Source organism: Myxococcus sp. AS-1-15 (genome assembly GCF_020037055.1).
GTDB lineage: Bacteria > Myxococcota > Myxococcia > Myxococcales > Myxococcaceae > Myxococcus > Myxococcus fulvus.
The window spans coordinates 1-56,668 of the sequence record NZ_JAIQDF010000020.1; the positions used below are offsets into that span (position 1 = coordinate 1).

47 protein-coding genes and 1 pseudogene (1 of these 48 cut by a window edge) are annotated in these 56,668 nt (G+C 70.2%); 27 read left to right on the plus strand and 21 right to left on the minus strand.

The features are described from left to right. The 3 genes from K8625_RS37715 to K8625_RS37725 form a co-directional block, all read left to right on the plus strand. A partial coding sequence (locus K8625_RS37715; protein ID WP_223785422.1) for a methyltransferase occupies positions 1-1,733 on the plus strand: 1,733 nt, incomplete at its 5' end. Positions 1,734-1,770: 37 nt separating this feature from the next. Beyond that, complete coding sequence (locus K8625_RS37720) at positions 1,771-2,460, plus strand: DUF2071 domain-containing protein (protein ID WP_223752066.1); 690 nt, start codon at positions 1,771-1,773, stop codon at positions 2,458-2,460. Beyond that, positions 2,457-3,425 carry an alpha/beta fold hydrolase gene (locus K8625_RS37725; protein ID WP_223785423.1) on the plus strand — a complete coding sequence of 323 codons (969 nt, stop codon included), beginning with the start codon at positions 2,457-2,459 and terminating at the stop codon, positions 3,423-3,425. Before K8625_RS37720 ends, K8625_RS37725 begins: the two co-directional genes overlap by 4 nt. Before the next feature lie 51 nt (positions 3,426-3,476). On the opposite strand, the gene K8625_RS37730 is transcribed toward K8625_RS37725, so the two are convergent. The 4 genes from K8625_RS37730 to hrpA all read right to left on the minus strand — a co-directional run bounded on the left by K8625_RS37730 (position 3,477) and on the right by hrpA (position 11,370). Further along, positions 3,477-5,315 (minus strand): AMP-binding protein, encoded by a 1,839-nt coding sequence (locus K8625_RS37730; RefSeq protein ID WP_223785424.1) that lies wholly within the window; start codon positions 5,313-5,315, stop codon positions 3,477-3,479. Positions 5,316-5,336: 21 nt separating this feature from the next. Further along, entirely contained in the window at positions 5,337-6,143 is an 807-nt protein-coding gene (locus tag K8625_RS37735; protein WP_223785425.1) for an enoyl-CoA hydratase-related protein, read from the minus strand. Between the two features lie 195 nt (positions 6,144-6,338). Beyond that, positions 6,339-7,604, minus strand: a complete 1,266-nt coding sequence (locus K8625_RS37740) for a hypothetical protein (protein ID WP_223785426.1) — start codon at positions 7,602-7,604, stop codon at positions 6,339-6,341. 55 nt (positions 7,605-7,659) lie between these two features. Further along, on the minus strand, positions 7,660-11,370 hold the full coding sequence (gene hrpA / locus K8625_RS37745; protein WP_223785427.1) for an ATP-dependent RNA helicase HrpA: 3,711 nt from the start codon (positions 11,368-11,370) through the stop codon (positions 7,660-7,662). A gap of 78 nt (positions 11,371-11,448) precedes the next feature. On the opposite strand from hrpA, the gene K8625_RS37750 reads away from it, so the two are divergent. Beyond that, positions 11,449-11,937 carry a hypothetical protein gene (locus K8625_RS37750; RefSeq protein ID WP_223785428.1) on the plus strand — a complete coding sequence of 163 codons (489 nt, stop codon included), beginning with the start codon at positions 11,449-11,451 and terminating at the stop codon, positions 11,935-11,937. Positions 11,938-11,992: 55 nt separating this feature from the next. On the opposite strand, the gene K8625_RS37755 is transcribed toward K8625_RS37750, so the two are convergent. After that, positions 11,993-12,763 (minus strand): hypothetical protein, encoded by a 771-nt coding sequence (locus K8625_RS37755; protein WP_223752060.1) that lies wholly within the window; start codon positions 12,761-12,763, stop codon positions 11,993-11,995. Positions 12,764-12,893: 130 nt separating this feature from the next. Here K8625_RS37755 and K8625_RS37760 point away from each other — a divergent pair, with 130 nt between their 5' ends. Further along, positions 12,894-13,271, plus strand: coding sequence for a type II toxin-antitoxin system PemK/MazF family toxin (locus tag K8625_RS37760; RefSeq protein ID WP_223752059.1), 378 nt, complete (start codon positions 12,894-12,896; stop codon positions 13,269-13,271). A gap of 1 nt (position 13,272) precedes the next feature. Here K8625_RS37760 and K8625_RS37765 read toward each other — a convergent pair whose 3' ends face one another. Then, complete coding sequence (locus K8625_RS37765) at positions 13,273-14,901, minus strand: LVIVD repeat-containing protein (protein WP_223785429.1); 1,629 nt, start codon at positions 14,899-14,901, stop codon at positions 13,273-13,275. Positions 14,902-15,099: 198 nt separating this feature from the next. Continuing rightward, the gene (locus tag K8625_RS37770) at positions 15,100-16,557 is read right to left on the minus strand and encodes a cytochrome-c peroxidase (RefSeq protein ID WP_223785430.1); all 1,458 of its coding nucleotides are present in this window, start codon (positions 16,555-16,557) and stop codon (positions 15,100-15,102) included. Between the two features lie 126 nt (positions 16,558-16,683). Between K8625_RS37770 and K8625_RS37775 the strand changes: the two genes are divergently transcribed. After that, positions 16,684-18,819: a M28 family peptidase gene (locus K8625_RS37775; RefSeq protein ID WP_223785431.1), complete on the plus strand. Its 2,136-nt coding sequence runs from the start codon at positions 16,684-16,686 to the stop codon at positions 18,817-18,819. Positions 18,820-18,859: 40 nt separating this feature from the next. On the opposite strand, the gene K8625_RS37780 is transcribed toward K8625_RS37775, so the two are convergent. Together K8625_RS37780 and K8625_RS37785 are read right to left on the minus strand one after the other, a co-directional pair. After that, complete coding sequence (locus K8625_RS37780; RefSeq protein WP_223785432.1) at positions 18,860-19,471, minus strand: SMI1/KNR4 family protein; 612 nt, start codon at positions 19,469-19,471, stop codon at positions 18,860-18,862. A 102-nt stretch (positions 19,472-19,573) separates the two neighbouring features. Next, positions 19,574-22,813, minus strand: coding sequence for a serine/threonine-protein kinase (locus K8625_RS37785; protein ID WP_223785433.1), 3,240 nt, complete (start codon positions 22,811-22,813; stop codon positions 19,574-19,576). Between the two features lie 217 nt (positions 22,814-23,030). On the opposite strand from K8625_RS37785, the gene K8625_RS37790 reads away from it, so the two are divergent. Continuing rightward, the gene (locus K8625_RS37790; RefSeq protein ID WP_223752054.1) at positions 23,031-23,456 is read left to right on the plus strand and encodes a DoxX family protein; all 426 of its coding nucleotides are present in this window, start codon (positions 23,031-23,033) and stop codon (positions 23,454-23,456) included. Between the two features lie 40 nt (positions 23,457-23,496). Here K8625_RS37790 and K8625_RS37795 read toward each other — a convergent pair whose 3' ends face one another. The 4 genes from K8625_RS37795 to K8625_RS37810 form a co-directional block, all read right to left on the minus strand. Further along, positions 23,497-23,976, minus strand: coding sequence for a (2Fe-2S)-binding protein (locus K8625_RS37795; RefSeq protein WP_223752053.1), 480 nt, complete (start codon positions 23,974-23,976; stop codon positions 23,497-23,499). Between the two features lie 2 nt (positions 23,977-23,978). After that, positions 23,979-26,135 (minus strand): molybdopterin cofactor-binding domain-containing protein, encoded by a 2,157-nt coding sequence (locus K8625_RS37800; protein ID WP_370640447.1) that lies wholly within the window; start codon positions 26,133-26,135, stop codon positions 23,979-23,981. Between the two features lie 132 nt (positions 26,136-26,267). Beyond that, positions 26,268-27,536 (minus strand): SGNH/GDSL hydrolase family protein, encoded by a 1,269-nt coding sequence (locus K8625_RS37805; protein WP_223785434.1) that lies wholly within the window; start codon positions 27,534-27,536, stop codon positions 26,268-26,270. Beyond that, positions 27,533-28,594, minus strand: coding sequence for a hypothetical protein (locus K8625_RS37810; RefSeq protein WP_223785435.1), 1,062 nt, complete (start codon positions 28,592-28,594; stop codon positions 27,533-27,535). Before K8625_RS37810 ends, K8625_RS37805 begins: the two co-directional genes overlap by 4 nt. A gap of 190 nt (positions 28,595-28,784) precedes the next feature. Between K8625_RS37810 and K8625_RS37815 the strand changes: the two genes are divergently transcribed. Then, on the plus strand, positions 28,785-29,363 hold the full coding sequence (locus K8625_RS37815; protein WP_223785436.1) for a hypothetical protein: 579 nt from the start codon (positions 28,785-28,787) through the stop codon (positions 29,361-29,363). Positions 29,364-29,382: 19 nt separating this feature from the next. Here the strand turns inward: K8625_RS37815 and K8625_RS37820 are convergent, their stop codons facing one another. Next, positions 29,383-33,204: an FG-GAP-like repeat-containing protein gene (locus tag K8625_RS37820; protein WP_305070936.1), complete on the minus strand. Its 3,822-nt coding sequence runs from the start codon at positions 33,202-33,204 to the stop codon at positions 29,383-29,385. A gap of 489 nt (positions 33,205-33,693) precedes the next feature. Here K8625_RS37820 and K8625_RS37830 point away from each other — a divergent pair, with 489 nt between their 5' ends. The 4 genes from K8625_RS37830 to K8625_RS37845 all read left to right on the plus strand — a co-directional run bounded on the left by K8625_RS37830 (position 33,694) and on the right by K8625_RS37845 (position 37,678). Continuing rightward, positions 33,694-34,860 (plus strand): acyl-CoA dehydrogenase family protein, encoded by a 1,167-nt coding sequence (locus K8625_RS37830; RefSeq protein WP_223785437.1) that lies wholly within the window; start codon positions 33,694-33,696, stop codon positions 34,858-34,860. A gap of 56 nt (positions 34,861-34,916) precedes the next feature. Further along, positions 34,917-36,512: an AMP-binding protein gene (locus K8625_RS37835; protein WP_223785438.1), complete on the plus strand. Its 1,596-nt coding sequence runs from the start codon at positions 34,917-34,919 to the stop codon at positions 36,510-36,512. A 110-nt stretch (positions 36,513-36,622) separates the two neighbouring features. Continuing rightward, the gene (locus K8625_RS37840) at positions 36,623-37,324 is read left to right on the plus strand and encodes an iron-containing redox enzyme family protein (protein WP_370642025.1); all 702 of its coding nucleotides are present in this window, start codon (positions 36,623-36,625) and stop codon (positions 37,322-37,324) included. 93 nt (positions 37,325-37,417) lie between these two features. Then, the gene (locus tag K8625_RS37845; RefSeq protein ID WP_141332259.1) at positions 37,418-37,678 is read left to right on the plus strand and encodes a DUF3892 domain-containing protein; all 261 of its coding nucleotides are present in this window, start codon (positions 37,418-37,420) and stop codon (positions 37,676-37,678) included. A gap of 10 nt (positions 37,679-37,688) precedes the next feature. Here the strand turns inward: K8625_RS37845 and K8625_RS37850 are convergent, their stop codons facing one another. Then, the gene (locus K8625_RS37850; RefSeq protein ID WP_223752045.1) at positions 37,689-38,771 is read right to left on the minus strand and encodes a LuxR C-terminal-related transcriptional regulator; all 1,083 of its coding nucleotides are present in this window, start codon (positions 38,769-38,771) and stop codon (positions 37,689-37,691) included. Positions 38,772-39,029: 258 nt separating this feature from the next. Here K8625_RS37850 and K8625_RS37855 point away from each other — a divergent pair, with 258 nt between their 5' ends. The 4 genes from K8625_RS37855 to K8625_RS37870 all read left to right on the plus strand — a co-directional run bounded on the left by K8625_RS37855 (position 39,030) and on the right by K8625_RS37870 (position 42,797). Beyond that, positions 39,030-39,560 (plus strand): DUF2147 domain-containing protein, encoded by a 531-nt coding sequence (locus tag K8625_RS37855; protein ID WP_141332257.1) that lies wholly within the window; start codon positions 39,030-39,032, stop codon positions 39,558-39,560. Positions 39,561-39,645: 85 nt separating this feature from the next. After that, on the plus strand, positions 39,646-40,662 hold the full coding sequence (gene gap, locus K8625_RS37860) for a type I glyceraldehyde-3-phosphate dehydrogenase (protein WP_223752044.1): 1,017 nt from the start codon (positions 39,646-39,648) through the stop codon (positions 40,660-40,662). Positions 40,663-40,675: 13 nt separating this feature from the next. Further along, positions 40,676-41,368 carry a dihydrofolate reductase family protein gene (locus K8625_RS37865; protein ID WP_223752043.1) on the plus strand — a complete coding sequence of 231 codons (693 nt, stop codon included), beginning with the start codon at positions 40,676-40,678 and terminating at the stop codon, positions 41,366-41,368. A gap of 70 nt (positions 41,369-41,438) precedes the next feature. Further along, a complete protein-coding gene (locus K8625_RS37870; protein WP_223752042.1) occupies positions 41,439-42,797 on the plus strand; it encodes a 3-oxoacyl-ACP reductase in 1,359 nt (452 codons plus the stop codon). Between the two features lie 9 nt (positions 42,798-42,806). On the opposite strand, the gene K8625_RS37875 is transcribed toward K8625_RS37870, so the two are convergent. Beyond that, complete coding sequence (locus tag K8625_RS37875; protein WP_223752041.1) at positions 42,807-43,457, minus strand: TetR/AcrR family transcriptional regulator C-terminal domain-containing protein; 651 nt, start codon at positions 43,455-43,457, stop codon at positions 42,807-42,809. 46 nt (positions 43,458-43,503) lie between these two features. Between K8625_RS37875 and K8625_RS37880 the strand changes: the two genes are divergently transcribed. The 7 genes from K8625_RS37880 (at position 43,504) to K8625_RS37910 (ending at position 48,928) form a co-directional block, all read left to right on the plus strand. Then, positions 43,504-44,394, plus strand: coding sequence for a M28 family peptidase (locus tag K8625_RS37880; protein WP_223785440.1), 891 nt, complete (start codon positions 43,504-43,506; stop codon positions 44,392-44,394). Positions 44,395-44,469: 75 nt separating this feature from the next. Continuing rightward, positions 44,470-44,754, plus strand: coding sequence for an autorepressor SdpR family transcription factor (locus K8625_RS37885; RefSeq protein ID WP_046711902.1), 285 nt, complete (start codon positions 44,470-44,472; stop codon positions 44,752-44,754). Then, on the plus strand, positions 44,754-45,428 hold the full coding sequence (locus K8625_RS37890) for an SdpI family protein (protein ID WP_223752039.1): 675 nt from the start codon (positions 44,754-44,756) through the stop codon (positions 45,426-45,428). Before K8625_RS37885 ends, K8625_RS37890 begins: the two co-directional genes overlap by 1 nt. Before the next feature lie 11 nt (positions 45,429-45,439). Then, positions 45,440-46,468 (plus strand): S9 family peptidase, encoded by a 1,029-nt coding sequence (locus K8625_RS37895; protein WP_223785441.1) that lies wholly within the window; start codon positions 45,440-45,442, stop codon positions 46,466-46,468. A gap of 31 nt (positions 46,469-46,499) precedes the next feature. Then, complete coding sequence (locus K8625_RS37900; RefSeq protein ID WP_223752037.1) at positions 46,500-46,808, plus strand: PadR family transcriptional regulator; 309 nt, start codon at positions 46,500-46,502, stop codon at positions 46,806-46,808. Continuing rightward, entirely contained in the window at positions 46,805-47,968 is a 1,164-nt protein-coding gene (locus tag K8625_RS37905; RefSeq protein ID WP_223785442.1) for a hypothetical protein, read from the plus strand. Before K8625_RS37900 ends, K8625_RS37905 begins: the two co-directional genes overlap by 4 nt. Before the next feature lie 63 nt (positions 47,969-48,031). After that, the gene (locus tag K8625_RS37910) at positions 48,032-48,928 is read left to right on the plus strand and encodes an alpha/beta hydrolase-fold protein (RefSeq protein ID WP_223752035.1); all 897 of its coding nucleotides are present in this window, start codon (positions 48,032-48,034) and stop codon (positions 48,926-48,928) included. A 9-nt stretch (positions 48,929-48,937) separates the two neighbouring features. Here K8625_RS37910 and K8625_RS37915 read toward each other — a convergent pair whose 3' ends face one another. Together K8625_RS37915 and K8625_RS37920 are read right to left on the minus strand one after the other, a co-directional pair. Then, positions 48,938-49,759 carry an NAD(P)H-dependent oxidoreductase gene (locus K8625_RS37915; RefSeq protein ID WP_223785443.1) on the minus strand — a complete coding sequence of 274 codons (822 nt, stop codon included), beginning with the start codon at positions 49,757-49,759 and terminating at the stop codon, positions 48,938-48,940. Beyond that, positions 49,756-50,769 (minus strand): NAD(P)-dependent alcohol dehydrogenase, encoded by a 1,014-nt coding sequence (locus K8625_RS37920; protein ID WP_223785444.1) that lies wholly within the window; start codon positions 50,767-50,769, stop codon positions 49,756-49,758. Before K8625_RS37920 ends, K8625_RS37915 begins: the two co-directional genes overlap by 4 nt. A gap of 74 nt (positions 50,770-50,843) precedes the next feature. Between K8625_RS37920 and K8625_RS37925 the strand changes: the two genes are divergently transcribed. After that, positions 50,844-51,188: a helix-turn-helix domain-containing protein gene (locus K8625_RS37925; RefSeq protein WP_046711907.1), complete on the plus strand. Its 345-nt coding sequence runs from the start codon at positions 50,844-50,846 to the stop codon at positions 51,186-51,188. A gap of 99 nt (positions 51,189-51,287) precedes the next feature. Here K8625_RS37925 and K8625_RS37930 read toward each other — a convergent pair whose 3' ends face one another. Both K8625_RS37930 and K8625_RS44005 read right to left on the minus strand, forming a co-directional pair. After that, complete coding sequence (locus K8625_RS37930) at positions 51,288-51,686, minus strand: TolC family protein (RefSeq protein WP_223785516.1); 399 nt, start codon at positions 51,684-51,686, stop codon at positions 51,288-51,290. Between the two features lie 346 nt (positions 51,687-52,032). Next, a pseudogene (locus K8625_RS44005) lies at positions 52,033-52,161 on the minus strand (TetR family transcriptional regulator); the annotation flags it as partial. 96 nt (positions 52,162-52,257) lie between these two features. Here K8625_RS44005 and K8625_RS37940 point away from each other — a divergent pair. Beyond that, positions 52,258-52,851: a TetR/AcrR family transcriptional regulator gene (locus tag K8625_RS37940; RefSeq protein WP_223752032.1), complete on the plus strand. Its 594-nt coding sequence runs from the start codon at positions 52,258-52,260 to the stop codon at positions 52,849-52,851. Positions 52,852-52,878: 27 nt separating this feature from the next. After that, on the plus strand, positions 52,879-53,916 hold the full coding sequence (locus tag K8625_RS37945) for an NADP-dependent oxidoreductase (protein WP_223785445.1): 1,038 nt from the start codon (positions 52,879-52,881) through the stop codon (positions 53,914-53,916). A 192-nt stretch (positions 53,917-54,108) separates the two neighbouring features. Here the strand turns inward: K8625_RS37945 and K8625_RS37950 are convergent, their stop codons facing one another. Further along, complete coding sequence (locus K8625_RS37950; RefSeq protein ID WP_223785446.1) at positions 54,109-55,659, minus strand: pectate lyase; 1,551 nt, start codon at positions 55,657-55,659, stop codon at positions 54,109-54,111. A gap of 695 nt (positions 55,660-56,354) precedes the next feature. Between K8625_RS37950 and K8625_RS37955 the strand changes: the two genes are divergently transcribed. Then, on the plus strand, positions 56,355-56,668 hold the 5' end (the start) of the coding sequence (locus tag K8625_RS37955) for a hypothetical protein (protein ID WP_223785447.1). Its footprint extends 343 nt past the window's final position; only the first 314 of its 657 coding nucleotides appear in the window; the start codon lies at positions 56,355-56,357; its stop codon lies off the right edge, out of view.

Here is a 56,668-nt window from a genome sequence, read left to right on the forward strand (position 1 = left end):
AGGTGGGCCCCGCGCCGGTGTTGGTGGGGATGGGGAGGCAGACGCTGGAGGAGGAGGGGCTGGAGTGGGTGGCGAGTTTGAGGAAGGGGAAGGGGGAGTGGGAGACGGCGCTGGAGGCGCTGGGGGCGCTGTACGTGAAGGGGGTGGAGGTGGCGTGGAGCGAGTACGAGAAGCCGTACGCGCACCGCACCGTGTCCCTGCCCACCTACCCGTTCCAGCGGCGTCGCCACTGGCACGCCGAGCCCGTGCCCCAGCCGCGCGTGTCGTCGCCGTCCACCTCGTCGTCCGTGGTCCGCGTGGCCTCGCAGCTCCAGGCCTCGAGCGAGCTGGGCAGCGTGGGCGTGGCGGACGTGTACTCCGACTTCGGCCGCTCCTTCGAGCGCTTCAACACGCGAGGCCAGGAGCTGTACCTGCACTGGGCTCCGCTGCGTGAGGTGCCCAAGGGCTTCTCGTGGCTCAAGGTCTTCTACCCCGACCTCTTCCCCGAGGACGACCACGTCCACTTCGAGCACGTCTACGGCGAGGCGCTACGCGAGCTGCGCTCCGTCACGTACCGCGCGGTGGACTTCTCCTCCATCCGGCGGGTGCTCGACATCGGCTGCGGCTACGCGTCGGACCTCATCGACCTGGCGAAGAACCACGCCCACCTCAAGCTGGACGGCTACAACATCACGCTCGCGCAGGTGGAGGCGGGCGGCAAAAAGGTGAAGGAGCGCGGCCTCCAGGACCGCGTGCGCCTGTTCAACCGCGACAGCTCGAAGGACGAGTTCCCGGACCAGTACGAGCTCATCCAGGCGTTCCAGGTCATCCATCACATCGAGGACAAGCGCGGCGTGCTGGCCAACATCCAGCGGCACCTGGCCAACGGAGGCCTGTTGGTCGCGTCGGACATCGTCTCCACGGTGGACGAGACGCTGCGCCACGAGGAGTCCGAGGCGCACCTGCTGCCGCGCAAGGAGTGGGCGCAGCTCTTCGCCGAGGCGGGGCTGCGCATCATCGGCTGCGTGGACCTGAGCCGCGAAATCAGCAACTTCTTCGATGACCGCGAGTACGACGCGTCCATGGCGCGGCTCAAGCAGAACATCACCGCCGCCGAGAGCGCCTTCATCGTGGGCCCGCACATGCTGGGCAAGCTGCTGGGCACGGGGCTCGCGCAGTACCTGGTGCTCACGCTCCAGAAGGAGCCCTTCCTCAGCCGCGACGTCCTGCTCTCCATGAACCAGCGCTACCTGGACGCGCCCCAGGCCTACGCGGACATCGTGGCCCACGCGGACGCGGAAGGCCGCTTCCCGCTCGAGGCGCCGCGCTCGGCCAGCACCGCCGCCGCCGTGCGCTCCACGCAGTCGACGGGCGGCCTGTCGCTGTCCGCGGACCCGGCGCAGGCCCGGGGGCAGCTCAAGTCGTTCCTCGAGGAGCGCATCCGCAAGGTCCTCCAGCTCGCGAAGGAGGACACCGTGGCGTTCGACTCGACGTTCATCTCGCTGGGCTTCGACTCCTTCACGGGCCTGCAGCTCAAGAACGTGCTCGAGAAGGAGCTGGGCGTGTCGCTGCCCATGTCCCAGCTCTTCGAGGACCTCAGCCTGGACGCGCACGTGGACCGGATGCTCGCGAGCGTGAAGCGCGCCGCGCCCGCCGCCGAGCCACAGCCGGCCGCAACCGAGCCCACCCTGGACGTGGACGCCATGTCCGAGGACGAGGTCAACGCCCGGCTCCAGGCCCTGCTCAAGTCCTAGTCGTCATCCCGCTTCCACTCCTTCCAAGGAAAGAACCATGAGCCTCAAAGACCTCCCCATCACCCTCGCCGGCAAGCTGCACGACATCGAAATCGTCCACTTCACCGTGGACCTGGAGGAGATGAAGCAGCACATCCCCTCGCAGCTGAAGGTGCGCTCGGTGGGCGGCAAGTCCGTCGTGTCCCTGGTGAACGTGACGCCGCACCGCATGGGGCCCCAGTTCCTGCCCCCCGTCATGCGCCCCACGTATCAGGCGTTCCTCTTCCGCACGCTGCTGGAGGACGCCGAGTACAACGAGGAGAAGAAGGACAAGGGCCTGTACTTCACCGCGGTGCGCTCGCCCAGCTTCATGGCGCGCACGGGCCTGAAGCTCTTCACCGACATCGTCATCGAGTCCTGTGTCACCACGCGCACCGGCAACCGCGTGGACCTGCGCACCGGCGACCGCTTCGTGCGCTACGAGCTGGATGACCACGCCCCGGTGACGGCGGACCCCGAAATCGAGGACATCGCCAACACGTTGGACCGCGCCTACACCGTCAACGCGGACGGCGTGGTGCGCCGCGTGGTCATCGAGCGCTACCGCTGGCCGCTCAAGCAGGTGGCCTGCAAGGACTTCGCGACCAACTTCTTCAAGTCCGCCGAGCCGCGCGCTTGCTACAAGGTGACGGAGATCATCGACTACATCTGGAAGCCCTTCGAGGTCATCGCGAGGCCCCGGGCGTGAGCGGCCCGCTGCCCTACTCGGGGTCCGAGTACTGGAAGAACTACCTGCTGCGCTGGTATGGCGGCGAGGAGACGCTGCGGCAGTGGACGCGGCACGTGCGCGAGAGCACGTACCGCGGACAGCACCGCACGCACGCGCTGGACATCTACCCGGGAGCCAGTCCCGAGCGGCCCGTCATCATCCTGGTGCCGGGCTCGGTGTCCTACGGGCGGCTCTTCGCCTACCCGGCGCTGCTGCTGCGCGAGCTGGGCTACAACGTCATCACCTTCGACTTCGAGGGCTGTGGCCTGGACCGTCAGGGCCTGGGCGACTACACGCTCGAGGCGCACGTGAAGAACCTGGTGGACGTCATCCAGCGCGCGCGCCAGGAGTTCAAGGGACCCGTCGTCACCTTCGGCCTGAGCTTCGGCGGCATGACGTCGTATCTCGCCGCCGAGCGCACGCCGGTGGACGTCATGGCCTGGTACGCCTGCGTGGACCCGAGCGACCGCGAGTTCATCCAGACGGAGTTCAGCCCCGGCAAGGCCATGCCGCTGGTGGTGAGCCTCTTCCGGGGGCTCGCGAAGCTGATGCCGAAGGTGCGCGTGCCGGTGAAGGCGTTCCTCCAGTACTCGCGGCTGTCGGACTCGGCCGACTTCAACGACGCCTACGGCAAGGACCCGCTGGTGGGGGGAAGCTGCACGCTGAGGGCGATGGTCAGCGTGATGTCCGACTACCGGAAGAGCGTTCCGTTCGGCGCCGCGCGCTTCCCGTTCCTGGTCATGCATGACCGGCAGGACCGGATGTTCCCCATGAAGTACAGCCGCAAGACGTACGAGCAGCTCGGGGACATCCCCAAGGCGTACGTGGAGCTGGCGGGGCAGGGCCACTGGCCCACGTCGCCCGAGGGGATGAAGGCGCTCATCGCCCCGCTCGACACCTTCCTCCAGGGCCTGCCCCTGGGCGCGAGGGCCGTGGCCACCTGAGTCCCGCGGGAGGCCGAGGCCGGGGGCGTACATGCACCCGGCCTCGGTGTCTCACGCCAGGACGAGCACGCGAGCGCCGGGCTCGGAGGCGAACAGCTCCCGCACCAGTCCCGCGCGGTTCTCCCGGACGACGCGCTGGTTGATGGAGCCCTTGTCCGTCAGCTCGTGCGTGTCGAAGGACGGAGGCTCGGCCACCAGCAGCAGCCGGCGGATGGCGTGGGACGAGCCCGGGAAGGCGCGGTTGTGGCCCTCGAGCGACTCGCGCAGCCGGTTCAGCACGTCCTCGCGCGCGTGCGGCGGCGTGTCAGCCGGCGCGGGGCCGAGCAGGGCGGTGATGGCGTTGGGGTTGAGCCAGGCCATGACGCCGACGGCCTCTTCCCCGAGCCCGCAGATGACGCAGTCGGAGAGCAGCGGCGCGGCGGTGGTCAGCACCTGCTGCCTCAGGGCGCTCGCGGCCACGCGGGTGCCGGTGTTGAGCTTGAAGTCCTCGGCCAGCCGGCCCGCGAAGACGAGCCCCGCTTCGGGCCGCGCCGGGTCCAGGAAGCGCACCGCGTCGCCCAGCTCGTAGAAGCCCTCCTCGTCGAAGCCCTGTCGTCCCGTGGGCTCGGCGTCGTGTCCCGGCGTCACCGTGGGGCCCTTCACGCGCAGGGCGTGGCGGTCATCGGTGGGCACCAGCTTGAGCTGCACGCCGGGCAGGGGCAGGCCCACCAGGCCCGTCTCGTCGGTGGTCCAGTGCACCTGGGTGATGCACTGGGTCTCGGTGGCGCCGTAGATGGTGGTGAAGGGGATGCGGTGGCCCACCGTCCTCACCGCGAGCGCCTGCAGCTCGTTGGCGACGGGGGTGGGCAGGGCGGCGCCGCCGTAGGCCATCGTCTCCAGTCGGCGGAAGAAGGCCTGGCACAGCTCGGCGTCGGTGCGCAGCGCGTCCACGAGCATGCGGAAGGCCACGGGGACGGAGGAGAACTCCGTGGGGGACACGCTCTTGATGTTGGCGATGGTCTTCTCGAAGAGGCCGGGCATGGGCCGGCCCTCGTCGAGGTAGACGGTGGCTCCGCGCAGGAGGTTGTGGTTGAAGCCGATGTTGCCGCCGCCCACGTGGCTCCAGGGCATCCAGTCGAGGATGACGGGCGCGGGGCGGTCCGAGGCGGGCATCTCCAGCGCCGCCCAGCTCGCGAGCTGGTGACACATCATCCCTTGAGTCTGCGCCACACAGCGGGGCTGCGCGGTGGAGCCGGAGGTGAACATCCACTTGGCCACGGTGTCGTGGTGGATGCGCTCGATGGAGTCGTCCACGGCGGACGTGGGCTGTGTGTCCAGCCACGAGGACAGCCGCGAGTGACGGGGCGCCGTGGGAGTGCCCGTGGCGGTGACGACCTCCACGTCGGAGAGGTCCAGGGCCTGGAGGGCCTTGGCGAAGCGGTCCGCGTCATCGGTGTAGACGATTGCGGGCCGGCACACGGCGAAGGCGTGGCGCAGCTTGCCGTGGTCCGCGCTCCAGAGCGAGAAGGGCACGCTGATGGGGGCCACGGGGACGCGGGCCATCATGGCCCCGAGCATCACCACGGCGAACTCGATGGAGCTGCCGGAGAGGATCATCACCGAGCGGCCCTCGGGCAGCGCGCGAGAGAGGAGGCCCTGCGCGAAGGCGCGCGCCTGCCGGTGGACGTCCGCGTACGTGTGCTGTCGCCACGAGCCATCCGGCGCGCGCTGCGCCAGGAAGACGCGGTCGGGGATGGCGCGGGCCTGCCGGGCGAGGACGTGGACGATGCTGCGCTCGACGTCCTCGTACGAGTAGCCGCTCTCGAGCAGCAGCGAGCCATCCGGGCGGGACTGGACGCGCACGCTGGGGCCGCGCATGGCGAGGGGACGGTAGGGGGTGTTCGTCGTCATGGGTGTGGGCTCCAGGGGCTCTCAGCGACCGACGAAGCGCGCGGGGCGCTTCTCCAGGAAGGCGCGGGGACCCTCGACGGCGTCCTGCGTCTGGTAGATGGGCTCGGCGATTTCGAGCTCCCGGCGCAGGGCGTCCTCGAGCGGCAGGCCCAGGCACTCGCGCACGGAGCGGCGGATGAGGCGCACGGCGACGGGGCCGTTGGCGGCGATCTGCTCGGCGAGCTGGAAGGCGGTGGGGAGCAGCTCCGCGCGCGACACGACGCGGTTGAGGAAGCCGAGCTCGAAGGCGCGGGAGGCGGGGATGAGCGCGCCGGTGAGGAGCATCTCCATCGCGTGGGCCTGGGGGAGCTGTCGGGGCAGGCGCACCGTGGAGCCGCCCGCGGGGAACAGGCCCCACTTCACCTCCTGGAGGCCGAACGAGGCCTCGTGACAGGCCACGCGCAGGTCGGTGGCCTGGGCCAGCTCCATGCCGCCGGCCACGGCGTGGCCGTTGATGGCTGCGATGACGGGCTTCTCGCAGTCGAAGTCGCGCAGGATGGCCTTCCACCCGAAGCTGCGGTCTGCGACGAGCGCCTCCTCGAAGCGGTCCTGCGGCTTGCGCGCGCCGGAGAGCAGCGGAATGGTCTTCACCAGGTCCGCGCCGGCGCAGAAGGCCTTCTCGCCCGCGCCGGTGACGATGCCCACGCGCAGGTGCTCATCCCGACGCAGCCGCTCCCAGGCCTCGGCCAGCTCATAGGCCATCTGCGCGTCGATGGCGTTGCGCGCCTCCGGCCTGTCCAGGGTGATGAGCGCCACATGGCCTTGCACGTCGAAGCGGACTGTCGCCATTCGGGATTCCTTGCACGAGGATGAGTCCCGAAGACTAGCTTCTCTCGCAGTGAAGTCGTGCGGCATGAGCGCACGAATTCATGGCGCGCCGTGGCAAGGCGCGTGGTGACAGGCATTGGGCCATGAGGTGGCGATGACCCCGACGAGGGCCTCGCGGCGAGGACTGCCCGGAGTGTGCCGGGCAGCCCCGCGTCGCTACTTCGTGGACGCGTCGGGTGCGGGGGCTCCAGCAGGGGCCGGCGGGGCGACGACGGAGACCTTGCCCTCATCCTGCTGGAGGGTGTGCGTGCTGCCCGGCGTGTAGCGCTGGAACTCTTCCAGCGATGCCGGGACGTAGGTGATGGCGGGCGCGGCGTCGCCGTGGAAGCGCACGGTGTACTTCGCCTCGCGGGTGTCGCGCTCCTTCTCGCCAGAGTGCAGGGCCTTGGCGGGCTTGAGCTCGGCGTCGGTCGGCCAGTGCGTCTGCACGGTGGTGCCCTGGGCCTTCACGTCCCGCTCGTGCGTCCAGCGCCACGCCTTCCAGGTGTACCAGGTGGCATCGCGCGGCACGCTGCGGTAGCGCGGCTCCTTGCGGGTGCGGCGCTCGTCGACGTAGCGCGGCTCCTTGCGCGTCTTGGTCACGGAGCAGTAGCGCGTCTTGCAGCGCTTCTCACCACCGGTGCAGGTCGTCTTGCAGGTGGCGAAGCCGTTCTTGTTGCTGGTGCAGGTCTCCTTGCACTTCTCGGGCGTGGTGGTGCAGTCCTCGCCGCAGGCCTCCTTGTCGCGGTAGGTCTCGGTGGTGAAGCCCTTCTGGACGCGCTCCGTGTAGGAGACGGTCTGGTAGCCGTCGAGCACCTGGTCGTCGTGGTGATGGCGCTTGCCCTGGGCCTTCACCTGGAGGGCGTCCTCCGGCCGGTCCTCCTCGAAGCCCTCCTCGTCCACCAGGCGGTAGCGCTCCACGCTCACGGTGTGCTCCCAGGCGACGTCCTGGACCTGGAGCGCGCGAGTCCACTCGGGGCCCTTGGCGGCGGTGGTGGCGGCGGCGGCTTCCTTCGTCGTGGACGACGAGCCGCTCTGTCCGGCGATCATCGCGGGGCAGCAGCAGAAGAGCGCGAGGCCCAGGAGGATGTAGCAGCCGATGCGGCGGGGCTTGCTCTTCCCGGTGGGCAGCTCGGGAGGAGGCGGCACGGAGTCGGCGGTGCTCGTGCCATCGACGGCGGAGGCGCCGCAGTTCTTGCAGCCACCGTCGAGGGCGCGCTGGTCGCTCTCGCAGTAGGCGCAGCGCCAGTTGGGGCCGGAGGTGGCCATCCTGAGCAGCGCTTCGTCCGTCACGGTGACGGCGGAGGCGGTGTCCTCCGGCATCTCGTACTGCTCGCTGCCGTCCTTGGCGTTCTTGCAGCGCTGGCACACCATGTGGCGGCCGAGGTTGCGGTGGTTGCAACTCGAACAACGCCAGAACATCTCAATATGCCGCTCCGACATCTTGGTGTTTTCCCCCTCGGGTGAATACAGCCGAGCGGAGCGGCCTATAACAGCTCTATCGAAGCGCCGCGAGCGCCGCGCTGACCTTCGCCACTGTCACTGACACGGGCGTCGTCACCTCCGGCGCGAAGATGGCCACGCGGAGCTCCTCGAATGCCCACCGCAGCTCCTGCGCCGCCTCCTGGTCGCGCACGGTGGCGCTCTTGGTGAGGAAGGTCTCCCACAGGGGCGTGAACGGCGCGGCTTTCCCTGCGTCCTTGCCCGGGTTCGCCACCGCACGCGACAGCCGCGCCTGCGCCGCGCGCAGATAGCGCGGGTAGTGCATCAAGCGTGAGAAGGGGATCCACTCGATGAGCTTCGCGGGGAACAGCTGCGCGAGCTGCGAGCGGATGTCCCGCACGGCCGCCGCGCCGCTCGGCCCCTTGGACGCCGTCTTGAGCGCCGCGAGCGTCTGCGCGAGCTCCCCAGACGTGACGATGACCGCGTTCGCCCAGTCCCGTGCCTCCTGCTCGATGCGCGGTGAGCCCTCCCGGAGCAGCGTGTCGAACGCCGCCTTCGTGCGAGGCAGCGGCGCGCCCGGCGCGAGCTTGAACGCATCATCGACTGCGCGTGCGAGGACGAGCGCCTTGAACGCCTCGGCCTGGCCCCGCGCGGGCGGTGCTCCGTCCAGCGACGGGAAGGGCTGCGGCATGCGCGAGGCGCTGACGGCCACGTGCCCACGCGCGGCGAGCATCAGGAGCCGCCGGACCCCCGTGCGCGAAGCCGCATCGGCGGCCGCGGACGTCTCCAGCAGCACCAGGTCCACCGTGGCGCCCCGGTCGACGAGCGCGGGATAGCTGCGGACCTCGAGCCCACCGACCCGCCGGGTGACCACGGAGGGCAGCTCCCCGAACGTCCACGCCGTCAGCGCCTTCTTCTCCCAATCCGAAGTCGGCGCCGAGCTGCGCAGCACGGCCCGCGCACGGCCTCCATGCTGCTCGAGCAGCGCGTCGGCGTCGCGGCTTCGCGCCAGCTCCTTCCCCTTCTCGTCGAGCACCCGGAGCGTGAGGCGCAGGTACGGCGCCACGGCCTCCGCCCGGAATGCCTCCTCGGGCACCTCCACGCCAGTCAGTCGGGACACCGCGCGCGCGAGCGCCGGAATCATCGGCCCGCGGAAGGGCACCAACTCCTTCGCGAGACGCTCGACCAGCTCCGGCAACGGCCCCAACTGCTTGCGCTGCGCCCGGGGCATTTCATCGAGGAGGGCCGTGATCTTCTCCCGATGCCACCCAGGGATGGTCCAGTCCAGTTCACCCGGGACCATCTGGGCGAGCAGCAGCAACGGCACACTCAATGTGATGCCATCGTCCTCGGCCGAGGGGTCGAAGGTGTACGTCACCGGCACGGACGCGCCGTGCAGACTGATGGCATCCGGGTAGTTCGCCGGAGACAGCCCCGGGTCGTACGCGAGTGCATCCTCCATCGTGAGCACGAGCACGTCGGGGTCGGCCGCCTCTGCCTTGCGACGCCAGACCTCGAAGGCGGCGCCGTCCGTCACATCCTCCGGCAGGCGCTTGTCGAAGAACGTCAGCAGCGCCTCGTTGTCGAGCAGCTCGCTCTTGCGCGCCTTGTCCCGCAGGCTCGCCACGCGCTCGAGCACCCGGCGGTTCTTCTCCTGGAACGCCCCTCGCGAGCGGTACTCGCCCCGCACCAGGGCGTGCTCGATGAACATCAGGCGCGCCCGCTCGGGGTCCATGCCCGCCAGGGCCACGGGCCGCTCCTTGAAGACCGGGAGCCCGAACAGCGTCGCGCTCTCCTTCACGACGGCGCGCGCGGACTTCTCCGACCAGTGCGGTTCGGAGTAGCTGCGCTTGAGCAGGTGCGGCGCCGCCTCCGAGAGCCACTCCGGGTCCAGCTTCGCCGCCGTGCGCGCGAACAGCTGGGACGTCTCCACCAGCTCGAACGCCATCACCCAGGCCGGGGGCTTCTTCGCGAGCGCCGACGAGGGGTGCACCATGAAGCGCGTCTGCTTCGCGCCCGTGTAGTGTCGCTGCTCCGGATTCCACTGGCCGATGCGCGACAGGAGCCCGGTGAGGAGCGCCTGGTGCAGCACGTCCCCGCGCACCGGCGCGCCCTTGCCCTTCTTCGGCAGGCGCAAATCCCGGACGGTCTCCTCGAGCTGACGCTGGACGTCCCGCCACTCGCGGACCCGCAGGAAGGACAGGAAGTTGTCCCGGCACACCCGCCGCAGATGGGACGTCCCGCGGCTGTCCGCCTCGCGGATGAAGGCCCACAGCTTGAGCAGCCCCGTGAAGTCCGAGTGCTCGTCACGGAATCTCGCGTGCAGCGCGTCCGCCTTCTGCGCCAGCTCCCGAGGCCGCTCGCGCGGGTCCTGCAGGTTGAGCGCCGCGGCGACGATGAGCACCTCGTCCTGACATCCGTACTCGGCGCCGGCGAGAATCATCCGCGCGATGCGCGGGTCCACCGGGAAGCGCGCGAGCTGGTGCCCCAGGGGCGTCAGCGTGCGCTCCTTGCCCTCGATGGCCCCGAGCTCCTCCAGCACCCGCCAGCCCTCGGCGATGGCCTTCGGCTGGGGCGGGTCGAGGAAGGGGTAGTCCTCGACGTCACCCAGGCCCAGGGACTTCATCCGCAGGATGACGCCCGCCAGCCCCGTGCGCTTGATTTCGGGGTCGGTGAAGGCGGGCCGCGACGTGAAGCTCGCCTCGTCGTACAGGCGCACGCAGATGCCCTCGCGCACGCGGCCACAGCGTCCCTTGCGCTGGTCGGCGCTGGCCTGCGAGACCGGCTCGATGTGCAGCCGCGTGACGCCCGAGCGCGAGTCATAGCGCGACAGGCGCGCCACCCCCGTGTCCACGACGTACACGATTCCCGGGATGGTGATGGACGTCTCCGCGACGTTGGTGGCGAGGATGACGCGGCGCTCGGGGATGGAGGCGAAGACCCGCGACTGCTCGGAGGCGGACAGGCGCGAGTACAGGGGCTGCACCACCGTGCCGCGGAGGTTGCGCGCGTTCAGCGCGCTCTCGGCCTCGCGAATCTCCCGCTCACCCGGGAGGAACACGAGCACGTCCCCGTCCGGGTCGAGCGAGAGGACGTTCGCCACCGAGTCGGCGACGGCGTCCGCCAGCTCGTCGTCCTCGGGGGGCGGCTCGTAGAGCACGTCCACCGGGAAGGTGCGGCCCTCCACCTGGATGACCGGAGCGCCTCCGAAGAACTGCGAGAATCTCTCGGTCTCGATGGTGGCCGAGCTCACCACCACCTTGAGGTCGGGGCGCCGGGGCAGGAGGCGCTTGAGCCACCCGAGCAGGAAGTCGATGGTGAGGCTGCGCTCGTGGGCCTCGTCGAGCACGATGGTGTCGTAGCGGCGCAGGAGCGGGTCGCTGTGGATCTGCGCGAGCAGGACGCCGTCGGTCATGAACTTCACGGCCGTGCTCCGGGACGAGCGGTCCTCGAAGCGGATCTGGTAGCCGACGTCCGTGCCCAGCTCCGTGCCGAGCTCGCGCGCCACGCGCGCCGCCACGCTGGTCGCCGCGATGCGCCGGGGCTGGGTGACGGCGATCTGCCGAGGGCGGCCACGCCCCATGGCGAGCAGTATCTTCGGCAGCTGCGTCGTCTTCCCCGAGCCGGTGGCCCCCGCGACGATGACCACCTGATGGGCGGAGATGGCCTTCGTGATGTCCTCCACCCGGCTCGAGATGGGGAGCTCGGGGGGGAAGCGCAGGGTGGGCTGGCCGCCAGGGGGCGGAACGGGTGATTCGCCGGACATGGCCCCATGGACTAGCACTGAAGCGCCCGCGGTGCCCCTGACGAATCGTGTGGGAGCCTGCTCGGCCGGCGCTCCAGGATGCATCCCGCCCGCGCCATCCCGTATCGTCGTCGGATGACCCCGGGGCGAACCCTCACCGACCTGATGGCCGAGGTGTCCAGCCGCGCCCGTGACTGGGACTCGGTGCAGGAGCTTGGCGTCGCGCCGGAGACGGTCGTGGCCGCCTGGCTGGAAAGCGACGACCCGGTGGCGATGCTGCACCTGCTCGTCGCGCTGCACCCCCAACGCGAAAAAGAGAAGTGCCTCGAGCTGGCGACCGCGCTGTCGTTCTTCGAACCCATGCGGGAGCTGGCACACGTGATTCGTCGCTGGAGCAGCGGCGCCGTGCCGACGAACGGTCAGTCCCCGTTCTACTTCATGCGGCTCTTCCAGCGGCTGAACAGCTCCTTCCGGTGGATGGAGGAAACGACGCGGTCAGACCTCGAGCCCAAGCTCGTCGCGGCGATCCGCGCCGCGTTCCCGGACCCGTACACGCTCGACGGGCCCGCCGCTTCGGGTCCAGGGTGAACACCTCAGACCGCGAGAGGGCCCGTGCAACAGGCCCTCCCGCGAGAGTTTTCACCTACCAGATGCAGGAGAGCCCGGAGGACATGGTGGGGAACGCGGAGAGGGCCCCATCCGGGACCACGCCGTGCGTCGGATGGGAGGTGGCGTGCTTGCGCAGGCCGGGGGTGCTGCTGTTGATGTAGCCCACCGCGTAGAGGGTGCTGCTGGAGCGCTCGCGCAGCACGGCGCCGCAGAACGGCTCGTTCGAGACGCTCGCCAGCGTGCCGAGCGGAACCGTCTTCACGCTGCCGTAGCCACCGAAGTAGGCGATGTCGGAGGGGTCGGTGAGCAGATACTTGGAGCCGGCGACGAACAGGTAGACCTGGCTCGTCGTGCGCTCCTGGACCAGCAGGCTCTTGACGTAGGTGAAGTCGATGAAGGGGTCGGTCCAGTTGCTGTTCGGGATGTTGTGGACTTCCTTCCAGTCATCCCAGACGTCCAGCTCCGTGGGGTTGGGAATCCACCAGTGCTGCTGACCCACGACGACGTAGATGGGCGTGGTGCCAATCTGACGGAAGAGGGTGCCGTCCATGGGCACCTGTGTATACGAGTCGATGGTGGCCTGGGGCAGGGGCACCAACGAGCGGCCCGAGTAGAGGCTGTGCTGCGCCGGCGGGATGAAGAAGCGCGCCCCGCCCGCCACGTAGTAGCGGTTCGAGGTCTCGATTCCGAGCAGGACGGTGCCATCCGGAGCGGCTACGTAGCCGGCGAAGGCCTTCGCTCCGAAGAGGCTCAGGCTCAACACGAGCCAGCGGGTGATGCAGGCGAGGGAGGATGTGACACGCACGGATTTTTCTCCTGACATGAGGGGGATCTTCTGATGGGTTCCGCCGCGCCCGCTCGGGCCGGCAGGGGGACTACGAAGGCGGCCCTCCTGTCTGGTCATGCCTCCGGGCTTCGCGGGAGATACTTGCGCCATGACGACCATCCCCGACACGTCGCGAATCGACCGGGGCGACCTGTACTGGCTCGCGCCCGATGCCTCGCGAGGCCCCGCGCCGGCCTACTCGCATCCGTACGTGGTGGTGCAGGAGGACGTCTTCAACCACTCGCGAATCACCACGGTGGTGGTCTGCGCGCTCACCTCCAACCTGCACCGCGCCGCCGAGCCCGGCAACGTCCTGCTGGAGCCCGGCGAGGGCGGCCTCCCCCGCCAGAGCGTCGTCGTGGTGTCGCAGATCGAGTCGGTGGAGAAGTCCCGCCTCGGAGCGCGCATCGGCGCGCTGTCCGAGGCGAGGGTGGAGCAGGTCCTCGCCGGCCTGCGCTTCCAGCAGGCGTCGTTCTTCCGGCGCTAGCTCAGGGCTCGTTGAAGATGAGCAGGCCGCGCGCGGTGTCCACCACGTAGACGTGGCCGTCGCCCGGCACGCGGATGCCGATGGCGCCCTCGAGCAGGTTGTCGGTGCGCTCCGGGTCGTCCTCGCGGAAGGTGTTGAAGTGGGCGATCTGCTTCGGCTGGGGAGGAATGGAGACGTCCAGCACGCGCAGGCCCTCGTGGTAGTAGGCGATGTACAGACGCTTGTCCTTGAGGACCATGTTGTGGATGGACGTCTGGTTGCGCAGCTTGTACCGGCCGATGAGCGGGATGTTCGTGGGGTCGGTGACGTCCAGCACGCGCAGGTGGGTGCCCTGGTATTCGCCGCCCTCGAACGCGATGGTCCTCCCGCCGAACGTCCCCACCGCGCCCGCGTGGCTCATCGACGTGCTGTTGTCCGACGCGAAGGTGTACGCGCCCAGCTCCTTCGGGTTCATCGCGTCCTTCACGTCGAAGACGACATAGCCCGAGCTGAAGTGGTTGACGTAGAGCCGGTCCTGATAGGCGAAGCTGTCGTGCGCCGAGGGCAGGTAGGACGTCGTGTCGGACACGACGATGCGGTTGAGCAGGGTCGGCTCGAGCGGCCGGGAGATGTCGAACAGCAGCGTCTCCCCGTGGGCCGAGGGACCGGGTGACACCGCGTACAGCCGGTCTCCCTCGACGAAGAGCGTGTGGACGTTGAGGGGCGGGCCGCCGGGCACGTTGCGCACGAAGGTGGGGTTGGCGCGCTCGGTGATGTCGAAGACGAGGACGCCCGTGTCCTTGCTCGCGACGTAGAGCGCGTCACCGCGCGTCCAGGCCGCGTTCCAGTAGGAGTCTCCGGGGAGGGATATCTTCTTCGTCAGCACGGGGCGGGCGCGGTCGCGGATGTCGAAGATGGTGAGGCCCCCCGGCGTCCGGGAGCCCCAGGGGACGGACACGACGTAGGCGTGGTGCCCGTCGACATAGACATCCACCGGCTGTCCGGGCGTCACGAAGGTCTCGGAGAGCAGCCGCAGCCCGCCCGAGGACTCGGCCTCACCCCGCCCCCACGTCATCCGCGCGGCCTCGAAGGTCCCGGTGCCGCCCACCTTGCCGTTGGTGCAGCGGGCATAGCAGCCCGTCACATAGCCGGGGCGGGAGACCTGACAGCCCAGGAGCGCCACCTGCCGCTGGGCGTTCGCGAGCTCGAAGCGGCTGGTGAAGTGGAAGCGGCCCGTCAGCTCCTGTCGGGTGAGGGGCCGCTCGTCCATCGTCCCCGCCCCTCCGCCCCGGGGCACCCTCACGCTGACGAAGTCCGGGTACGCGTCCTGGTTGCGCAGGTCCACCAGGTAGATGCCCTGCGGGTCCAGGGTGGCGAGCGAGGCCGTGTCGCACTTCGACACGTCGAACAGCGCGGGCGAATCACAGTCGAACGTCGTGCCGCGGGCGACGGTGGCGGTGCAGGGCGCGTACTCGCCCGGGTCCTCCCAGTCCGTGGGGTCCACCAGCGGCGTATAGGTGCCGTCCCACGGGTCCACCGGCGGAGGCGGAGGAGGTGGCTCGGGCTGTCTGGGTTTGTCGTCCGAGCAGGCGAAGCCCAGCAGCATGAGTCCAACGAAGATGGTGCGGACGGCGGGTGACTCGAGGGCCATGAGGGTGAGGCTCCTGTCGAGAGGCGACGTCCGGGGTGGACGCCCGCGCCCGTGGGGAAGCGGGCGCGGGCGGGATTACAAGCCACGCGAGGCGAAGAACGACCATGCCCCGAGGAGCATCCTCCACGGGGCAACGACAGGTTGGTCGACGAGGCCCGCCGGACTACGCTGGCGGGTTGGTCTCCTTCACGTCTGTCTTCAGAGCCGCTCGAGGAAGCGCAGCAGGTCCTGCTTCTGGGCGGGGCTGAGCGACTCGGGCGGTGCGCCGGGGAACTCCGGGGGATGCACGGGAGGCAGCTCGAGCGCGGACGTGAAGGGGATGACGAACTGGCTGTAGAGGTCGACCACGCCCTTCAGCGTCTCGATGCTGTTGTCGTGGAAGTACGGCGCCGTCCGAGCGGCCCCTCGGAGCGTGGGGATGTCGAAGGCCTCGAAGTCCAGCGGGTTGCCGGTGACGAGCGCGCGACCGGGGTCCGTGGTGAAGGCCTGGGGAAAGAGGTTGGGGCCGACGATGGGCGCTCCGTTCTCGTCCACGGCGGGGTTCGGGTCGTACGGGTCTCCGCTCGCGGTGACGGGGATGGGGGGCAGGTCCGTCACCTGCCGCGTCCGGGTGCCGTCCGTGTAGAAGCGGAAGCGGTAGCGCGGCAGCTCGAGCGAGGCGTTGTACAGCGTGGGGAACTGGCCAATCTGTCCCAGGTACGTGAAGCCTCCGACGGCGATGTTCAGGATGTCGGGTGTCTGGCGTTGGCCCTGCACGGGGACGGGGCCCGTGCCCGGGACGTTCGTGAAGACGACGTTGCCGTCGGGCTTCGTCACCGGGAAGCTTGAGGCGAGCTCCAGCATCGCCGGCTGGGAGATGTGGCTCAGCGTGGGGCTGCCGTGGCACGGCTCGCAGCCGACCTTGAAGACCTCGCGTCCGCGCGTCTCGGCGGGCGTGAGCCAGAGGAAGTCCTCGGGCGACGGGATGCGCGAGAGCGGGACGCCCGCGTCGAGCAGGCTCGCGACGAAGCGCGGGCGGGACGAGGTGAACGCATCGCGCTGGAAGCTCGCCAGCTGGCGCAGCTGTGAGCGGGGGACGGCGCCACCCTGGCTGTGGCTGGTGATGGCGGCCTGGGCCTGGTCCTCCAGGTTGGATTCACGCCCGTCGAGCTGGAAGAAGGGGCCGGTGAGGGCCACGTCCTGGATGCTCGGCACGCCTCGCCAGACGAAGACCTTCCTGTCCGCGGGGGTGATGACCTGCCCCTGGGCGTCGATGACATCCATGTTGTCGGGAAGGGGCAGGACGACGCGGACCAGTCCCTTCTTCAGGTGCTCGTACGTGGGCACCGCCGCGTTCGGGTCGTCCGCGTCGATGGGATGGAAGAGCACGTCCCGCGGGTTGGAGGCATGCAGCGCCTGGACGTGGGCGGGCTTGAGCGCGGTGCTGTCGTCGAGCACGTGACAGGTGGCGCACGAGCGTCCGTTCGTGTTCGGGAACGCGTGGGTGAACAGTCGCTTGCCGGGAGCGGAGCTGCTCAGCGCCGCCTCGGCGGTCGCGGTGGGCTCCGCCGCGGTGGCCTCGGGGACGTCCCGCTCCGGCTCGGCGGGGGTGCAATGCGTCAGTCCGCCCAGCGCGAGCACGCCGGCGATGCGCAGGAAGATGCGCGTGGGAATCATGGAGTCTCCAGGGTGTGGACTCCCTGAAACACCGGGTTCATCCCGAACTGTCACCTGTCGGTCCGCAGGCAATGGATGTTGGACTCGAGCGAAGGGGGATGCTGAGTTGCCTGCACCGAGACCTCCATGCGCCTTCGCCTGCTCCTGTCCGTCGCCGTGCTCGTGTCGCTCCCCGCCTTCGCCCAGCTTCCGGTGTCTCCCGTGGGGCCGGTGTCGCCCACGACGGGCCTGGTGCTGAGGGACGACGTGGTGCGCGCCCTCATCTCGGAGAGCTCCGGGGACCGCATCCATGACGGTGTGCAGCGACTGTCGCTGCTGGCCCGGGACAACGCGGAGGGCTACGGGCAGGCGGCGGAGTGGGTCGCCGCGAGCGCGAAGGCCGCGGGGCTGCAGGACGTGCGCGTGGAGCCGATGAAGGAGGAGCTCCAGTGGCGCGCCACCCGGGGCGAGCTGTGGGTGTCCGGGCCGCACCGCTACAAGGTGACGTCGCACGCGGACCAGCCCATGGCGCTGGCGCTGCGCAGCGGCAGCTTCGAGGGCAAGGCGCTGGAGCTGGTCGACGTGGGGCAGGGCAACCAGGACTCGGACTACGCGGGCAAGGACTTCCAGGGCAAGGTGGTGCTCACGCGGGGACACCCTGTCGCGGTCCTGCGCCGGGCGGTCGGGAAGCTCGGCGCGGTGGGCGTGCTCTCCTCGTACTCGACGCCGCCCTGGAACCAGCCGCATCGCATGGATGGGGACTTCCCCGACCAGATTGGCTGGGCGGTGGTGCCGCCGGGGATTCGGCCGGAAGGGCAGCCGGCGCCCTTCCTGTTCATGCTCACCGACCGCCAGGCGCGCGAGCTGCGAGCGCAGCTCCTGACGGGCCCGATGAAGGTGGACGTGAGCATCGCCACCGAGACGAAGCCGGGGCACTACTCCGTCGTCAGCGGCGTCATCCCCGGCCAGCGCTCGGACGAGGAGATTGTCCTCACCGCGCACCTGGACCATTACAAGCCGGGGGCCAATGACAACGCCTCGGGCGCGGCCACGGTGCTGGAGATGGTGCGCACGTACACCACGCTCATCCGGGACGGCGTGCTGCCGCCTCCGGTGCGCACCGTGCGGGTGCTGTGGCTGCCGGAGTTCGAGGGGACGCGCGAGTGGTTCGAGCGCCACGGCGCCGAGCCGGTGCGGCGGGTGGCGCACTACAACTTCGACATGCTCGGCGCGAGCCTGACGAAGGTGCACTCGCGCTTCTCCGCGTCGTACACGCCGGACTGGCTGGGCAGCTTCGTGAACGCGGTGACGGAGTCCACGGTGGCGTTCATGAACCGCTTCAACGCGGTGACGTATCCGTCCCGCAAGGACTTCCGCATCGGCTCCGTCACCGGCTCGCGCGAGCCGATGGACATGCACCTGGAGCGCTATGGCCGGGGCTCGGACCACCAGCTCTTCAATGACCACGGCATCCCCGGCGTGGCGTTCTCCACCTGGCCGGACGACGCGTATCACACGAGCGGGGACCGGCCGGAGAACGTGGACCCCACGCAGCTGCACCGCGCGGCGTTCGCGGGGCTGGCCTCCATCACCGTGGCCGCCTGGGCGGAGGGCCCGGGGGCCCTGGAGCTGGCGCGGCTGGTGTCGGTGCACGGCGCCCGGCGCGTGGCGGAGGACGAGTTCCGGGCGCGCAAGGACCTGGCCGCGGCGCCCGCCGAGCAGGTCGCGGGCACCTACCGGCTCGCGCGCGCGGTGGTGCGCGCCGCCTACGCGCGGGAGCGCGAGGCCTTGCGCTCGTGCCAGCCGTTGGGCGCGCCGGCCGCGTCGGTGAAGACGTTGACGAAGCTGTTGGACCGCGCCGAGGAGCAGGCGCTGGAGCGCGTGGAGGCGGATGGCAAGGCGCGAGGTGTCTCGCTCAAGGAGCCCGCCGTGACGGAGGCGGAGCGCCGCGCCCGTGCCTTCGTCCCGCGACGGGTGAAGGGCAAGGAGCTGGCCTCCTTCGATGAGCTGGCGGGCAAGGTGGCTCCAGCGGACCAGCCCCGGGTGGACGCGGTGCGGGCCGCGTTCCGGGACGCCGCGTCGGCGCTGCGGGAGCAGGGGGAGGGCGAGCTGCGCTTCTACCAACTGCCGGATGCCATCGCGAGCTACGCGGACGGTCGTCGCTCCGTGGCGGACATCCGCGACGCGGCCTATGCGGAGTACGGGTACGTCTTCCCGGTGGAGGGGCTCGTGGACCTCTTCGCGCTGCTCCAGCAGGGCGGCATCATGACGAGCACGCGCTGAGGCACGAAGGCCCCCGCGACTCGGGGGCCGTGGCGCCGGACTACAGCGACAGGCGCTTGTCGGCGAAGGTCATCCCGGGAGCGCCCACGTCCTTGAGCCAGCTCGGCGGCTTGGGGGCGGTGAGGGCCGCGGTCATCGTCTCGAGCCACTGCGGGAAGGACTCGAAGTCCGGCATGGCATCCTCGGGGTTGTGCCACGCACCGGTCGCGAGCACGCGGGCGCGCGGCTGGTCCTGGTGGTGGTAGTAGATGGGGTACTCACCATTCGGGCCCGGCTTGCTCACGTCGAAGCACCACACGGCCTCGCCGCCCGCCTCCGCGAAGCCGACCAGGTGGTTGGTGGAGAGGTCCACGCCCTCCTCGATGGAGACGCCCTCCGGCAGGTGGACCAGGTCCTCGTTCGCGCTGGCGATGTCCTCCGCGTCGTAGAGCCAGAAGCCCACGTCCAGGCCGTCCGCCTGGAGGTTGCGCTCCGCGATGCACAGTCCCAGTGCGAGCGCCTCGCGATAGCTGGGGGGCGGCGTCCAGCGCAGGGTCCCGAAGTGCGGCTTCACGACCTTCACCAGCTCGTCGGCCGAGATGGGCTCGGAGAGGGTCAGCTCCAGCAGCTTCGACTGCTTCAACGCCTCGATGGACTGGGAGACCTGTTTCATGCGCGCGGACGCTAGCCCGCGACCCGCGCGAAACCAACGACGTCCGGCCTGGGCGCCGCGTGACGTCGGGCGCGGGACATCACGGCTCCAGGCGCGCGTGAATCATCGCTTCGCCGGCTGTGCGAGCCACGTGTCGATGCGTTCACGCAAGGGCTGTGGGGCGCCATCCAAGATGGCCAGCTGCTTCGCCTCGGTGGCGAGCCGCGCCGCGCGAGCGCGGTCCCTGCCCGACTCCCAGAGGGCCCGCGCGAGCATGAAGCGCGCATCCGTGCGCTGACCCGGCAGAGGGCGCGCATGCTCCCAGCCCGCGACGGCGCGCTCCAGGGGCGCGATGGCCTCCGCGGGGCGATGGAGCAACAGGTAGACGCTCCCCAGGTCCAGGAGGGACGCGGTCCACCGCTCGTCGGCGTCGTCCGGCAACGCCAGCTGGAGGTCGACGGCCCGTTGGAAGAAGGGCAGCACCTCCTCATGGCGCTGCTGTCGCATGAGCGCGCGCCCGAGCAGCCGCAGGGTGGAGATGAGGATGGGGTGCTGGGGCCCGAAGAGCTCCTCGCGGATGGCGAGCAGCTGGCGGAAGTGCTCCTCGGACAGCCGGTAGTCGCCTTGCTGGAGGCGGAGCACCCCGAGGTTGCCGTGGATGACGGCCGCGCCGTGGCTCTTGGGGCCGTCCGTCTTCTCGGCGATGGCCAGGGCGCGCGCGTAGATGGGGAGCGCGTCCCGGAAGCGCTCCCGCACCACGAGCGTCGAGCCCAGGTCGTTGAGCGCGTCGTAGACGCGGGGGTGCTCCGGGCCCAGCGTGCGCTCCAGGATGGCCAGGGCCTCGCGGACCGTCTGCTCCGCCAGGTCCAAGTCGCGCGCGTCCTGCTCCGCGTTCGCGCGCTGGGGCACGAAGGCGCCGTCCCGCAGCACGGGGACGAGCGCCAGCCGCACGCGAGCCACCTCGGGGTGCTCGTCGCCGAGGGTCCGTCGGGTGATGTCCACCGCGCGCTCCAGTGTCACCCGGGCCTGGGCCAGCCGGGCGTCGCGCCACTGGCTGACGCCGAGCTCCAGGAGGACGTCCGCCACCTCGAGGCCGTTGGCGCCGAAGGCCTGCTCCGCCAGCAGCAGGGCCTGCTCCTGTTGGGCCGCGGCCTCGGGGTAGTGCCGCTGCATGCGCAGCAGGGTCCCCGAGTAGGTGAGGAGCTGGATGCGCGCCAGGAGGTGTCCGTCCCCCAGGCGCTCCAGCGCCGCGGCGGCGCGGTCCTTCCATCGCGCGGCCAGCTCGTACTCGTCCAGGCCGATGCAGGACACACGGACCAGGAGTATCCATGCGCGGGTCGCCACGGCGTCCTGGCGCGTGGCCTCCGCGGCGTCCAGGGCCTCGAAGAGCGCGCGCTCGGCGCCTCGCCAGTGGCCGGCGCCCTCGCGCAGCTCGCCGAGGAGCAGCGAGAGCTCCGCGAGCGCGGGTCGATGCCCGGCCTCCTTCGCGACGCGCGCCGCCGGCTCCACGAGCGTGAGGCCCTCCTCGTAGCGACCGGTGGCGAGGAGCGCTCGGCCCCGGGCCAGGGCCGACCGGTGCGCCGGGGCTCCCTCGTCCGCCGTCTCGTGGGGTGCGCCTGGGGCGTGTTGTCCGGCGCAGGCCGTGACAGGCGCCAGTCCCGTCGCCGCGCGGTGGGCCTCGTCCACCGTCCTCGCGTTCGCCTGGGACAGGAGCGTGGTGAGCGCGGAGACCTCCGCGAGCCGGTTGTCGAGGCAGCGCATGCGCCACCCCAGCACCGCCTCGGTCGGCGCCTCGCGGACCTGGGAGGCCCGACAGGTGTCGGTGCGCATCCGCTCCCAGGCGGAGGTATAGGCGTCCAGCTCGCGGCGGACGCGCTCCCAGGCCACCTGGGCGTAGGGCCTGCCGGTGGCCGTGAAGGCGGCCTGGATGCTGGCCTGCTGCGCCGGGCCCCAGACGTGGGTGAGCTCCTCCTTCGCGCCGTCGCAGGCCCGGCGGGAGTGGAGGACATGGGTGAGGCCCACGGCCAGGGCCAGCAGCGCCCCGCCCCCCGCGACCCACAGTCCGCGTCGTCGACGCGCGGTGGGGTCCTGCCCCAGGGCGTCCAGCAGCGCGGTGAGGGTGGGGAAGCGCTCCGAGGGCGTGTCGGCGAGCCCGCGCGACAGCACGCGGCGCGGCCATGTGGGGACGCGCGAGCCCGAAGGGAGGGGCGCGAGCTGTCTGGCGCCGGGCGGCGCTCCGCCCGTGAAGGGCTGGACGCCGTAGAGGGCCTCGTGGAGCGCGACGCAGAAGGAGAACTGGTCGGCCGCCGGACTCGTGAGTGAGGCGTCCTGGAGCACCTCCGGCGCGGCGTACGAGCACCGGAGCGGCGCCTTGCGCTTCGACAGGCCGAAGCCGGTCACGTGGACGCGTCCCTCCGCGCTGACGCGCAGTTGGTCGGGTCCGAAGCCTCCGTGCGCGATGCCCACCGCGTGCGCCGCCGCGAGCCCTCGCCCCGCGTCGATGAAGACGTCGAGCACCTGTCGCGACGTGCGCGGCGAAGCCGACAGCCAGCCGGCGAGGGTCTGGGGCTCCACCCGCTCCATGGCGAGGAAGACATGGGGCCCGAACGTGCCCACGTCGTAGATGGCCACGACATTGGGATGGGAGACGCGGGCCCGCGCCTGGGCCTCACGCAGCAGGAGGGCGCGCTCCTCGTGCTCGGCGTCGGTGCCTGGTGCGCTGCTGGTGCGCAAGAGCTCCAGCGCGACGCGGCGCTCCAGCTCCGGGTCGTAGGCGTCGTACACGACGCTCACGGCGCTGGCGGACAACACCTCGACCAGCAGATAGCGGCCGACCGTGGCGCCCTTCGCGGGAGCCCAATCCTCGGAAGGCGTGAGGGCGGAGTCGGGATGCCTCTCACCGAGAGGTGGAGGCGATGCAATCCAGTACAGCGGGTCACCATCGTGTGACATCACCAGGGCATGCCGTCCCAGCTTCAGCGTCTCTTCGAGCCCCGTGACAGGCGCGTAGAAGACGCGCTCGCTCCGGGGGGGCGCGAGGACACCCTCGGCGCTCAGCACGTATTCAGGGAACACGTCCTTCATCTCCACTGGGGCGTGGAGGAGGAGCACCACGTACGCGTCGCGCCGGAGGCCGGCCAGGATGTCGGAAGGCTGGAGGTCATCGCTTGTCGCGACGACGGGAGCCCGGGTCTGTTGATAGGTGCCCGTGCGCGGGTCGAAGTCGAAGATGGCGAGCGCCGCGGGCCGCAACGAGGGCAGGGTGCTCGTCAAGAACCGCTCGACGGCGGTCCATCCAGGATGCCGCGAGTCGGCGGACAGGGCCCATTCCTGGTACGTCCGCTCGCCGTCCACTGGCCGCATGTGTTCCTTATGGGGCATGGGGCGAGGACCTCGCAAGCCGTGGTGAAGACAGCCCCGCGGGTTTCACCACGAGATATCGCCTGGACATGATTCCAATCGCTTGGCGAGACCTCCCACCAGAGGAAGACCTGGATTATGTCTCGCGTCAGGTCAAACCCGGAGCGCACCCGTCGCTCCCGCCCGAGCTGAAGAGCCCGGACTCCTCGAAGGATTCGCCATGAAGCTCGCCTCCTTGTTCCCTGCTCCCCTGCCGACGGCGCCCAGCATCGGGCTGCTGCTGCTTCGCCTCGTCGCTGGCATCGCGTTCATGTTCCACGGCTGGTCGAAGATCCAGAACCCGTTCGGCTGGATGGGCGCCGAGGCCCCCGTGCCGGGCATCCTCCAGGCGCTCGCCGCGCTCTCCGAGTTCGGCGGCGGGCTCGCCTGGGTGCTGGGCCTGCTCGTCCCCCTGGCGTCCCTGGGCCTCTTCTTCACCATGGCCGTCGCGACTCACGTGCACGCCGTGGTGAAGGGTGACCCGTTCGTCGGCCACGCCGGCAGCTATGAGCTGCCCCTGCTCTACCTGGTCATCGCGGTGGTGCTGATGACCGTGGGTCCCGGTCGCTTCGCCCTGGACACCTGGCTGCGCAAGAAGCTCGGCTGAGTCCGGGCAAGGCTCGGGGCGCTCGCATGCCAGGCGCCCCTCAACCGCCCCCCGCGCCGCTTCGCAGGAGCAGGGCGGCGCGCTTGATGGCGGCGCGGATGCGGACATAGGTGCCGCACCGGCAGACGTTGTCGCTCATCGCCGCGTCGATGTCCGCGTCGGACGGGTGGGCGTTCTTCTTCAGCAGCGCGACGGCGGCCATGATCTGCCCCGGCTGACAGAAGCCGCACTGGGCCACGTCCTCCGTCATCCAGGCCTGCTGCACCGGATGCAACCCCTGTGCGCCCAGCCCCTCGATGGTCATCACCTCGCGGCCCTGCAGCGTGCCCACCGGATGGATGCACGGCCGGAACGCCTCGCCGTCCAGGTGGCTGGTGCACGCGCCGCACACGCCCACGCCGCAGCCATACTTCGGCCCCGTCACGCCCAGCACGTCGCGCAGGACCCACAGGAGCGACAGGTCCTCGGGCGCCTCCACCGACACCGTCTGACCATTGAGGATGAACTGATGGGCCGGCATGCTCAGACTCCCTCGTCGAGGATGGGGAAGCGGGTGGGCATGGTGCCCCGGGCCCGCGCAATCGCGTTCGTCAGCGCGGCCGCGGCGCTGGGGTAGCCCAGCTCACCCACGCCGCCCACGCGGTCATCCGAGCGCACCAGGTGCACCTGGATGTCGGCCGGGACGTGCTTCATGCGCATCCAGCGGTAGTCCGCATAGCTGCTCTCGCGCACCGCGCCCGCGTCGATGTGGATGCCCGCGCTCAGCGTGGTGGACATCGCGTCCACCGCCGCGCCCTGGAGCTGGGCCTCGATTCCCTTGGGGTTGATGGGCAGGCCCACGTCCGCGGCGATGACGATGCGCAGCACCCGCGGCGTCCCTCCGGTGACGTCCACCTCGATGAGGTGCGCGATGGCGCTCCCCCACTCCTCCAGCACGGCGACCCCCTGCGCCACCCCGGGCGGCAGCGCGCGCCCCCACTGCCCCTCCGCCACCACCTTGTTCAGCACCGCCTTGAGCCGGTTCGAGTCGAGCCGCTCGCGACGCAGCGTCACCGGGTCCACCTGGAGCTCTCGCGCCAGCTGGTCGACGAAGACCTCGTTCGACACGCCGACCTGGCTGGTGAACACCGAGCGGAAGGACGCGGTGGGAATCGGGATGGAGATGTCGCGCAGCTCGTGGCTCACCTGTCCGAACGAATAGGGGAGCTTCTGCGACAGCGCGAAGAACACCGCGCCGGTGACCTCCGGGAGCACTTCTCCGACCAGCGCGGTGACGACGTCGCCGAAGCCGTGCGGCACCTCCAGGGTGGGGATGGCGGCGCGGTGGTGCCAGCCCAGGATGCGCCCGCCCAGACCCAGGTGGGCGAGGATGCGGTGGTGGCTCGCGGGACGGAAGCGCCCGTGGCGCATGTCATCGTCCCGGCTCCACATCAGCTTCACAGGCTTGCCGATGGCCTTCGACACGAGCGCGGCCTCCACCGCCGCCTCGTTGAAGAACCTGCGGCCGAAGCCACCGCCCGCGCGCACGGTGTGCACCGTCACCTTCCACGGCGTCAAAGCCCAGCCGAGCGCCCGCGCCACCTCGCGCTGGGCATGCTTCGGGTCCTGCGTCCCCACCCAGACCTCCGCCAGTCCGCCCTGCACGCGCGCCACGCAGCTCTGCGTCTCCATGGGGGCGTGCGCCAGGTAGGGGAAGTCGAATCTCCCCTCCAGCGTGCGCGTCGTGAACAACGGCGGCAGGGGCCGCGCGCCGATGCCGTCGCGCAAGCGCGTGCGGATGTCCGCGTCGGACAGCGCGCTGGCGGGGCCGGGCGTCCAGGTGATGCGCAGCGCCGCGCGGGCCGCGAGCGCCTGTCCGAAGGTCCGGGCCACCACCGCCACGCCGGTGCCCAGCGAGACCACGTCCACCACGCCGCCCATGGCCCGCGCCGCCGCGTCGTCGACGGTGCGGACGGTGCCGCGCAGCGTGGGAGGTCTCGCCACCACCGTGGGGAGCGCCTCGGGGAGGTCGAGGTCCAGGGCGTGCCGGGTCGCCCCCGTGACGATGTCCCGCGCGTCGATGCGCCCGGTGGGCTGGCCCACCAGCGTGTACTGGCTCACCGGCTTGGGCTGCGTGGAGACCAGCGGCAGCACCACGCGAGCGGCATCCTGCGCCAGCTCGCCATAGCCGGCGCGTCGACCATCGGGCGCGCTCACCACGCCCCGCGCGGTGGTGAGCGTGGGCGCCAGGACCCGCCAGCGCAGCGCCGCCGCCGTGACGAGCCGGGCCCGCGCGTCCGCCGCCGCGGCGCGAAGCGGCCCGGACAGGAGGCGCATCGTGGTGGACATGCCCGTGAGCTGGGTGAACCAGCGCGAGTCCGCGTCCTCGTGGAGGATGGAGACCGCGTCGAGCGCGACGTCGAGCTCCTCCGCGACGAGCATGGCCACGGCGGTGGTGATGCCCTGGCCCATCTCCGTGCGTGGAAGGGTGGTGGTGACGCGTCCGTCCTCCTGGAGCGTCAGGTAGAGGTTCATCGTCGCCGCCGCCGTCTCCTCGGGCTGCGCGGCCTGGGCTGTGGGCACATCGAGCCCCAGCCGGGCCGCAATCATCAACGTGGGAGAAGCGACGACCCACGTCAGGAAGCGACGGCGGTCCAATCCTTCGGAAACGGGAGCGTCTGACCCGAGCGTGTCCGCCATGGCCAAAGCATGGCACACCGAGCATGTGAGCCCAATGGCCTGCCAGGTCGCTCCATCAGCCGTTGGACACGTGTGTCGTTCAATGAGGACAGAGCATTCTCCTGTCCACGGCGTGGCTTGTTGGCAGATGCCTTATTGGCGAATCACGTCCTGGATGAAGCGGCTCAGCGCATCGGCCATCTTCGCGTGTGTGGCGGCGGACGGATGCCAGTCCTCGGCGACTCCGTCCACGGACGGATTCTGCACGGCCATGACATGGCGGTGGACGCGCGTGTCGCCCTGTTGATGGCGCTCCGCGACCAGCTCGGTGAGCCAGTCGCCCACGTGGACGGAGGTCACCTGGCCGCCCTGCTCGTGCTGCTTGTAGCCATCCGTCATGCTGCCCAGCGTACACACGAGGTGTGCTCGCGGATGCAGCGTGCGCAGGCGCGTGAGGAACGTCCGATAGGCGGACTTGAAGGCCGCTTCATCCGGGAGGAACACGTCGGTGCCGTGACCGGCGAGGGTGTCGTTGCTCCCGGCGTTGATGACAATCACGTGCGGTGATTCACCGGAGGAATCCCAGGGCGCGCTGTGGCCGGGGACCGCGAGCTCGTAGAGGGCGGGGACCAGTCCCGTCGTCGACAGGTCCAGGTTGCGGTACACGCCGTGCCCCGAGTGGCAGATGAGCGAGGCCTCCGCGCCCAGCTTCCGGGCCGTGAGCCATGCGTAGGCTCGCGTGGGGTTCTCGTTCTTGGAGGTGAAGGTCGGCGCCCGCCAGGAAGGGGAGGGCGGGATGATGGCAACCTCGGAGCCGTAGCCGCAGGTGATGGAGTCTCCGACGAACTCCATCCGCAGCGCCGCGCGGGGCGGCGGCTCCCGGAGCTCTCCGTGGACCTCGAGCGCCTCGAGCGTGGTGACGCCCACGGAGGTCTCGGTGCGCTTGAGGACCTCCACCGTGTGGAGCCCCAGCGCAAGCCCGGTGGCGAGCGGATAGGTGGCCGCGCCGCTCTTCACCTCCAGCTTCTGGGGCGCGCCCCCGTCGACGATGACGTCGAAGTAGTTGGTCTTCGTGTCGCCGCCTGGCCCTGCGTCGTCGAGGCGCATGCGCAGGGCATCGCCCCAGAACCGCACGCGAATCGTCACGCCGGGATGGGAGAAGACCACGCGAGTCCCGGAGCGGTACGCGCGTCCGATGACCTGCACCCGCGAGTCGGAGGCGGGGATACCGAGCCATGAGGGCGTCTGGGCAGGGGCTTCCACGAAGGGCGCGGACTCCGATGAGACGAGGTGCGCGGCGTTGTCGTTCGGAGTCTGCGAGGACGACCGGCACGCGGTCATCGACATCGTGAGTCCGAGCCCGAGGGCCGGCAGGCCGCGTGAGTGTCCTCGGGGCTTCGGGGGGCGGGTGGGGGGCTTCATGGCTTCCTCCGAGAGTCCATCTTGCGCCGTGGGGCCGTGGAGGGTCGGGAGGTCTTGAACAACAGTGTCCAGCGCTCGCCATCGAAGAGGGAGGCGCCTCGGTGGCTCGCGCTCAGCATCCTCGTGCCATCCGGGCTGAGTCCGATGCGACCGGAGCACCTCGCCACGTCCGCCTTCATCCTCGGGTCCACCTCGCGCACGGGTCGCAGCCGTCCTTGCTGGGTCTTCACCCAAAGGCCCTCATGGGTCCCGCAGTAGAGCGCACCCGCGAACCACGCGCTGTCGCTGAACTCCGACAGGGGCAGCCCTCCATCCTGGAGTCGCTTCCACTGCTTCCCCCGGCCGACCCAGAGAGCGCCCCGGTGGCCGGTGAGGTAGACGTTCCCATCACCGGCGCAGCACACCGTGTGCACCAGCGTGTCCTTGGCAAAGGGCAACTTCGTCCAGTCCTTCCCGTCGAAGTGCCAGACATCACCGAAGCCGCCCACGGCGTACAGGTCGTCGGAGGCGAAGCCATCCAGGTCGTTGAAGCCCGTGCTCCATCCCGCCTGCTTGTCCGTCGCGCGAGGGAAGGGCGCGCCCTTCGCGCTCGCCGCGAGCGGCACCCAGCGTTGCGCGCCCTGGCGGCGGAGGATTTCGCGGGCATCGGTGAGCGCGTAGACGTGGCGGCCCACGCGCTTGAGGTTCCTGACGTGGCCCTCGTGGTGCTTCAGGCGAGTTTTCCATGGCAGCGGGGGCGCATCCTGGGTGGGCGTGCCCCGGCCTGGACACCGGTAGAGCCGCCCGGCGGGGTCGACCGCGAGCAGCTCGAGTGAGGGAGAGATGGCCACCGCGCTGCGCACCGGACCGAGATTGAGCGCGTCCACATGGGAGAACCGCCGCGCGGCGGGCGCGTCCAGGTCGCAGCAGAGAAAGCGCGTGTCGGGGTCGAGGCTGAAGCCCGCCTCGCCTTCATCCAGGACGAGGGTGAAGTGGAGTCGCCCAGCATGGGAGATGGCGCAGTCATGGATGACGTAGCCGCGCAGGTGCCGGCTCCACGTCCTCGCGTCGAAGAGCATGTGCCGGCCGATTCTGCCTCGCCGCCCCTCCCGGGACGAGGCCGGGTCCATGGGGACGCGCCACCGGTCGACACGGTCCGCCCTGGGGGAGGGGGCGCGCTTCGTGCGCGGGCGCATTGAATAGCGCTCGCTCCCCGCCGTATAGGCGGATGCCCGTTTCATTCCTGGGCCTGGAAGGAACCGATACATCATGGGTGTGCGCTGGATGCTGGGCTGGACTCTTCCGTTGGTTGCCCTCGGCTACGCCGAGGCGTCGTCCCAAGCCGTGGTGACCCCGAGCACCCAGGGGGCCCCCGCGCCGGCGGCCCCCAAGCGCGTGGAGCTCTCCTATCAGGACCCGAGCTGCAACCCGGCGGAGGCGCAGCAGTGCCTGTGCGTGGGCAGCGTGGGCTCGGCGGAGTCCGCGCTGCGCGAGCTCGGGCTGGATGCGCAGGTGCTCCGCACGACGGGCGTGCCCTGCATCCGGGGCGACTTCGACCAGGACGGCGCGCCGGACTACGCGTTCCCGGGCAAGGGCTTCTCGTGCAATGGCTCGGTGCCCGTGCGCGTCCTCTTCACGAGCAAGGGGCTCGTGCGTGAGGTCCAGTCACTGCCCCGCGAGGTGAGCTGCCTCCAGCTCTACCTCCCGAACAAGAAGCCCGGCCGCCATGGCGTGCCCGCGACGAGCCGGGATGCGCTCGTGGACTGGGGCGAGGGCAACGCCACCTGGTTCTATCGCTATGATGGCAAGCGCTGGGACGCCACCCGCCACCTGTCCGAGTCGCACTGACCCGGGGTCCTCGCCTGCCTCAGGGAGGCACGCAGACGTTCAGCACCATCGTCGCCGCCTGGGCGTCCACGCTGCTGAAGGCGAGGTCGGGCAGGCCGTCCGCGTTCCAGTCCGCGATGAGCCCGTCGCGGGCGGTGCGTCCCCAGCCGGGCAGGGGACCCAGGGCGAAGGTGTTGGGCGTGGTCTGCATCACCACGCGTGCGCCGAACGGCTCGAAGGAGAAGGTGTCCGTGAGGCCGTCGGCGTTGAAGTCCGCCGTGAGGATGCCATTGCCCGCGCGGATGCCCAGGCTGTGCTTGGGCGTCAGCGTGGGCTGACGGGCCGAATCATAGGTGAGCAGTCCCACCTCGCCCCGGTCGATGAGCAGGCCGACGGTGCCCTGGCCTTCCAGGTCCGCGCGACCCATGGCGCGGTGCGTGTACTCGCCGGTGAAGGTCGTCTGTCCGGTGAACGTGCCGTCGCCATTGCCCCAGACGACGTACACCTCGCCCTTGTCGAGGTTGGGGTTGCCCGGACGCAGGAGCGCCAGGTCCATGTGGCCATCCCGGTCCAGGTCGGCGGAGACCAGGGTGTGCACCTCGTAGTTGGCCGTCACGTCCACGGTGAGGCGGGGCGCGAACTTCCCGCTGCCCTGGTTGAGCCACACGCCGAGCTGGATTTTCGAGGGGGTGAACCGCTCCGTCGTCACCAGGTCGAAGCGGCCATCCTCGTTGAGGTCCACCGCGATGAGCTCCGCCTGCGTCCAGTCCTCGTCGTAGCGCTCCGCGGGCGCGAAGCCTCCGCCCGGCAGGCGCTTGAAGACGACGAGCTGGGGCAGCACGCCCGTGGACGGCGTCAGCGACGTGGTGAGGGCGGCCAGGTCCTCGCGCCCGTCACCGTCCAGGTCCACGGAGACCAGGTCCTGCACCCCGGCGGTGACCTTCTTTCCCGCGGGAGGCACGAACACGGGTGACAGCACGGCGGTGCTCCGCTCCGGGCTGCCCGACAGCGACATGAAGATGGCGTTCTTCTCGTTGCTCCCGGCGGCCAGGTCGGCGAAGCCGTCCGCGTTGAAGTCGCCGCTGGCGAGCCCGCCCGGGGCGCCCTCGAGCTGGAGGCTCTCCATCAGGGAGCTCGTGCCCCAGAGCATCTGGACGGACATGTAGCCGGTGAGCGCCACGTCCGTGAAGCCATCGCCGTCGAAGTCACCCGCGGCGGGCGCGTAGTGCTCGCCGTTGTAGCCGAGGCTGCGCGGCGTGGAGAAGGGCATGGGACCGGCGCTGCCCGGCAGGAGGTTGAGCTGCCCGCCCGGGGCGCTGGTCCAGAACAGGTCCTGGCGGCCATCCCCGTTCATGTCGGCCAGCAGGGGCGACCGGACCGTCGAGCCGAACGGACGGGCGAAGGGCATCTCGGACGCGAGCGCCAGCGTCCCACCCGAGGGGCTGAAGACGCGGACCTTCTCGGGGTGGAGCAGGGCCAGGTCGTCCACGGCGCCGTCGTGGTCGAAGTCACCCGCCACCAGGTTTCCGTAGCAACTGGTGCACGGAGCGTAGACGGGGACCCGGAACGAGCCGGTGCCCGTGCCGTTGACCTGCACGATGCGGTTGTTGGCGCTGTCGAGCCGGGCGTAGTCCAGGTTCCCGTCCCCGTTGAAGTCGGCCACCACGGGGCAGTCGTACGTGTCGGAGGAGATGACGGTGGTGGGGGCGAAGAAGGTGCCGTCCCCCTTGCCGCGATAGAGCAGCGTCCGTCCCAGGTGGACATGGGCGAAGAGGTCCAGCTTCCCGTCGCGGTCGAAGTCCCGGGCGGTGAGGCAGTTGAAGCTGGTGGTGACGTTGGTGCCCAGCGGCGTCGACAGGGGCGCCTGGAAGGTGCCCGTGCCCTGGCCGAGGTAGACGGTGAAGCCGCCCGTCCTGTCATCGCTGTCGGTGCCCAGGATGGCGGCGACATCCAGCTTCCCGTCACCATTGAAGTCCGCCACCACGGGGGGCTCCGAGCTGAGGACGTTGCCGGCGCTGGCGGAGTTGGCCAGCCGCGTGAAGCCGCGCCCGGGCCCGCTGGCGAGCACGGTGATGTCGAACAGGTTGCCCACCAGGACGTCCTGGCGTGAGTCCCCGTTGAAGTCGCCGGCGCCCATGAAGTCTCCCCCGGTGGGGTAGGCGAACTGGGACACGGGCGCGAAGGACGGCGTCGCGCACGCCAGGGGCACGACGTGGCGGTGGCCTGCCGGCGCGGAGGGGCGTCCGTCACCCGCGCTGTTCCGGGCCTTCACCTGGAACAGGTAGGTGGTGCCGGTGGTCAGCCCGGGCACCGTGGCCACGCGGGCGCTCGCCGGGACGGTGACGGAGCCGCCGCCGGGTGTGGCGGTGACGACGTACCCGGTGACGGGGTCCGTGGCGGGCGCGGAGGCCGGGTTCCAGCGCACGACGGCGCCCGCGGAGGTGGAGTGCACGCGCACGTCGGTGGGCGCGCGCGGCTGGGCGCGCAGCTGGATGGGCGCGGAGGTGGTGGCCGGGCCAGCGCCCACGCTGTTCGAAGCGGTCAGCGTGAAGGTGTAGGTGGCGCCGGGCGTGAGCGTGGAGAGGCGGGCCACGGTGGGCGAGGCTGGGAAGCTCTGGTCCACGCCCGCGGGGGTGGAGACGAGCCGGTAGCTGGTGACGGGTCGGCCACCGTCGTTGGCGGGCGGCTGCCAGTCCAGCTCGAGCTGCCCCGCGTGGTAGACGCCGGTGAGCTGGACGGGAGCCGATGGCGGCGAGGGGAGCGTCACGGAGGGGGTGGTGGCGGTGGCGCCCGTGCCCGACGAGTTCTGCGCGGCCACGCTGAAGCTGTACGTGGCGCCGTCGGCGAGGCCCGTCAGGTAGAGGCTGGTCGCCGTCGAGGACGCCTGCTGGGACACGCCCGTGGGGTGCGTGGTGACGACGTAGCCCGAAATCGCGGCGCCACCGTTGTTCGTGGGCGCGGTCCACCGCACCTCCGCCGCGCGGATGTAGGGCGTCACCGTGACGTTCTGGGGCGCGCTCGGCAGGGCGGCGACGCGGACCGACGAGCTGGTGTTGGGCGTGGAGGTCCCCACCGCGGTGGTGACCACCAGCGTGAAGGTGTAGCTCTGGCCGTTGGTGAGGCCGGTGACGAGCGCGGACCGCTCGGTCGTGTGGATGACCTGCCCACCCGGCGCGACGGTGACGGTGTAGCCCTGGATGGGCTGGCCGCCGTCCGACGGCAGGCTCCACTCCAGCTCCACCTTCTGGTCCGCGCCCTTCAAGCGGGTCCAGGTCGGCGTGGCCGGCAAGGAGAAGGTGCGCACGGCGGCGGACTGGGTGGAGGTCTGCCGGGTGCCATCCGCGTAGATGGCGGTGACGGTGAAGCGGTACTGCGTGCCATTGGCCAGGCCGGTGACGACCGCCGTTCGGGCGGCGGCGCCCGCGCTGACCTTGAGGCTGGAGGGCGTGGCGGCGACCTCGAACGAGGACAGCGCGCTGCCCGTGGTCGACGGGGTGTAGCTCCAGGCGACGGTCATCTCGCGGATGCCCGGCGTCGCCGTCACCCCGGTGGGCGCGGTCAGTGTCTCGGTGCCCGCGTCACTCCGGCCCGCGTCGGGCGTGCCGGCATCCTCGCGGCCCGCGTCCGGATTCCCAGCGTCCGGAGTCCCAGCGTCCGGAGCTCCCGCATCCGGAGTGCCTGCATCCGGAGTCCCGGAGTCCGCCTCACCCGCGTCGGTCTCGTCGGGCTTGCCCGCGTCGGCGGTGCCCGCGTCGGTCAGGAGGGAGTCGCCGGGGGCCTCGGAGGAGGACTTTCCTCTACAGCCCACGGCTCCGAAGCCGACGACAATCGTCGTGGTCAGCAGGAGGATGAATGCTCGCATGATGCCTGACTCTCCAGGGCGGGGGCGCCCAAGGGCGTTGTCCTCCTCAACGTCTCGTCCGGGAGAATGTCGCGACGAATCGGGTGCACGGGCGGCGAGCACCCACCGTCACGGTGACGGTCGGCTCCACGGGCCACGCGCGCGCCCCTCGTCCCGATTCCGCGCCACGTGGAGGGGGGCGCACCGTGGGTCGGGCCACTGTGCGCACCCGCTGCACATCCCGGTGGATGACGCGGTGGGCCGAAGTGCCGCGAACGACACGACGGTGTCCCCTCCAGGGATGAGTCCTTGTGGGGGGCGGGATGTCCGCTCGTCTGGTTCTTGAAAAAAGCAAGCGTGCTTGCTTTTTTAGAAGGGCGGGATGCAGACTCGGGTCTCATCGGTAGGAGGGTGTGCTGGACGCCCGTTGGGTGCGCGCGCCGCGCCGTGCCGGGGTGGCGCCCTCCCTTCGTCGACCTTTCTCTGGCTTTCGAGCCACCGAGGCAGCGCATGCAAGAGACCCAGGAACACCGCGCCATCCGTCAGACGGTCCGCAAGTTCGTCGAGCAGGAGCTCAACCCCCACGTGGACGCGTGGGAGGACGCGGAGCTGTTCCCGGCGCGGGAGGTGTTCAAGAAGCTGGGGGAATTGGGGCTGCTGGGCATCACCAAGCCCACGGAGTTCGGCGGGCTGGGGTTGGACGCCTCGTTCTCGGTCGCCTTCGCGGAGGAGCTGGGGCACTGCACCTGCGGCGCGCTGCCCATGGCCATCGGCGTCGTCACGGACATGGCCACGCCCGCGCTCGCCCGCTTCGGAAGTGACGAGCTGCGACGGGAGTTCCTCGCGCCCACGCTCGCCGGGGAGCGCGTGTGCTCCATCGCGGTGAGCGAGGCCGGCGCCGGCTCCGACGTGGCAAGCGTGACGACCACCGCGCGCCGTGACGGCGACGACTACGTCATCACGGGCGGCAAGATGTGGATCACGAATGGTATGCAGGCGGACTGGGTCTGCCTGCTCGCCAACACGGGGGACGGCCCGGCGCACGCGAACAAGTCGCTCATCATCGTCCCCATGGACCGGCCCGGCATCACCCGCGCGAAGATTCGCAAGCTCGGCATGTGGGCGTCCGACACCGCGCAGCTCTTCTTCGACGGCGTGCGCGTCCCGGTGCGAAACCGCATCGGCGACGAGGGGCGCGGCTTCGCCATGCAGATGCAGCAGTTCCAGGAGGAGCGCCTCTTCGTGGCGGCGAGCACCCTGGTGACGTTCGACCGGCTCATCGCGCAGACGGCCGAGTACGCGCGGGAGCGCAAGGCCTTCGGCCAGTCGATTCTCGACAACCAGTCCGTGCACTTCCGGCTCGCGGAGCTGCAGACGGAGGTTGAGGCGCTCCGCGCGCTCATCTACCGCACCGTCGCCCTCTACATCGAGAACAAGGACGACCCGCAGGTGGTGAAGCTCGCCTCCATGTGCAAGCTCAAGTCGGGGCGGCTCGCCCGGGAGCTGGTCGACGGCTGCCTCCAATACTGGGGCGGCATGGGCTTCACCTGGGACAACCCGCTGGCGCGCGCGCACCGTGACTTGCGCCTGGGGTCCATCGGCGGCGGCGCCGACGAGGTGATGCTCGGCATCATCAGCAAGGCCATGGGCACCCTGCCTCGCAAGTCGCGAGGCTGAGGTGCATGACGGGGGGGACCACTCGCGCGCCCGAGTCGGGCGGGAAGGAGCACACGATGGGACAGACCCCGGAAGCCGTCTACAAGCACATCAGCCGCGTCTCGCTGGGAGACATCCTCCGCCGCTCGGCGCTCCGGTGGCCGGAGCGCACGGCGCTCATCGACGGTGAGCTGGAGCTTTCCTACGCGGAGCTGGACCGGCGGGCCAACGCGTTCGCCCACCACCTGCTCGGCGAAGGACTCTCCCCGGGCGCGCGGGTGGCCATGCTCTGCGGCAACTCCGCGCAGATGGTCACCGCCTTCTTCGGAATCTACAAGGCGGGCCTGGTCTGGGTGCCCATCAACACGGGCCTCTCCGTGGAGGCCATCGGCTACATCCTCGAGCACGCCGAGGTGTCGCGGGTGGTCATCGACCTGGAGCTGCTCGCGAAGCCGGAGCTGCGCGCGATGCTCGACGCGCGGGGCCTGGGCCTCATCGTCTGTGTCCCCGAGGGACAGGCCGCGCCCGGAGGCGGCACCGTCGCCTTCCTCGACACGCTGAAGGGCCAGCACGGCACGCCGCCGGCGGTGGACATCGAGAGCACGCAGCTGGCGCAGATCATGTACACCAGCGGCACCACCGGTCAGCAGAAGGGCGTGATGCACTCGCACGCGTCCATCCACTCGGCGCTCAGCGGGAACCTGTTCGAGCTGGAGCTGCGTCCCAGCGACGTGACGGTGTGCGTGCTGCCGATGTTCCACTGCGCGCAGCACGCCGTCTCCGTGTCGTTCCTCATGGCGGGCGCCACCGTCATCGTGCGGCGGGTGTTCGAGCCCGGCGCCATGCTCGCCACCATCGAGCGGCACGGCGTCACCTTCCTGTTGGGCCTGCCCATCATGTACGGCGCCATGCTGGCGCACCCGGCGCGTCCGACGACGAAGCTGTCCAGCCTGCGCATGTGTCTGTACGTCATGGCGCCCATGGCGCGCACGCTGCTCGTGGAGCTCCTGGAGAAGTTCTGTCCGGGCGGGTTCGCGCTCGCGTCGGGGCAGACGGAGATGTACCCGGCCACCACCATGTTCAAGCCCGAGCAGCAGCTCAAGCGGTTCGGCTCGTACTGGGGGGACTCGGTGGTGACGAACGAGACGGCCATCATGGATGACGAGGGCCGGCTGCTCGGCCGCGGCGAGGTGGGCGAAATCGTCCACCGCGGGCCGAACGTGATGCTCGGCTACTACAAGGACCCGGAGGCCACCGAGCGCGCGCGGGCGTTCGGCTGGCACCACACCGGCGACCTCGGCATGTTCGACGCCGACGGCCAGCTGCTCTTCGTGGACCGCAAGAAGGACATGATCAAGACCGGTGGAGAGAACGTCCCGTCCATCAAGGTCGAGGAGGTCCTCCTGCGCCACCCCGCCGTCCTGCAGGTGGCGGTGGTGGGCCTGCCGCACCCGCGCTGGGCGGAGGCCGTCACCGGCTTCGTCGTGCTCAAGCCCGGCGCCTCGGCCACGGCGCCGGACCTCATCACCCACTGCAAGCAGCACCTCGGCGGCTTCGAGGTGCCCAAGTCCGTCGTCCTGCTGGAGGCCATGCCGCAGACGTCCACCGGCAAGGCCCAGAAGTTCGTGCTCCGTCAGCAGCACGAGCGGCACTACCAGGACGACGCGGCGTAGCGGCACCCAGGCCTCGGACAGGGGCCTGCTCTCCCCGCTGTCTCCCCACGCAAACGTCGCCGCGGCGCACTCCGGGCCGCGGCGACGAAGGGAGTCACATGGACGGCCGGATGTGGCCCGGAGAGGAGACACACGTGCAGACGCGGACGCAGGACCCGACGGGGTGGGTGGAGCTTCTGGACCAGGAGGCGAGGGCGCTGGTGGCGGCGCTGGACGCGCACCCGGACGCGCGGCGGCTCTTCGACGGCACGCTCGACGAGGCGGGCTACATCCACTACCTCGTCCAGACGTACCACTACGCGCGCTGGAGCACGCCGATGCTGGGCGACGCCGGGCGCAGGCTGCGGCGGCTGGGCACGCACCCCTGGCTGGCGGAGCTGCTGCTGCGCAAGGCGGACGAGGAGCGCGGCCACGAGAAGTGGCTCCTGTCGGACCTGAAGAACCTGGGCGTCGGGGCGGAGCGCGTCGAGCGCGCGGTGAAGACGCCCGCGGTGGAGGCGTACAACGGCTGGAACTTCTTCACGTCCCGCTCGGGCGTGCCGACGGCGGTGCTGGGGACGGCGTACGTCCTGGAGTACCTCTCCCAGACGCGCGCGAGCGGCGCGGTGGAGCGCCTCATCGCCGTGGACGCCATCCCCAATATCCGCAAGGCGGTGACGTTCCTGCGCAGCCACGGCGCGCTGGACGAGGGCCACGTGGCGGAGATGAACACGGTGCTGCGCGAACTGACGGACCCCGAGGAGCAGGCCGCGGTGGTCCTCTCCGCGCGCGCCACGCGCAGCATCTACCCGGGCATCTTCCGGGAGGGCTGAAGCGGGCCTCTACCTCCGGGGAGGTAGAGACACCTTGCGCCTGGACGGCGATCCTCCGCCCTCAACCGTGGCATTCGAACCGGAGGCGACTTCATGCGCTACATCACCCAGATACGACTCGAGGGGGGCACGCTCCACGAGCACATCACCCGCCTGCGCTGGGTCGAGGCGACCCACGCGGGAGAGTGCAGCCGCGCGGAGCTGGTGCTGTGGGTCCAGAGGGGCGGGGATGCGCGGGTGCGCAACCGCCCCATGGACGTGAAGGTGGAGGTGGTCGAGGCGACGCCTCCGTACCTGCGCACGAAGGCGAACGGCATCTCCACCGACAACCTGCTCGCGCTCCCACGCTTCTAGGCGCGACTGCTCAGAGGGGCCGGTTGAGGTGCGAGGCCTGGTAGAGGAAGTCCGCGCGGTTGTCGACCTTCAGCCGGCCGAAGATGTCACGCACGTGCGTCTTCACCGTGTCCTCGGAGAGCCCGAGGTGCTCGGCGATCTGCTCGTTGGACCAGTTGCGCAGGATGCCCTGGGCGATGTCGACCTGCCGGTTCGTGAGCTGCAGGCGCATGTTCTGCGGGAGGGGAATCGACATGGGGACCTCGTTCATGGACAGGGCCCACTGGGCGGGGCCCTCGGGCTGGGGCAGTTCGATGAAGCGCACCACCAGGTACGTCTCGCCGCGCAGCGACACGAGCGGGTTGTGCTTGAGCCGCTCGTCCGGGGACATGCGCGTCAGGGCCTGCAGTCGCTCCAGCAACATGCCCGGGATGCCCGATGCGTGGAGGTCGGAGGGCGCGAACCACGTGTCCAGGAGCACCCTGGCGCGCTCCGAGCGCAGGAGCTCGCGGCTCGGCGGGAGCACCACCAGGAAGCCCGCGTCCGGCCGGTTGTAGAGCTCCTCCAGGAGCCGCGCGCCGCTCCGGGCCGCCTGCATGTCGCGGCAGTTGCGGATCGCGTTGGTGAGGTGGGGTGTGAGGCTCGTGAGGAGCGCGGCTTCGTGCTCGGAGAACTCCACCCGGCGGTCCCGGTACAGGGTGAAGGCGCCGAGCAGGGTCTCCTTGGCGGGCAGCAGCACGGCCATGACGTGCTCCAGCCTGAGGTCCAGCTCCTGGCTGCGCCGGTACAGCGCGCTGGCTTCCAGCGCCCTGCGCGGCAGCATCTGCGTGTCCCGGAGCACCACGTTGGGCTGCGCGAAGATGGGCGCACGCACGAAGTCCGAGTCGGCCCACCGGGGGTACTCGTCCAGCAACGTCAGCCGGTGGCCGGGGACCAGCCACTGGAAGTCGAGGGGCGGCCCCGGCGTCATCACGCACAGGCCCATGTGGTCCGCGGGGGTGAGCTCGAGCAGCGGGGCCCGCGTCGCTTCCAGGACCAGCGGCAGGGACAGGGAGCTGTGGAGGGCGGTGATGATTCTCTCCCTCAGTTCGAGTTCCTTCGACGTGAAGTGCATCGCCGTGAACGTCCTCGGGTTCGTGCTGCGCCTGGCTTCTTGAATAGGCGCGCGCCCGAGGGCTGTCGCTCACCCCTGGGGGGTAGGCCCCGGGCTTGACGGGTGGCCCCTGGCGAATGGTGTCGATGCCGCACAGCGGCATCCGTGCGCGTCACGCGGGGCTGCCTCCTGGTGTGACGTTGGAGTACAACCGGGCTGGTGGGGCGCTCGAGCGCAAGCCCCCTCCGACGTGAGCCCCGCGCGCAAGGACCTCAAGACATGAAAGCAACCCGGTGGTTCGGACTCACTTCCCTGTGTCTGATGATGGCCTCGAACGCCCTGGCCCAGGACGCGGCTCCCGCCGCGGCCCCTGCCGCCGAGGCTCCCGCCGCCGCGCCGGCCGCGAAGGCCCCCGCCGCCGCTCCGGCGACCGGTCCCACGGGCCGGTGGACGACCATCGATGACGAGACGAAGAAGCCCAAGTCCGTCATCGTCATCACCGAGCAGGACGGCAAGCTGTTCGGCAAGATTGAGAAGCTCTTCCGCGAGCCGACCGAGGACCAGAACCCCGTCTGCGACAAGTGCCAGGGTTCGCTCAAGGACCAGCCCATCATCGGGATGACCATCCTCCAGAACCTGAAGAAGGACGACGACGAGTGGACGGGCGGCACCATCCTCGACCCGGCCAACGGCAAGACCTACAAGTGCAAGGTCGCCGTCGAGGACGGTGGCAAGAAGCTGAAGGTGCGCGGCTACATCGGCATGTCCCTGCTGGGCCGCACCCAGCACTGGGTCCGCGCCACGGAGTAGTGGAGTTCGCCTGATGAGCCCGGCGGCGGGCTCCCCATCCGTGGGGAGCCCCCGCCATCCCTTCTTCCCATGGAGACCTGACGCAATGACCCGGAAACTCGCCATCAACGGCTTCGGCCGCATCGGCCGCTGCATCGTCCGCGCGATGTTCGAGCGAGGCATCAAGGACCTGGAGCTCGTCGCGCTCAATGACCTGACGGACGCCGCGACGCTCGCGCACCTGTACAACTACGATACCGTCCATGGTCGGGCCACGCACCGGGCCGAGGCGCGGGACGGCAAGCTCGTCATCGAGGGCCGTGAGATTCGCGTCGTCGCGGAGAAGGACCCGGGCAAGCTCCCCTGGAAGGAGCTGGGCGTGGACATCGTGCTGGAGTGCACGGGCCTGTTCACCGACAAGGAGAAGGCCGTCGCGCACCTGTCCGCCGGGGCTCGCAAGGTCATCATCGGCGCGCCGGCCAAGGGCCACGACGCGACCATCGTCCTGGGCGTGAACACGCAGGACTACGACGCCGCGAAGCACCACGTCATCTCGTGCGGCTCGTGCACGACGAACTGCCTGGCGCCGGTGGCGAAGGTGCTGCTGGACGGCTTCGGGCTGGAGCGCGGCCTGATGACGACGACGCACTCGTACACCAATGACCAGGCGCTGCTCGACGTGCCGCACCGCAAGGGCGACCTGCGCCGGGCGCGCGCCGCCGCGCAGAACATCATCCCCGCGTCCTCCGGCGCCGCCAAGGCGCTGAGCGAGGTCATCCCGTCCCTCAAGGGCAAGTTCGATGGTCAGGCGATGCGCGTGCCGACGATGGACGTCTCGCTCGTGGACCTCACCTTCGAGAGCACCCGGCCGCTCACCAAGGACTCGATTCACGCCGCGATGAAGGCGGCGAGCGAGGGGCCGATGGCGAACATCCTCGGCTACACCGAGGAGCAGCTGGTCTCCAGCGACTACCTGGGGGATGCGCGCTCCTCCATCTTCGACGCCACGCTCACCCAGGTGCTGGGCGAGCGCTTCGCCAAGGTCTTCGCCTGGTACGACAACGAGTGGGGCTTCTCGAACCGGATGATCGAGCTCTCCCAGCTCGTGGCCTCCAAGCTCTGACAGGAGCCGGACCATGAAGGACGCGAAGCGGCCGTATGTCATCTGCCACATGGTCTCATCGCTCGACGGGCGCATCGTCACGAAGGGGTGGAAGCTGCCACCCCGGGCGATGGCCGAGTACGAGCGCACGGCGGAGACCTACGCCGCGGACGCGTGGATGATTGGCCGCATCTCCATGGAGCCCTACGCCGGCAAGGCGAAGGTGCCCGTGCGCAAGGCGGGCGCGCCGATTCCCCGCGAGGACTTCATCGCGCGGCGCGACGCGGAGTCCTACGCCATCGTGCTGGACCCGTCCGGGAAGCTCACGTGGAGGTCGGGCTCCATCGACGAGGAGCACGTCATCACCCTCCTCACCGAGCAGGTCTCCGACGACTACCTGGCGTTCCTCCAGGCCAAGGGCGTCTCGTACCTGTTCGGCGGCAAGGACTCGCTGGACCTGAAGAAGCTGCTCGCGAAGCTCCGGAAGGTGTTCGGCATCCGCAAGCTCCTGCTGGAGGGGGGCGGGAAGATCAACGGCACCTTCCTGGCCGCGGACCTCATCGACGAGCTGAGCATCCTGGTGGCGCCCATCGCGGATGGCGGCGTGGGCACGCCCTCGCTGTTCGACGTGGAGGGGAAGCGGGGGCGCGCGCGGCACCTGAAGCGGGTCTCCGTCGAGAAGCGCGCGGGGGACTTGCTCTGGCTGCGCTACAAGCCGAAGCGCTGAGCGCGAGGCCCGGGCACTCCTGCTACGGTCCCCGGCGCCTCGCCTCCCCGAGTCCCCGGAGTACCGCACCATGACCGACCGGCTCATGTCCCTGGCCCACAACCCGTTCACCCGTGGGCTCGTGAAGGCCCTGGGCCTGCCCCAGCCCACGCGGCTGGCGCGGGCCGAAGGGGGCTGGGCGGCGCAGCCCTTCGCGAACCGCGTCGTGGTGCTGGGCGCGGCTCCGGGTGGCTTCGCCGCACAGGGCGCGCAGGCCGCGTTCACGAGCGGCGGCGCCCGGGTGCTGGATGGTCCTCCCTCGGACGCCTCCCAGCGCGTGGACGCGGTCCTCTTCGACGCCACGGGCCTGGGCGGGCCCCAGGACACGCGCGCCCTCTACGACTTCTTCCACCCGCTGCTCCCCCGGCTCGCGCGCAACGCGCGGGTGCTGGTGCTGGCGGCGGTGCCGGACGAGGCGCCGAGCCCCGCGGCCTCCGCGGCGGCGCGTGGCGTGGAGGGCTTTGTGCGCAGCCTGGGCAAGGAGGTGGGCCGCCAGGGTGTCACCGCGAACGTCGCCTACGTGGCGCGCGGCGCCGAGGCGCGGCTGGCCGGCCCGGTGCGCTTCTTCTGCGACGTGGGGAGCACCTATGTGTCGGGCCAGGCGCTCCACCTCTCCGGCGACGTGCGCGCGGCGTCGGCCGTGCCGCTGCACGCGGCGTTGAGCGGCAAGGTGGCCCTCGTGACGGGCGCGGCGCGTGGCATCGGCGCGGCGACGGCGGAGCGGCTGGCCCAGGAGGGCGCGCGCGTGGTGTGCCTGGATGTGCCCGCGCTCGGGGACGCGCTGAAGCAGACCGCCGCGCGCGTGGGCGGTGAGGCGCTCCTGTTGGATGTCACCTCTCCGGATGCGCCCGTGACGCTGGTGGCCGCGCTGAGGGCGGGCTCGGGCGGGGTGGACATCGTCGTGCACAACGCGGGCATCACCCGCGACCGCACGCTCGCGAAGATGACGCCCGAGCAGTGGGAGCAGGTGCTCACCGTCAACCTCGCGGCCATCGTGGCGATCGACGAGGCGCTGCTCGGCACCGGCGCGCTGCGCGACGAGGGACGGCTGGTGTACCTGTCCTCCATCAGCGGGGTGTCCGGCAACTTCGGCCAGACCAACTACGCGACGAGCAAGGCCGCGCTCATCGGCTACGTGGCCGCGCTCGCGCCCCGGCTCGCCGCGCGGGGCATCTGCGCCAACGCCGTGGCCCCGGGCTTCATCGAGACCGCCATGGTGGCGAAGATGCCGCTGATGACGCGCGAGGTGGGCCGCCGGCTCAACTCCCTCTCCCAGGGCGGACAGCCGCGCGACGTCGCGGAGCTCGTCACCTTCCTGTCGAGCCCGGGCGCCCACGGCGTGACGGGCAACACGGTGCGCGTCTGCGGCCAGGGGCTCATCGGCGCCTGAGGGCGGGGCCTACTTCCGGGCGGGCTTGCGGCGCGCCGGGGCCGCCTCCAGCCCGGTCATCATCGCCTCCAGGCCCAGCTCGAACTCCTCCTCCACGTCGTGGCTGTCCAGCACGCGCGCGATTTCGTGGACGCGGGGGAAGTCCTTCTCGCTCAGCTGCTGATAGGCGGGATGTGATTGCGCGTCGTCGGGCTGGGGCGCGTAGCTGGAGAGCGAGTGGCCCACGACGAAGGCCATCAACACCTGGAGCGCGCTGAGCGCCTCGTCCGGACTGAAGCCCGCGGTGCGCAGCGTGTCGAGCACCGCCTCCACGTGGGCGATGGCCCCGGGCGTGACGGCGGCGCGCGTCGCGAACAGCGGCAGCGTGTTCGGGTGCGTGCGCAGGGCCTTGCGCAGCGCCTGGGCCCGCTCCCTCAACGCCACCTGCCAGGTCCCCCCGCGCTTGGCGGAGGGCACCTCGGCGAGCACCGTCTCGAAGAGACCGTCGAGGATGGCCGCCTTGTTGGGGACGTGGTTGTAGAGCGACATCGCCTCCACGCCCAGCGCCTGACCCAGCCGACGCATGGAGATGGCCTCCAGCCCCTCGCGGTCGACGATGTCGAGCGCCGCGCTGAGGATCCGCTCCCTCGAAAGGGGTTCTCGTTTGTGCGTCTGCTTCATGTCGGCTTGACGTACTTACACCATAAGCTTACTAAGTAAGTCAATCATGGTCATTCGAGAGCGAGCAGCGGAGGCGGTGGTTGCATCTGTCGACAGGGCGGCCGTGGAGGCCGAGGCGCGGTTGCTCCGGTGGGTGGAGCGCCTGGCCATCCCTCGTCACTTCGTCGTGAACGCGCGCAACAACGCCTGGGTCCGGGACGTGCTGGCGGAGGCGTTCGAGCGGCTGGGGCTCGACGTGCACCTCCAGGGGCGCTACGGGAACGTGGTGGCGCTTCCCCGGAGCGCGAAGGGGCGCACGGTGACCTTCGTGGCGGCCCACTACGACAGCGTCCCGGACTGTCCCGGCGCGGACGACAACGCGAGCGGGCTGGCGGTGATGCTCGAGTGCGCCAGGGCGCTGGCGCTCCGCGGTGCGGGGGAGGGCGTGGGCTTCCTCGCGTTCAACGCGGAGGAGGACGGGTTCCTGGGCAGCGGCGACTTCGTCACCCAGGGCGTCCCCGCGCTGCCGTGCGGGCTGGGGACGACGCACGTGTTGGAGATGGTCGGCTTTCGCGAGCGCTCGGGCGTGGCGCAGCAACTGCCGCTGCCGTGGGTGCCCAAGGGCTTGCGGTCCCCGGACTTCCTCGGGCTGCTCGCGAAGGGGCGCTCCAATGGCGCGGTGGACCGGGCCCTCGGCTCGGACGCGGCGGCGGGGCTGCGGTTGATGGGCGCGAAGACGTGGGGACCGCTCTACCGGTTGCTGCCCGACCTGGCCCGCAGCGACCACGTCCCGTTCTGGCTGGCCGACCGCCCGGCGGTGCTCTGGACCGATACGGCGAACTTCCGCAATCCCCACTACCACCGCGCCACGGACACGCCCGACACGCTGGATTCCTCGTTCATGCGCGAGGTGTCCGAGCTGCTCGTCGCCGTCGTCACCGCCGAATCGGCCGCCTGAGCGCAGGGCCTCCGTGGCTTGACAGGCCTCCGGAAATCGTTATTTTGAAAGTCGTCAAACAATCGAAAGGTCCTGATGCGGACGCAGGAGGTCTTCAAGGCGATTTCGGATCCGACGCGGCGCAAGGTGCTCAAGCTCCTGCAGGGGGGCTCGAAGAGCGCGGGCGAGCTCGCGGAGGCGTTCGACATCACGAAGGGCTCGCTCTCGCATCACTTCAACGTGTTGAAGGCGGCGGACCTGGTGCGCAGCGAGCGACGGGGACAGCAGATCGTCTACTCCCTCAACACGACGGTGTTCGAGGACGTGGCGGCGCTGTTGATGGACCTCTTCAAGGTCGAGAAGAAGAACGGGGAGCCGTGATGCGAATCAGCCGCGCGAACGCAGTGGGTCTGGGGCTCGTCATCGTGTCGTTCGCGCTGGCGGTGGTGTTCTACGAGCGACTGCCGGACTCCATCCCCACGCACTGGAACGCGAAGGGCGTGGCGGATGGCTACACGGCGAAGCCCTGGGGCCCCTTCATGCAGCCGCTGGTGATGGCGGGCGTGTACCTGGTGATGCTCGCGCTGCCGCGCATCTCACCCCGGGGCTATCGGATGGAGCGGTTCCAGTCCGTCTACGAGTTCGTCATGGCGATGCTGCTCGCGTTCCTGTTCATGGTGAACGGGCTGGTGCTGCTCGCGGGGCTGGGCGTGGACGTGCCCATGGCGCGCGCGCTCCACGCGGGAACGGGCCTGCTCTTCATGACGCTGGGCAACTTCATGGGGAAGGTCACCAAGAACTTCTTCTTCGGCATCCGCACGCCCTGGACGCTCGCGAACGACGAGGTCTGGCTGCGCACGCACCGGTTGGGCGGGAAGCTCTTCGTGCTCGCGGGCCTCGCGCTCGTGCTCACGGGGTTGATGGGGTACGGGCCGGACTTCGTGATGGTGCTCGTGGGCGTGGTGGTCGTGATTCCAGTCATCTACTCGTACGTCATCTCCCGCCGCCTCGAGCGCGGCTCGACGGATGACGAAGGCACCCAGCGGCCTCTGTGAGGGGAGGGAACATGCGTCGCGTTCTTCGAGGTTCGATTCTCACCACCTGGATGGTGTTTGGCGGCTGCGCGAGCTCGTCGTCGTCCCAGGCGCCCCTGGTGGCGGCCCCTGTCATGCGGGACCAGGCCCCCGTGCGGGCCGCGCCGTCGACCGCCGTGTCCGCCGCGCCGTATGTCGAGGCCTCGGCCTTCCGGAGCGAGGAGGTGTCGGTGGGGAAGGCGCCCTGGGAGCTGATGGGGACGCTGACGGTGCCCTCGGGCCAGGGGCCCTTCCCGGGCATCATCCTGGTCCATGGCTCCGGTCCCCATGACCGGGACGAGACGGCGGGGCCCAACAAGCCGTTCAAGGACCTGGCCGAGGGGCTCTCCTCGCGAGGCATCGCGGTCCTGCGCTACGACAAGCGGACGAAGGTGTACGCGCGGCAGTCCGCGGCGGGCATCTCGATGGATGACGAGGTCGTCGTGGACGCCGTCGCCGCCGTGGAGGCCCTCAAGGCCCGCGCGGACATCGACCCGAGGCGCATCTTCGTGGTGGGGCACAGCCTGGGTGCGCTCCTGGCGCCGGAGATAGCGGTCCGCGCGGCCCCCGTCTCGGGCGCAGTCCTGCTGGCGCCGCCGGGGCGCGCGCCGTGGGACATCCTCCTCGCGCAGCTGCGCTACCTCGAGCAGCCCCCGGAGTTCATCGCCGGCATCGAGAAGGACGTGGAGCTGCTGAAGGCGGGGACGCTCGGCGACAAGAAGCTGCTGGGCGCTCCCGCCGCCTACTGGCGGGACTGGGCCTCACGGGACGGTGTCGCGATGGCCCGGAAGCTCGCGCGGCCCCCGCTCATCCTTCGCGGCGAGCGCGACTACCAGGTCACCGAGGAGGACCTCGCCGTCTGGAAGAAGGGGCTGCCCCAGGCCGAGGTGGTGACGATTCCTGGGAGCAACCACCTGTTCATCCAGGGCACCGGCAAGCCTGGCCCCGCCGAATACCAGACGCCGGGGCACGTGGATGCCCGGGTGGTCGACAGGCTCTCGGCGTTCATCTCGGGCCCTTGACTTTAAATCTATATAGGTAGATTTAAGGGGCATGCCCCGAACCCGCGCCCTGTCGAATCACGCCCGCGTCGTGCTCGCCGCGCTGTTGGAGGCCGGCGAGCGCTGGTCGCACGGGTATGAGCTGTGCCGTCTCGCGGACGTGAAGTCGGGCACGCTCTATCCGCTGCTGATTCGCCTCGAGGCCCAGGGGTACCTGGAGGCCGAGTGGCAGCAGCCGGCGGAGGGCGGACGGCCTCCGAGGCACGCCTATCGGCTGACCCGGAGTGGGGGCCAGCTCGCGCGCGACAATCCGCCGGAAGGCAAGGTGGCTCGCCGTGGCCTCCGCGAGGCGACGTCATGAGCATCCGGTTCCAGCGACGCGTGGCGGAGCTGCTGTGCCGGGCCCTGCGGTTCCTGCTGCCGCCGCACCAGCGCGACTGGGCGTGGGCCATCCAGGCGGAGCTCGCGGAGATTCCCGATGACACCCAGGCGCTGAGGTTCGCGCTGGAGAGCTTCCGCGGGCTGGCGCCGCGAGCCCTCGGCCTGCTCCTGCTGCAACCCTTCCTCTCCTTGATGAGCGCGGAGGTGCGTGCGTCGCGCGCGGACCGCGGCTTCGGCGTGGCGCGCGGTCCGGGGCCCGTTGGCGTGCTCTGCGCGGTCGGCGCGGTCACCCTGGGGCTCGTCTACATGACGCTCGCGGGGGCGCCTGTCCGCTACCTCGGCAGCAACGTGGGCGCGCTCGTCATCGGGTGGGTCCTGCTGTCCCTCCTCCGCCGCATCCCGGAGTCGGTCGAGCGCGGGGCCGGAGCGCTGATTCTCTGTCTCTCGGCACTGTTGCTCGCGACCTCGCTCCTCGGCCTCCGGGTCGAGGGGGCCTGTCGCTGGGTCGGGCTCGGCGGTGTGGTCGTCCAGCCGAGCCTCGTGCTCCTGCCGCTCATGCTCGTCGGCTACTCCTGGACGCGCACTCCGCTCGGGACGATGGGAATCGTCGTCGCCGCGCTGGCCATGGCGCTCCAGCCGGACCGCGCGATGGCGGCCATGATGGCCACGGCGATGGTGGCCGTCACGGCGACGCGCGCGTCCCGGCTGACGTGCCTGGCCTTCGCGGCCAGCCTCCTGGCGTTCGTGGTGACGCTGCTGCGCCCCGATACGCTCCCCGCCACCCCCTTCGTCGACCAGGTCCTCCATTCCTCCTTCGCGGCCCATGCCCTCGCCGGGGGCGCTGTCGTGGCTGGCCTGGCCCTGTTGCTCGTCCCAGCGCTGCGCCTCAGGGCGTGTGAGCCGCACCTCCGCCCGGCCTGCCTCACCTTCGGGGCCGCCTGGCTCGCGGTGATGCTCGCCGCCGCGCTCGGCAACCATCCGACTCCGGTCGTGGGCTATGGCGGCAGCGCGATCCTCGGTTACCTCCTGAGCCTCTGGCTCCTGCCCGGGCCCCTGAGGCAGGGGGACATCTCGACGAGCGGCTCGCCCGGGGAGCCGCCGACGCCGCGCGACCTCCACTCGAAGGTCGCGCTGGCCTAGCCGGGCTCGGCGGGGCCGCACGCGTCGGTCGTCACGGCACCTCTCCCATCGGATACCTCAACCATGCCCATGCCTCGCCCTGGACGGCGGGTTCGATACCTGCTGCCCGTCGTCTTGCTCTCCATCGTGTCCTGGTTCGCGTGGACGGAACTCACGCGCAGCCGCGGCGACCAGAAGGCCTCGTTCCCGCCCGCGAGTCAGGTGTGCGATTCGGAAGGTCCACTTCGTTACTGCATCAACACCGCCGCGGCGGGCACCAATGGTGACGTCGTCTACCATCACCACGGACGCAAGCTCGATGAGACGCTCTGGAACGACGACACCTACTTCACCGGCATGCTGCAGGCGCGCTGGCACGCCGCGGGAGTCCTGCCGCCCACCGTCGTCACCGTCTCCTACGGTCCGACGTGGCTGCTGACGCCGAAGGGAAAGCAGGAGGACAGCGGGCTGCTCGAGGACTTCATGTCACGGCTGCCCGCGCTCGAAGCCAAGGTGGGGCGCCCCCGGCGGCGGATGCTGCTGGGAGAGTCGATGGGCGGCCTCAATGTCCTCGTCGCGGGCCTCTCGCATCCGACGCGGTTCGCGAAGGTCGCGGCGCTCTGCCCGGGCGTCTATCTCGACTCGCCGTTCTCCTCCCTCGGAACCCTCCGGGCCTCGATGGAGCGCACCGGGGCCAATCCGAAGATCGTCTTCGGCGTCTGGCTGCTGGCGCGCAGGTACGTGGCCGACGAAGCCGAGTGGCGCCGCGTCTCGCCCCTGGAGTTGATCTCCCAGGCGGGGCCCGGCACGCCGGAGCTCTATCTCTCCTGCGGTCTCTACGATGCCTACGGCAACTACGAAGGCACCGAGCGCCTGGCCCAGCTCGCCCGCCAGCGCGGCGTCAAGACCGAGTGGCACCCGCTCTATGGTGGCCACTGCGCATCGGACGTGTCGTCGCTGGCCGACTTCCTCGTGAACTGACCGGGCGGTTCATCCGGACGTCGTCGAGGTGAGTCGGTGCTGCTCCGGCTCACCCGGCTGGAGCAGGTGGATGCGCGTGCCCCCCGCGCCGAGCCCGAGGCCCGGCTTCAACACCTGCTGGGTGTCGTAGTGCCCGCCGTTCTGCCTGCGGAACGGAATGGGCGCGTCCGTGAACAATCCGTCCAGCCGAGCCTTGTAGGCCTCCTCCACGGACGGCCATTCCTCGGGCGTGAGGCGGTCGGACATGTAGAGGCTGAACGGCGGGAGCGCCTCCATGCCGGGGTAGTAGATGACGCCGTGCTGGATGGGGAAGAGCAGGTCATCGAGCGCGCCATTCACGCCGCGCTCCGTGTAGTGCGGGGCCCGTCCGCCAATCGTGACGGAGAGCATCGCGCGGCGTCCGGTGAGGGTGCCCTCTCCGTAGCGGTCTCCCCAGCGCTCGCCGCCGTGCACGCCCACGCCATAGGCGAAGCCGTAGGCGAAGACCCGGTCGACCCAGCCCTTCAGGATGGCCGGCATCGAGAACCACCACAGCGGGAACTGGAAGATGACGGCCTGGGCCCAGAGCAGCTTCTGCTGCTCGGCCACCACGTCCGCGCGCTGCGTGCCGCCCGCGAAGGCGGCCTTCGAGGCCCGGGCATAGGCCAGCCGCTCTCCCTCGGGGTGCGCCAGGAAGTCGCCCGCGTCGGCGGTGGCCTTCCAGTTCATCGCGTACAGGTCCGAGACCCGCACCGTGTGCCCGAGCCCGGTGAGGTGGCTCACCGCCAGGTTCTTCAGCGCGCCGTTGAGCGAGCGGGGCTCGGGGTGCGCGTAGACGATGAGGACGTTCATGGGAGGCTCACCACGACCTTGCCCAGGTGCTGCGCGCTGGCCAGGTGCTCCCAGGCGGCGCGGGCCTCCTCGAAGGGGAACACGCGGTCGATGACGGGCTTGATGCGGTTGTGCTCCAGGGCCGCGACGAAGCGCTCGAACATGGAGACCGAGCCCACGTAGACGCCGTGCACCGTCTGCCGCCGCTGGAACACCGCGCCCAGGTTGACCTCGCCCCGGGCTCCGGTGAGCACGCCGAGCATGCTCATGGAGCCGCCGTAGCGCAGCGCCGCGGAGGACTGGTCGAAGGTGGCCTGTCCGCCCACGTCGACCACCAGGTCCACGCCCCGGCCGCCGGTGAGCGCCTTGGCCCGCTCGCCCCACTTCGCGTCGGCGCGGTAGTCGATGACCTCCTCCGCGCCCAGCTCGCGCAGCCGCACCGCCTTGTCCGCGCTGCTCGACGTCATCAGCACCCGCGCGCCCGCGGCCTTCGCCAGCTGCAGCGCGAACACGGACACGCCGCCCGAGCCCTGTAGCAGCACCGTCTCACCCGGCCGGAGCGAGGTGACCTCGAACAGCGCCTGCCACGCGGTGAGCCCGGCGCAGGGGAGGGTGGCCGCCTCCTCGAACGAGTACCCCTTCGGGATGCGCACCCAGGCGTGCTCGGGGAGCACCACCTCCTCGCGCAGCATGCCGTCGGCGAGAGAGCCGCCGAGCGCGCTGGCGTGGTGCGCGTCGCTCAGCTCGCCGTCCACCCAGTGGGGGAAGAAGTTGGCCATCACCGGGTCGCCCACCTTCCAGCGGGTGACGGCCGAGCCCACCTCCAGCACTTCGCCGGCGCCGTCGGAGACGGGCACGCGGGGAGAGGAGAGGTTCTTTTCCGCCCCCCGGGTGATGAGCAGGTCGCGGTAGTTGAGCGACACCGCCCTGACGCGGACCTTCACCTCGTGCGAGCCCACGCTCTGCGACGGGCGCTCGGCCCGCGTGAGTGCATCGAACCCCGGCCTCGGCTGCAGTTCCCATGTCTTCATGGTGCAGACGTACGTTTCGGGTTATTTCTCCGCAAGTACGCACAAGTTTGGCCAGTACGCACAAAAAGGGAACCATGGCTCGCAAGCGCGACGATGATTCGAAGACGAACTGCGCGGTGGAGGCCGCCCTCGGCGTCATCGGTGGGCGCTGGAAGGGCGTGGTGCTGTACTGGTTGCTCAAGGGCACGCATCGCTTCGGGGAGCTGCGCAAGCGGCTGCCGAACTGCAGCCAGCGCATGCTCACGCTCCAGCTTCGCGAGCTGGAGGAGGACGGGCTCGTCAAGCGCACCGTCTACCCGGAGGTGCCGCCCCGCGTGGAGTACGAGCTCACCCCGTTCGGCCGCTCGCTGGAGCCGGTGCTCCTGGGCCTGCGCGACTGGGGAGACCGGTACAAGCGCCGCTTGCAGCGCGCGGCGTGAGGTCAGGGTGACGGACTCAGAGGTCGCCTCCCGGAGGCGCGACGAACGGGACACCGCACGCGGGGCAGGCCCGGGCACTCGCGGCGCCTCCCAGGTACTCTACGGCTTCGCCAGCGAGTGGCCGGTGGGGTCGAACAGGCCCATCGCCCGCGCCAGGGCCAGCCGTGACAGCTGCACGTTGAGCGCCTCGGCCACGGAGGAGAGCTGCGCGCTGGCGAGTGTCGCGTTGACGTCCGTCACCTGGAGGTACGTCGAGGCGCCGGCATCGAAGCTCTCCTTCGCCAGGCGCGCGCTCTCCACGGCCAGCTTCACCCGCTCCTCGGCCGTGGCGAGGTTGACCTCGGCGGTCTCCAGCTCGCCGCGCGCCTTGCGCACCTGGTCGCGAATCTGCTCCTCCGCGCCCCGCAGGTCGGCGTTGGCCTCGGCAATCTTGCCCGAGGACTCGCGCAGGTTGGCCTCGCGCAGCCCGCCGTCGAACAGGTTCCAGGACAGGGCCAGGCCCGCGGTCCACGTGGTCGTCTGTCCCGTGAGGCCCGCCGTGTTCGTCGTTCTCGATGATGGCCGCCAGGACGCCCGTCTCGTCGTCCACCATCTTGGGAATCAGGTGGGTCGCCGCCTCGCCGAGGTCGAGCAGGGTTTCCATGTCGATGCGCTGCCCCGCGGGCGACCGGCCGTTCTGCTCCATGCGACAGTGGATGTAGGCGCGGACCTGTTCCACGGGCGTCCTCGCGTCGCGCAGCCTGCTCCGCAGCTCGGCCAGGCTCCGCGCGAACTCCTGCTGGGCGCAGGCCTCGAAGAGGGCTTCCTTGTTCTCGAAGTGCAGGTAGATGCTGCCCTTGCCCACCCCGGCGCGTTTGGCGATGTCCTCGACCGAGGCCTTCTTGAAGCCGTAGCGGCCGAAGACCTCTCCGGCGGCGTTGAGGATGGCGGTGCGTGGGTCGGAACTCATTGACTGGATTTGCAATCCGGTCATTCAGTCAGCGCAAGTCCTGGGCTCATGTCCTGGCGGTCGCCTGCTCTACGAAAGAACGACTAGACGACCGGTCTACTGGTCGTTAGCCATGGGCGCATGAGCGCGAGCGGGGCCTCCCAGGACGTCCGGCGACACATCCTCGAGGCGGCGCATCCGCTGCTGGTGAGCAAGGGCTTCACGGCGGTGGGGCTGGCCGAGGTGCTGGCGGCGGCGAAGGTGCCCAAGGGCTCGTTCTATTACTACTTCGGCTCCAAGGAGGCGTTCGGCCAGGCGGTGCTGGACGCGTACTTCGCCGACTACCAGTCGCGGATGGATGCGCTGCTGGCGGCGCCGGGCTCTTCCGTACAGCGGCTGATGGCGTACTTCCAGGACTGGTTCGCGTCGCAGACGGACGAATCGGCGGTGAGCCGCTGTCTCGTCGTGAAGCTCGGCGCGGAGGTCTGTGATTTGTCGGAGAGCATGCGCGCGGCGTTGGAGCGCGGCACGCAGGGCATCATCGACCGGTTGGAGCGCTGTCTCGATGCGGGCCGCGAGGACGGCTCGCTGACGACGACGGAGCACTCGCGGGCGTTGGCGCTCGCGCTGTACCAGACGTGGCTCGGCGCCGGGCTGCTCGCGAAGATTTCCCGCGACCGCGCCCCGCTGGACACGGCGATGGCCGACACGCGGCGTCGGTTGGGCATCTCGTAGGTCCCTACACCCCAGGAGTCCGCAGCCATGAGTCAGAGCGATGTCCGCAACCGTCGAGTCGTCCTCGCAGCGCGTCCGCGTGGGCTTCCGACGTCCACCCACTTCCGCATCGAGGAGACAGCCGTGCCGACGCCGGGCGAAGGGCAGGTGCTGCTGCGCACCCTGTCCCTGTCGCTCGACCCGTACATGCGCCCGATGATGAATGAAGTCCCTCCGGCGTATGCCGATGCTTCGGTCGCGGTGGGGGCGCCGATGGTGGGCGGCACCGTCAATCGCGTCGTCGCCTCGCGCAATCCCAGCTTCCGCGTCGGGGACCTGGTGCTCGGCAACGCGGGCTGGCAGGACTACGCGCTGTCGGATGGGCAGGACCTGGTGGCGCTCGGTGAGATGCAGCAGCCGTCGCTGGCGCTCGGGGTGCTCGGCATGCCCGGGTTCACCGCGCATGTGGGGCTGCTCGACATCGGGGAGCCGAAGGCGGGGGAGACGGTGGTGGTGGCCGCGGCGACGGGGGCGGTGGGCGCGGTGGTGGGGCAGGTCGCGAAGCTGAAGGGCGCGCGGGTGGTGGGCATCGCGGGCGGGGCGGACAAGTGCCGCTACGCCGTGGAGGTGCTGGGCTTCGACGTGTGCCTGGACCGGCGCGAGCCGAAGCTGGCCGAGCGTCTGGCCGCCGCCTGCCCGCGCGGCATCGACGTCTACTTCGAGAACGTGGGCGGTGAGGTGTTCGAGGCGGTGGTGCCGCTGCTCAACCACCACGCGCGCGTGCCGTTGTGCGGGACCATCGCCAGCTACAACGAGGACGCGCCGCCACCCGGTCCGAACCTGCTGCCGAAGGTGATGTCCGTCTTCCAGACGAAGCGCGTCCGCGCGCAGGGCTTCATCATCCTCGACCACTATGGCGTCCGCTACGACGCCTTCCGCCGGGACATGGACGCGTGGGTGGCCGAGGGCCGCGTGAAGCTGCTCGAGGACACCGTGGACGGGTTGGAGAACGCCCCGGGGGCGTTCATCGGGATGCTCCAGGGGAAGAACGTCGGCAAGCTCGTGGTGCGCGTCAGCGAGGGATGAGCTTGACGGGGAAGACGTAGCGGCTGTCCTCGGGGACCCGAGCGCCCCGGTCCCGCGGTTCGCCGACGATGCGGGTCCATTCGTCGGCCTGGTGCCTGCCTCCGAACGACGACGTCCCATGAAGATTCCAGGGCCGGAGATATTCCGGGCAGGGCCCGGAGTCCGGGTCCGCCGAGTGGTATCAGGGATGCATCAGTAATTCCATGCCGTGCAGTCGGTCGTGGTGCGCGTGACGAACTCGGCGAGGGTGCGCAGGTTCCGGACGAAGGTGCTCGTGTCGAGGTAGTCGCCGGGGGGGGCGCCGCTGCGAGGTCCACCCGGGCTGTAGGTCGTGAGCCACTTCTCGTTGTTGACGGCGGCGTCGACGGCCTGCGCCGTGTCGTAGCGCAGCTGCTGGCACGTGCGCTTCATCACGGTGGTGTCGGTCGCCAGCCGGGTGTACTCGGCGCGGAGGGCGGCCAGCTGCGAGGGGACCTCCCAGGCGTAGTTCTGGTAGGTGGGCGCCGCCGAGGAGAAGCGGACCGGATAGCCACCGGCCTTCACGGTGTAGAAGCCGATGTTCGACGGGGCCGTGTCATCGAGCTCGATGTAGCGGTGGATGAGCGTGTCGTTGGCGAAGTCGACCGTCTCCAGGTAGGCGAGGGCGGTGGCGACGGCATCGCGGTTCGCGGGGACGCTGGGGTCGAGCTGGTAGAGGCGGAGCAGGGCCCACATGACGTCCTGGCTCTCCTGTCCGGCGATGGCGGGGGCCTCCCAGCTGCGCGCCCAGCGGGGCTGCATCTGGCCGTCGTACTGCTGTGCCCACGCGGGCTGGGGCGGGGGCATCTGCGCCCGGCGCAGGAAGTCGCCGAAGGCGGCGCGCATGGACTGATACGTCGCGGCCCGGGCCGGGTAGACCTCCTGGGCCCAGTACAGCATCTCGACGAAGGCGGTCGCGAGGTTGTCGTTCAGCGTCGGGTCATCCCAGTACTCGGTGGTGTACGCATTCGCGTGGCACTGGGCCAGGCCGCAGGAGGTCCCGATGGACGGAGGGTAGCTCGCCACCAGCGCGGGCCGGGCGGCGACGGGGGCGGAGAACCCCTGGGGGAAGCCGCCGTGGGTGGGGTACTGCGAGGTCTCCATCCGCGCGCGGGCGTACGCCGAGGCGCTGGAGATGTCCGCGTTGGCGAACCCGAGCAGCTGGTCCACGCGCATCATCGCGATGAGGGCGTTCTGGGTGACCTGGTCGTCATAGGCCGTGGTGGAGCAGCCGCCGCAGCCACAGCTCGCCGTGGTGTTGAGGTAGCAGGCCCGCAGCGTCGGCGTCGGCTTGAAGTCGGCGTAGAGGCGCCAGCCTCCCGACTTCACCTGTCCGTGACGCAGCGCCATCGCCGTGTCCAGCGCGTAGGTCTTGAGCGCGGGGGTGGCGGGGTCGGCGAGGGCGGCCTCGACGAAGGCGATGGCGACGTCGGACGTGCCGGGGGACTGAATCATGATCTGCTCTTCGTCGAGCTGGATGTCCCCCCAGCGCTCGCTCAGGTTGCTGGCGTTGTGGTGCCACGCGTAGCCGCCGTGCCGCGCGACGTTGTCGTGGAAGTACTTCGCCGCGTTGCGCATGCGCCCGAGCGCCTTCGCGCGCAGCGGCGTCACGGCAGCCTGGGGCGCCTCGCCCGTCTGGGGTTCACCGTCCGGTGGGCCCTCCGTCGGAGCGCAGGCGAACAGCGAGAGGAGCGGCAGGAGCAGGAGGCTGGCGTGGTTTCTCATGGGGCGTGCTTACAGCCTCTGACAGGGGACGGGGTAGTGGCTGGGGGCGGCCGCACCCGAGGATGAGGAAGCGGACATGGACCTCGACCCTGTGGTCATCGCGGGCTCGACGCGCTTGTGAGGATTTGCGCCGGCGCGGTAATCGCAATCATGAAGCTGGGTCTGGCGTGACGCCCCTGTTGGGGTGGATGTTTGCATTTGGGGTGAAAAGAGGGTGTGCCAGAGGGCGCCCCGTGAGGAGTCATTGACAGACGACTGTGTGAGTGGTTTACGGCGCGCGACGGCAATCCTTGGTTTGTCCATTCAATGACCAGGCGCAAGAAGGGCGCTTCGTCTGGTCAGGGGCGCCTTCGACCTCGGGCTAGGGGAATGATGACTTCGGCGGGGTGTGTGGGACGGCGTCGAGCATCTCGCTGAGGCTTCTGTCCTCGGGGTCATACACCATCGTCGCGGGTTGCTATGGCAGCACGAGCTGCAGCGGAGTGGTCTCGTTCAGATACTGAGCCTGGGATGCGAGCAGCGGCCGGGAGGCGCTCTTGGGTGTTGGCGCCTCCTGGCGCCGGGATTCCAGTCACAATCGATTGCTAAAGACACACGCTCATGAGTCGTGCCCTGTTGCGTCATCGAGACAGGGCGCACCGGGCGTCCGGACCGACCCGGGGTCTTTCCCATGGGAAGAAGATAGAGTTCCGCCCATGGACAGGGTCGCCCTCTTCTTCTGGCTGTGGGTGCTGTTCCTCGCGGTCAACGTGATGTGGGCGTTGGCGCAGGCGGTGGTCGCGAGCGCCTTGGGGGCACGGCCGCTCGCGGTTCGCATCGGCTATGGGCCCCAGTTGGTGGCGTGGCGCATGGCGGGCATCGGCTGGAGCCTGCATCCCATCACCCTGGGCAGCTCCGCGTCGTTCGTTCCAGAAGCCGAGGAAGGCTCCACGGAGCCGCTCAAGAGCCGGCTGCTCAAGCTGCCACCCCCGCTGCACGCACTGGCCCTGGCGGTGCCCTGGTACGTGCA

Bases quoted from the DNA above. Each gene is read 5' to 3' on its own strand.
- K8625_RS37865 (WP_223752043.1), top strand. From the start codon at position 40,676: ATGAAGGACGCGAAGCGGCCGTATGTCATCTGCCACATGGTCTCATCG.
- K8625_RS37925 (WP_046711907.1), top strand. From the start codon at position 50,844: ATGGCTCGCAAGCGCGACGATGATTCGAAGACGAACTGCGCGGTGGAG.
- K8625_RS37850 (WP_223752045.1), bottom strand. From the start codon at position 38,771: ATGCACTTCACGTCGAAGGAACTCGAACTGAGGGAGAGAATCATCACC.
- K8625_RS37875 (WP_223752041.1), bottom strand. From the start codon at position 43,457: ATGAAGCAGACGCACAAACGAGAACCCCTTTCGAGGGAGCGGATCCTC.
- K8625_RS37940 (WP_223752032.1), top strand. From the start codon at position 52,258: ATGAGCGCGAGCGGGGCCTCCCAGGACGTCCGGCGACACATCCTCGAG.
- K8625_RS37740 (WP_223785426.1), bottom strand. From the start codon at position 7,604: ATGTCGGAGCGGCATATTGAGATGTTCTGGCGTTGTTCGAGTTGCAAC.
- K8625_RS37795 (WP_223752053.1), bottom strand. From the start codon at position 23,976: ATGCCGGCCCATCAGTTCATCCTCAATGGTCAGACGGTGTCGGTGGAG.
- K8625_RS37920 (WP_223785444.1), bottom strand. From the start codon at position 50,769: ATGAAGACATGGGAACTGCAGCCGAGGCCGGGGTTCGATGCACTCACG.
- K8625_RS37830 (WP_223785437.1), top strand. From the start codon at position 33,694: ATGCAAGAGACCCAGGAACACCGCGCCATCCGTCAGACGGTCCGCAAG.
- K8625_RS37730 (WP_223785424.1), bottom strand. From the start codon at position 5,315: ATGACGACGAACACCCCCTACCGTCCCCTCGCCATGCGCGGCCCCAGC.
- K8625_RS37800 (WP_370640447.1), bottom strand. From the start codon at position 26,135: ATGGCGGACACGCTCGGGTCAGACGCTCCCGTTTCCGAAGGATTGGAC.
- K8625_RS37785 (WP_223785433.1), bottom strand. From the start codon at position 22,813: ATGCGGCCAGTGGACGGCGAGCGGACGTACCAGGAATGGGCCCTGTCC.
- K8625_RS37770 (WP_223785430.1), bottom strand. From the start codon at position 16,557: ATGATTCCCACGCGCATCTTCCTGCGCATCGCCGGCGTGCTCGCGCTG.
- K8625_RS37820 (WP_305070936.1), bottom strand. From the start codon at position 33,204: ATGCGAGCATTCATCCTCCTGCTGACCACGACGATTGTCGTCGGCTTC.
- K8625_RS37720 (WP_223752066.1), top strand. From the start codon at position 1,771: ATGAGCCTCAAAGACCTCCCCATCACCCTCGCCGGCAAGCTGCACGAC.
- K8625_RS37790 (WP_223752054.1), top strand. From the start codon at position 23,031: ATGAAGCTCGCCTCCTTGTTCCCTGCTCCCCTGCCGACGGCGCCCAGC.
- K8625_RS37915 (WP_223785443.1), bottom strand. From the start codon at position 49,759: ATGAACGTCCTCATCGTCTACGCGCACCCCGAGCCCCGCTCGCTCAAC.
- K8625_RS37760 (WP_223752059.1), top strand. From the start codon at position 12,894: ATGACGACCATCCCCGACACGTCGCGAATCGACCGGGGCGACCTGTAC.
- K8625_RS37810 (WP_223785435.1), bottom strand. From the start codon at position 28,594: ATGCTCTTCGACGCGAGGACGTGGAGCCGGCACCTGCGCGGCTACGTC.
- K8625_RS37890 (WP_223752039.1), top strand. From the start codon at position 44,754: ATGCGAATCAGCCGCGCGAACGCAGTGGGTCTGGGGCTCGTCATCGTG.
- K8625_RS37805 (WP_223785434.1), bottom strand. From the start codon at position 27,536: ATGAAGCCCCCCACCCGCCCCCCGAAGCCCCGAGGACACTCACGCGGC.
- K8625_RS37945 (WP_223785445.1), top strand. From the start codon at position 52,879: ATGAGTCAGAGCGATGTCCGCAACCGTCGAGTCGTCCTCGCAGCGCGT.
- gap (WP_223752044.1), top strand. From the start codon at position 39,646: ATGACCCGGAAACTCGCCATCAACGGCTTCGGCCGCATCGGCCGCTGC.
- K8625_RS37775 (WP_223785431.1), top strand. From the start codon at position 16,684: ATGCGCCTTCGCCTGCTCCTGTCCGTCGCCGTGCTCGTGTCGCTCCCC.
- K8625_RS37880 (WP_223785440.1), top strand. From the start codon at position 43,504: ATGGTCATTCGAGAGCGAGCAGCGGAGGCGGTGGTTGCATCTGTCGAC.
- K8625_RS37780 (WP_223785432.1), bottom strand. From the start codon at position 19,471: ATGAAACAGGTCTCCCAGTCCATCGAGGCGTTGAAGCAGTCGAAGCTG.
- K8625_RS37845 (WP_141332259.1), top strand. From the start codon at position 37,418: ATGCGCTACATCACCCAGATACGACTCGAGGGGGGCACGCTCCACGAG.
- K8625_RS37735 (WP_223785425.1), bottom strand. From the start codon at position 6,143: ATGGCGACAGTCCGCTTCGACGTGCAAGGCCATGTGGCGCTCATCACC.
- K8625_RS37910 (WP_223752035.1), top strand. From the start codon at position 48,032: ATGCCCATGCCTCGCCCTGGACGGCGGGTTCGATACCTGCTGCCCGTC.
- K8625_RS37815 (WP_223785436.1), top strand. From the start codon at position 28,785: ATGGGTGTGCGCTGGATGCTGGGCTGGACTCTTCCGTTGGTTGCCCTC.
- K8625_RS37840 (WP_370642025.1), top strand. From the start codon at position 36,623: ATGTGGCCCGGAGAGGAGACACACGTGCAGACGCGGACGCAGGACCCG.
- K8625_RS37950 (WP_223785446.1), bottom strand. From the start codon at position 55,659: ATGAGAAACCACGCCAGCCTCCTGCTCCTGCCGCTCCTCTCGCTGTTC.
- K8625_RS37870 (WP_223752042.1), top strand. From the start codon at position 41,439: ATGACCGACCGGCTCATGTCCCTGGCCCACAACCCGTTCACCCGTGGG.
- K8625_RS37885 (WP_046711902.1), top strand. From the start codon at position 44,470: ATGCGGACGCAGGAGGTCTTCAAGGCGATTTCGGATCCGACGCGGCGC.
- K8625_RS37855 (WP_141332257.1), top strand. From the start codon at position 39,030: ATGAAAGCAACCCGGTGGTTCGGACTCACTTCCCTGTGTCTGATGATG.
- hrpA (WP_223785427.1), bottom strand. From the start codon at position 11,370: ATGTCCGGCGAATCACCCGTTCCGCCCCCTGGCGGCCAGCCCACCCTG.
- K8625_RS37905 (WP_223785442.1), top strand. From the start codon at position 46,805: ATGAGCATCCGGTTCCAGCGACGCGTGGCGGAGCTGCTGTGCCGGGCC.
- K8625_RS37750 (WP_223785428.1), top strand. From the start codon at position 11,449: ATGCATCCCGCCCGCGCCATCCCGTATCGTCGTCGGATGACCCCGGGG.
- K8625_RS37900 (WP_223752037.1), top strand. From the start codon at position 46,500: ATGCCCCGAACCCGCGCCCTGTCGAATCACGCCCGCGTCGTGCTCGCC.
- K8625_RS37835 (WP_223785438.1), top strand. From the start codon at position 34,917: ATGGGACAGACCCCGGAAGCCGTCTACAAGCACATCAGCCGCGTCTCG.
- K8625_RS37895 (WP_223785441.1), top strand. From the start codon at position 45,440: ATGCGTCGCGTTCTTCGAGGTTCGATTCTCACCACCTGGATGGTGTTT.
- K8625_RS37765 (WP_223785429.1), bottom strand. From the start codon at position 14,901: ATGGCCCTCGAGTCACCCGCCGTCCGCACCATCTTCGTTGGACTCATG.